The organism is Chitinimonas sp. (genome assembly GCF_036568685.1).
Taxonomy (GTDB): Bacteria; Pseudomonadota; Gammaproteobacteria; order Burkholderiales; family Chitinimonadaceae; genus Chitinimonas.
In genome coordinates this window covers 57,079-106,454 of the sequence record NZ_DATCSC010000145.1, presented here as the reverse complement: position 1 = coordinate 106,454, position 49,376 = coordinate 57,079, and the positions used below count along the sequence as shown (strand labels likewise).

Below are 49,376 nucleotides of genomic sequence, written 5' to 3'. Positions count from 1 at the left end.
CCCCGCCAATGCCACCGACCTCGACCGCGCCGCCGAACAGCTACAGAAGCTGAACCCGCAGGCGGTCATCCTGGCCGCGCCCACCATCAGCTCGGCCGCCTTTGTCCAGGCCTACCAACGCCTGCGCACCGGCACCCCCTTCTATGCCCTGTCCTGGGTCAATCCGACCACCCTGCAGGAATTCCTCGGGCCCGAAGCCATCCGCTGGGTGGCGGTCAGTGCCTTGGTACCCTCGCCCTATAACCCCACCGCAGCGGTGGCCCGTGATTTTGTCGGCACACTCAAGAAGTTCCGCGACGAGCCGCCGAGCTATGCCTCCATGGAGGGCTATCTGGCCGCCCGCATGCTGGTCGAGGCACTCAGGAGCAGCAGTGACCTTGGTCCCAGCGCCTTGCGGCGCACGTTGGAGAGCTTCCGTGGCGATATGGGTGGCATGACCCTGCGGCTCGAGGGCGCCGGCCAGCGTGCTTCGCGTTTTGTCGAGCTGGGTGTCTTCTCCAGCAGTGGCAAGCTAGTGAACTAAAGCCGGCTTGCTCGGGCTGTACATCGTCACCTCGACAAACCCACCGGCCCAAGTCCGCGGGTCCACGCGCAGCTCAATAGTCATCGCTCCCGCGCGGCATGGCCTTGCGCAACCAGTTGGCCACCTGCTTCTTGCTGGCGGTGGAAATCGTCGCCTGCGCATCGCTGGCCTTTTCGATATGGAAGAACTGCCGCGGCTCGGTTAGCTGATAGGTCGGCCCGCGGCTGTCCAGGACCTCGACCTTGCCCTCGAACAGGCAGACGTTCTCCTCCTCGCCATCCTGCTCGGCAAAGAAGTCGGTACCCCGCACACCGATGGTGGAGGTCTGCAGCCTGATGGTCACCTCACGCGGTTTGAGTTTGGCCAGTGCACCGGTTACAAAGCGCAGTGCCCCCTTGCCCAGTGTGAAGCCTTGCCTCACCAAGCCCTCTGCCAGCCCCTCCGGCGCTGCCAGCTCATCGACCTGCAGCCGGCTATCGCCACCGACGTAGAGTGTGCTGCCATCGGGCAATTGCAGCTGTACACGTCCCTTGGCATTGGTCAGCAGCACGCTACCCGCCGCCAACGGTTCACCCTGGTGCAAGGGCGCCAGCTTGCCATCCCGCTCCTGCCAGGCCGAGGCCTCCACCTTTAGTACCTTGGCCTCCAAGGGTGCCGCCACGGCCACCAAGATGCCGCCCAGCAACAGCCACGCGGCCCACGGCAAACCCCTGCGTACCCGCTCCATCCAAGCCATGACCATGAAAACACTCCCCTGAACAAGAACTTGCAGCACAGCGCATACGCGTGTGGCCCGCCGGATCACTTACAATAGCGGTTTGGGCCGCTGGCAAAACGCCAGCCGGCCCCGTATCGACCGTCTGTACGTACTGGAATACTGGAACACCCGCATGCTGCGCATCAACGAACTTCGCCTGCCCCTTGACCACACGCCGGAAGCCCTGCCGCAAGCGATTGCCCAGCGGCTCAAGATCCAGCCGGCCGAACTGCTCGAGTACACGGTGTTCAAGCGCAGCTACGACGCCCGTCGCGGCCATCCACTGACCCTGATCTACACCATAGACTTTCAGGTCAGGAATGAGGCAGCACTGCAAAAGCGCTTGGCCCACGACAACAAGATCGTCGCGACCCCGGACACCAACTACTACTACGTCGGCCAAGCGCCTGAGCAACTCGCGCACCGCCCGGTGGTGGTGGGCTTTGGCCCCTGCGGCATCTTCGCCGCCCTCTTGCTGGCACAGATGGGCTTCAAGCCCATCGTGCTGGAACGCGGCAAGGAAGTGCGTGAACGGACCAAGGACACCTGGGGTCTGTGGCGCAAGAACGTGCTCAACCCGGAATCCAACGTGCAGTTTGGCGAAGGCGGCGCCGGTACCTTCTCTGACGGCAAGCTCTACAGCCAGATCAAGGACCCGCGCTACCTGGGCCGCAAGGTCATGGCCGAGTTCGTCAAGGCCGGCGCACCTGAGGAGATCATGTACGTCAGCAAGCCGCACATCGGGACCTTCCGGCTGGTGAGCATGGTCGAGAAGATGCGCGAGACCATCGAGTCCTTGGGTGGCGAAATCCGCTTCCAGCAGAAGGTGGCCGACGTCGTGATCGAGGACGGCGCGATACGCGGCCTGACCCTGGAAAGTGGCGAGACCCTGCGCTGCGACCACGTGGTCATGGCACTGGGCCATAGCGCCCGCGATACCTTCAGCATGCTGCACCAGCGCGGCGTATACATGGAGGCCAAGCCTTTCTCGGTCGGCTTCCGTATCGAACACCCACAGTCGCTGATCGACCGCGCCCGCTTCGGCAAGCACGCCGGCAACGAACTGCTCGGCGCCGCCGACTACAAGCTGGTGCACCACGCCAAGAACGGCCGCTCGGTCTACAGCTTCTGCATGTGCCCCGGCGGCACCGTGGTGGCCGCCACCTCCGAGCCCAACCGGGTGGTCACCAATGGCATGAGCCAATACTCGCGTAACGAGCGCAACGCCAATGCCGGCATCGTGGTCGGCATCACCCCAGAGGATTACCCCGGCGACGTACTGGCCGGCGTGGAATTCCAGCGCCAGCTCGAATCGCACGCCTTTGTGCTCGGCGGCAGTACCTACGAGGCACCCGGCCAGCTGGTCGGCGACTTTATCGCCAACCGCCCGTCCAGCCAGCTCGGCAGCGTAGAGCCTTCCTACAAGCCCGGCGTCAAGCTCGGCGACCTCAGTAGCAGCCTGCCGGCCTACGCCATCGAGGCCATCCGCGAGGCGCTACCGGCCTTTGGCAGGCAGATCCACGGCTTTGACATGCCCGACGCCGTGCTGACCGGGGTAGAGACCCGCACCTCTTCGCCGGTACGCATCACCCGTGGCGAGGACTTCCAGAGTCTCAATGTGCGCGGCCTCTACCCCGCGGGCGAAGGTGCCGGCTACGCCGGCGGCATCCTTTCGGCCGGCGTGGACGGTATCAAGGTCGCCGAGGCCGTGGCGCGCAGCATACTCGGCCACTGAGCACGCTCGTCTGACAGCAGGCATTGCCCGCCCTTGGGCCTGGCTATATTATGATTTCGTCATAATCAGCCAGGCCCTATCCATGTCTGTCCTGCGTCTTACTTTGCTGGCCGCCCTGCTCGGCACCCTCGCGGCCTGTGGCGACGGCGGCGGTGGCGGCAGTACCCCCACCACACCGCCCCCGGCCAACGGTGCGCCCCAGATCCAGAGCTTCAGCGCCAGCCCGGCCACGCTACAGGTCGGTCAGTCCGCCATCCTCAGCTGGCAGGCCAGTGGCGCCAGCAGCTACAGCATCGCGCCGGGCGTAGGCGCTGTCAGCGGCAACAGCGTGGCCGTCGCCCCGGTCGCCACCACCACCTACACCCTGACCGCCAGCAATGGCAGCGGCAGCGTAACCGCCACCACGATCGTCACGGTCACCCCGGTCGGCACGCCCACAACGCAATACGGCAGCATGAACGTTGCCAGTCTGGGCACCGGTGCCTCGCTCAACGGCGCCATCCCCTTCCCCGCCGACAATGCCTGGAACCGCGACGTCTCGGCCGCCCCCGTCGATCCCAACTCGGCCAATCTGATCGCCACCATCGGCGTCAGCCGTGGCCTGCACCCCGACTTCGGCGCCGGTCTCTACGATGGCGCCCCCATCGGCATTCCCTACCAGGTGGTCAGCGGCAGCCAGGGCAAGGTGCGGATCAACTTCACCGCCTATGGCGACGAGAGCGACCCCGGCCCCTACCCGGTCCCGGCCGGCGCACCCATTGAGGGGCAACGGCCCGACGGCGCTACATTCGATGGCGATAGGCACGTGCTGATCGTCGACAAGGACAACAACCGCCTGTACGAACTCTACCGCGCCTTCCCGCAGGCCGACGGCAGCTGGAATGCCGACTCGGGCGCCGTCTTCTCGCTCGACAGCAATACCGTACGCCCCGGCGGCAAACCCGGCTGGACCAGCGCCGACGCTGCCGGTCTGCCCATCTTCCCCGGCCTAGTACGCTACGACGAAGCGGCCAGCGGCACCATACGGCACGCCTTCCGCTTTACCGTCAGCCAGTCGCGCAAGGCTTACGTACCCCCCGCCACCCATGCCGCCGCCAGCAGCACCGACCCTAACCGCCCGCCCATGGGCATGCGGGTACGGCTCAAGGCCAGCTTTGTCATCCCGGCCAGCTTCAGTACCGAGGGCCGCGCGATCCTGCAGGCCATGAAGACCTACGGCATGATCGTGGCCGACAATGGCAGCAACTGGTATGTGAGCGGCGCCCCCGATCCGCGCTGGAACAATGACAAGCTCCTGAGCGAACTCGGCAGCGCCAAGGGCAGCGACTTCGAGGTGATCCGTATGGATGGCCTGGTCACTCCCTGATCCGCCTCAGTTCGGTTGGCAATGAAAAACGGCACCCTTCAGGTGCCGTTTTTCATGGTCACACCTCGGCTCAAGCCGGTGCCTGCCAGGGCGCCAGCAGGCCCTGGGCCGCCCAGTGTGCTTCCAGCCGCAGCCAAACCTGCTCCCTTTCGGCCTCGTTCATGCATACCCAGTTGGCCACTTCACCGAAGGTGCGGCCACAGCCCATACAGATCTCATCACCAAGGGCAGTGGAACAGAGCGCAACGCAGGGCGAGTCGGGGCGGGCTTGGGTCATAGGAGGCAGAAGGGACAGTACCGGGAAAGCAGGCATTGTAATGGGGGCGGACCGACACCCCTAGCCTGACCGCCAAATGGCAAATAGCGAGCGGCTACCAGCGTCCCTTGACCGGCACCGCCCGCAGGATCAAGCGGCTATAGGTCTCCTGCACGCCCGCCCGCTCCCGCAAGGCCTCGATCAACCTGACCAGGTCCTGCTGGTCGGCACAGGCGGTACGCAGCATATAGTCGAAGGAACCGGTCAGCAGCGTCGCCTCCACGATGCCCGGTATGGTCTGGATGACCGCCTCGAAATGCTCGGCGGTAATCCCCGACCGCATCTTCACGTCGATCAGTGCCTCCAAGGACAAGCCGAGCGCCGCAGGATCCACGCTGGCATGAAACCCCCGCACGGTGCCACTGGCCTGCAAGCGTCGCACCCGTTCGGCCACCGCGTTGGCGCTCAGGTGCACCCGTTCCCCCAATTCCCGGTAGCTCAGCCGTGCGTCCTGCCGCAGCAGATCGATGATATCTCTGTCTATCTTATCCATTACCGCGTTTTCATCTGAATTTATCGGATCAATATACTGATTACATCGCCAAACGCGGTAATGGCCTAGCTAAAATTCCTCAGCTTGATTTTTATATTATTCGTTGAGGTCCATACATGCTCCCCACCCTGCACCTGCAAGCCACCGCACTCGCGCTGGCCGTCAGCGCCACCACCGTGGGCGCCGCCATCGCCGCCCCGAGCGATATGACGGTCGATGCCGCCATCCGCAAGGAAGTGATCAGCAACACCGTCCAATACCTCAAGGCCGACTACGTCTTCCCCGACGTCGCCACCAAGATGGCCGCCGACCTGCAGGCCAGGCAAAAGCGTGGCGAGTATGACCAGATCGTCAGCGCGCTGCGTCTTGCCGAGCAGCTGACCACCGATATGCAGGCCATCAGCCACGACAAGCACCTGCGCGTACGCTACCGTGAGGAAGCGATTGCCGAGGACAAGGTGGAGGACGACGAATCACCGGAAGAAATCGCCCGTTACGAGCGCGAAGCCAAGGGGCGCAACTACGGCTTTCGCAAGGTGGAGATGCTGGACGGCAACATCGGCTACCTGCGACTGGATAACTTCGAGGAACCCGCGATCGCCGGCCCTACCGCAACCGCCGCCATGACCTTTCTGTCCAGCGCCAGCGCAGTGATCATCGACCTGCGCAGCAACGGTGGTGGCAGTCCTGAGATGGTGCAATGGCTGACGTCCTATCTGTTCAGTCCCACGCCGGTCCATCTGAACGATCTCTACTACCGGCCGCAGAATGCCACTACCCAGTACTGGACCCACGCCTATGTGCCCGGTCCGCGCCTGAGCAATACACCGGTCTATGTGCTGACCGCCAAGCGCACCTTCTCGGCCGCCGAGGAATTCAGCTACAACCTCAAGAACCTCAAGCGCGCCACCCTGGTGGGCGAAACCACCGGCGGCGGCGCCCATCCCGGCCGCAACTATCGGGTGCAGGCCCACTTCCAGGTCTTCGTCGCCACCGGCCGCGCCATCAATCCCATCAGCAAGACCAATTGGGAGGGTAGCGGTGTTACGCCCGACGTTGCGGTTACCGCAACCGACGCCCTGACCACCGCCCACAAGCTGGCGCTTGAAGCGACCATCAAGAACAGCCAGGACGCCGATAACCGCAAGCGTGCTGAAACTGCCCTGGCGAAGCTAGCGCAGTAGCACGGCCCGAGTCAGGCCCGCAGCCATAAAAAACGGCACCCGCGGGTGCCGTTTTTGTGCCTCAAACGTTGGCCTGTGCCGGCTGCAAGGCTGCTTGTCGCGCCGGCTTGCTGGGGAAGGCGTGGCGGAAGATACGCACCAGCACGGTAAAGAACTGGCCGGCAAAGCTGCCGGTGTTGTAGTGCTGGCCGTAACGTTGGCAGATCGCCTTCACTTCGACCGCCATGCTGGCATAGCGCCGTGCCGGCAGGTCAGGGAACAGGTGGTGCTCGATCTGGTGGCTGAGGTTGCCGGTCATGAAGTGCAGCAACCAGGAACCGCTGAGGTTGGACGAGCCGCGCAACTGGCGCACATACCAGGCGCCACGGCTCTCGTTCTTGAGTACCGAGGCCGGGAACACCTCGGCATGCTCGGTGAAGTGGCCGCAGAAGATCACCGCAAAGGTCCACAGATTGCGCAGCAGGTTGGCCAGGGCATTACCCGCCAGCACGCCCAGGAAGTTGGGCCCGGCCAATAGCGGGAAGAACACATAGTCCTTGATGAACTTGCGCCACAGCTTGCGCTTCACCGCCGGCAGCTTGGCCTGCAGCTCCGCCTTGCTGACCTTGCCCTTGAAGTAGCGGTCCAGCTTGAGGTCGAAGATGGCGATAGCGTACTCGAACAGTACCGCCTGCAGCAGTGCCCACAAGGGCTGCAGCAGGTAGAAGGCACGCCAACGCTGCTCGGGAAACACCCGCACCGTGCCGTAGCCGATGTCGTGGTCCTTGCCCAGCACATTGGTATAGGTGTGGTGCTGATAGTTGTGGGTGTGCCGCCAGGCATCGCTGGTGCAGCTATGGTCCCACTCGAAGGTCTTACCCGAGAATTCCGGGTCGTTCATGAAGTCATACTGGCCATGCATGACGTTGTGGCCCAGCTCCATATTGTCGACGATCTTGGAGAAGGCCAGCAGCAGCACGCCGGCGATCCAGGTCGGCGGAAAGAAACCGGCGAACAGCATCAGCCGGCCGGCCAGTTCGCTGATGCGCACACTCGCGCGCACGCGGCGGATATAGCGCGCGTCGCGCTCGCCCAGTTCGGCGATATGGCGGTTGCGCAACGCATCAAGCTCGCGACCGAAGGCCTCGGTTTCCTCTGCGCTCAAAGTACGGCTATGTGCCATGGTGTCTCCCTAGATATGGGTGGCAATTCAAACTACTGCATACCGCCCGGGAAACCCGGGCGCTCAAGGGCGGCATCAGCGCCACCGTCCCTTGTTGATCTATTCCCTGACCTCGCTGATGCGAGCAAGCGGGTCTCTCTTAAAGATCGAGTACGACATCACCCACCGGCGCGGTAATGCACAGGCGAATCGTTTCATCGGGTTCCATCGAAATCTTGCCGGTACGCAGGTCGCGCACCGCGCCCTCGCGCTTGTGGCAGGTGCAGGTATTGCAGATGCCCATGCGGCAACCGTGGGCAGGTTTGAGGCCATGGGCCTCGGCCTGCTCCAGCAGGGTGCCACCGGTACGGCCAGCGAGTTGACGGTTGGAGCGCTGGTAGGTCAGCTGTACCGGCATATCGTCCTCCACCTGCCAGTTGGGTGGGCTGAACGATTCCACCACCAGCGAGGCAAAGGCACCGTCCTGCCACAGGGTGTTGGCAGTGTCGGTAAAACCGTAGGCGCCGCAGGCATAGGCCTGCCGCTCGGTGGCGTCCGGTACCAGCAGCGCCAATTGGGCCGCACTCAGCCGGCCCGCGGTTTCCCCGTCCTGAATAGGCTCGCCGGTCAGGCAAACCTGCAAACGCAAACCGGGCATGGCCCGCAGTTCCTCGACAAACGCCAGCTCGCGGCGGCGACGGCCGTAATACAGCAGCACCACATCGCCCAAGCTGCCCTGCGCCAACCGCGCACGCAGCATGGACAGTAGCGGGGTAATGCCGCTGCCGGCCGCCAGCAGTAGCCATTTGGCCGGCGCCGGCTCAGGCAACAGCAGCTGCCCCTGGGCCTGACCTATCTCCAGATACTGGCCCACCTTGGCGTAGTCGTGTAGATAGCCTGATACCAGACCGCCGGGCTGGCGCTTGATACCCACCTCGATCAAACCGCCAGACTGCGGCATGGGGCTGTAGCAGCGCGTATGGCGCACACCACGGATCTCGGTGGTCAAGGCCACGTGCTGGCCAGCCGCCAGGCCCTGCCAGTGGCGGCTCGGCGCCAAGGTCAGCACCAGGGTGCTGTCACCCTCCATGCGCCGCGCCACCACGCGAGCCAGCACCCGCTGCAGTTGCAGCTGCGGGTGCAAGATCCGGCCGTAGTAGTCGAAGACATCCTCGCGCAGCCAGCCGCGTAGCGGTCGCAACAACGGCAGCACGGCATTGGCGAAGGGGGAAGGCAGCAGGGGCACGATGACAACCATTTCAGTGAACGTATGTTTACCAAGATGCCATCGCGCCGATTTTCAGTCAACACTTGTTCACTAAATATTTTTCACCGCTGTTCGGAACCCGCTGCGCTCTGCTACATTCCGGCGCTATCTTTCTTCCTCGCCCTAGCGAATATCCTTACCGTGCTGATCCGTGCCGAGAAAAAACAGCAGACCCGGCAGGCCTTGCTCGACGCTGCCTTGCAGCTGACCGCGGCCGGCCAGGGGCTGAGCACCATCAGCCTGCGCGAAGTCACGCGCCAGGTCGGCATCGTGCCGGCAGCCTTCTATCGCCACTTCCAGGATATGGACGAGCTGGGCCTCGCCATCGTCGAGCAGGTGGGCTCCAGCTTTCGCGAGGCTATCCGCCTAGTGCGCCGCAATGAGTTCGAGCAGCAAGGGGCCATCAACGCCTCGGTGCATATCTTTGTCGAGTACGTGGTGGCGCATAAAACGCTGTTCCTGTTCCTGGCCCGTGAGCAGTACGGTGGCTCGGCGCTGGTGAGGCAGGCCATCGGTGCCATGCAGCAGCACTTTATCGACGACCTCGAGGCCGACCTCGCGCAGAGCCCCAAGCTCACCCACCTGGGCGCCGCCGACTACGCCGTGGTGGCCAATCTGATCGTGCGCACCGTCTTCTCCACCCTGCCCGAGCTGATCAACCCGCCCGAGGATGCCGTGCTGCACGGCCGCAGCCCGGAGCACCAACTCGAAGACAAGATCCGCTTCATACTGATCGGCGCCAAGCATTGGCGTGGTATTACTGCCTCCAAAGACGGCACCGACTGACCGTATCCTCGGGCTTGGTCCTTTTCATGGCTATCCCATAAATTACGATGACCGACACCGTACAACTGGTACTCAAGGGCAGCCTGCTGCCTGGCCACAGCCTCGAAGCCGCCGGCAATGCACTGGCCGGCCTGCTCAAGATCAACGAGGAACGGGCGCAGGCCATGCTGGCCGGCAGCGAAACCGTCATCAAGCAAGCCCTGCCACGCGAGCAGGAAGCGCGCTATCTCGCCCTGTTCGAACGTATCGGCGTACACGCCTATACCCGCCAGGCAGCAGCGATCCAGCCTGAAACTGCTCCGGCGAGTTCTGCCTCGCCGGCACCCAGCGCCTACGCCCCCATCACTGCACCCGGCCCGCTGACCGTGGCAGCTGAGGCCGCTCCGGTCGAAACCATCACCTGCCCCAGCTGCGGCTTCGTACAGCCCAAGCGCACGCTCTGCCGCCAATGCAGCGCCGACATGCCCCGCGTCCTGGCCGCACAGCGCCAGCCCGAGCCTGCCCGCGAGCGGGTCGCCTCTGACGGCACCTCACCCTACCGTGCCTCGCAGCGCACCGCCGAGCCGGAGCCGGACGCGGTACCCGCCTTCCTCTCGCTGCAATTCGAAGGCCGCCTCAACCGCCTGCGTTACATGGCCTATAGCGCCTTGGTCTACCTGCCGGTGGCACTGCTGGTGCTGCTGGTCGCAGCGGTGATGGGTGCCAGCGGCAGCGGCGGCTTGACCATCCTGGTTGCCGGCATCGGTGGCTTGGCCTGCTTCTGCCTGAGCATGCGCGTCATGGCGCTGCGTCTGCACGACTTCGGTCTGAGCGGCCGTTGGCTATGGCTGTTCCCGGCCAGCGGTCTGATGCTGATCACCGGCTCCCCCATCGCCGCCATGGTGCTCTACGCCGCACTGTCACTCGGCTCTTTGGCCCTGTGCCTGATTCCCGGTCATGCAAAGGCCAATGAATACGGTACGCCCAACGGCGCCAACAGCGGCTTGGTCGTCGCCGGTGCCGTGGCCTTTGCCCTGATCGGCGCGCTGGCACTCTTCAGCGGTGGCAGCGAGGGCCTGCATGGTCGCCACAAGGCCCAACAGCTCAAGCCCGTCGGCCAGCTCAGTGGCGGCATCATGATCGAGGAATCGGATGACCCGGTCGAACAGGAGGCGTTGGTACGCAAGGCGGTCGACAAAGCCGCCGAGGAGCAGGGGATCAACCTGACGCCGTCCGACCGGGAAGAAACCGTGCAGCGCTACCTGCAAGCCATGCGCGGCGAGGCCGGCAACTAAGGGATACTCTGCAAAAAGAAAACGGCACCCTTGGGTGCCGTTTTTCATTGATTCCCGCAGCGCTCAGGCACGCAACAGCGACAGCACCTGACGGGGGCTGGCATTGGCCTGGGCCTGCACCGCCAAGGCAGCGTCGCCACGTATCCGTTCCTGCGCCAGCTGGCTGGCCGCCTGCGCATAGTCGGTATCCTCGATCCGACTACGGGCGGCAGAGAGATTGTCGCTACGGTTCTGCAGATTGTTGATGCTGGCCTCGAAACGGCTGTTGAGCGCACCCAGGCTGGCGCGGCTGCTGTTGACCGTACCAAGGTCCTGATCGATCTGATCCAGGGCCGCCGTCGCACTGGCGGCCGAGGAGACGTCCACATTGCCGGTCGCACCACTCAAGGCACCGATCGAGATGCTGACCTGGTCGCCGGCATTGGGCCCGGCCTGGAAGGTCTGGCTCCCCCCCTGGAACAAAGCCTGACCGTTGTAGTTGGCATTGCGTAGCGAGTCTGCATTGGCCTGGGTCAGCGAGCTGATCTCACCCTGGATCGCAGCACGGTCCTCCACGCTCAAGGTGCTATTACCGGCCTGTACCGTCAGCTCACGGATGCGCTGCGTATTGTCCTCCACGCCGCTCAGCACCCCATCGGCAGTCTGTGCCAGCGAGATGCCGTCGCTGAGATTGCGCACGGCGGCACCGCTACCCGCAATCTGGGCCGCAAACTGCTCGACGATGGCACTGGCTGCCGGATCATCGGCGGCACTATTGATACGTTTGGCTGACGACAGCTGGTTGAGCGTACGGCGCTGCGCTTCCTGAACATCGTTCAGATTGCGCTGGCCAACAAGCGAGGCTTGGTTGGTACTGACACTGCTGATCATGGACCGCTCCCACCCGCCCAGGCGTTACCACGCCCAAGGCAGGCTCCTTGGTATGCATTAGCTTTAGATTATCCTCCTTGCCGCCAATCCAGAAAGCCATCCCCGACCAGCGGTAGGGCCTTGAATCCATAGCGGTATTTCCAAGCAAGCCATGCAGGACCGGCGCTTAATGGTCGATTAAGCCGCAAGCGTTGCAATAGGCCGCTCGGCCGACAGACGGCTAAACTAGCCAGGAAGGTGCCCAACAAGGGCCGGCGGCGCAAAAAGCAAAGGCAAAGCGTGCATATATTGCTGGTGGAAGATGATCAGATGATAGGCGACGCGGTCGTCCAGGGCCTGCAGGATGCCGGCCTGACGGTGGATTGGCTGACCGATGGCGAAACGGCGCGGCTGGCGCTGCAAACCGAGAGCAACTTTGACCTGCTCCTGCTCGACATCAATCTACCCCGGCTCAGTGGCCTCAACCTGCTGCAATGGCTGCGCGAGCAGGGCAATGCGCTGCCAGTGCTGATCATGAGCGCCCGCGACCAGATCGATGACCGCGTGGCCGGCCTTGATGGTGGCGCCGACGACTACCTGGTCAAACCCTTCTCGCTGGCCGAGCTGACCGCCCGCGTGCGGGCGCTGTTGCGGCGCCAGCAGCAGCGCAGCCATCCCAAACTGGTGTGGCGCGATATCGAGCTCGACCCGGCCCGCCAGTCGGTACTGCAGGGCGGCGAGCCGCGTACCCTCACCGCCAGCGAATACCGCCTGCTCTACATGCTGATGTCGAGCTACCCCCACCTGCTGTCACGCCGCCAGATCGAGGACAAGCTTTACGGCTGGCAGGAAGGCAGTGCCAGCAACACCCTGGAGGTCCACCTCTCCCACCTGCGTCGCAAGCTCGGCGCAGATATCCTCATCAATGTACGTGGCCTGGGTTGGCGGCTGGCGAGCGAGAAGCCGTGAGCCGTCTGCGCGATTCGTTGATCGGCCGGCTCAGCCTCTACGTGCTGGGCGGCATGCTCTTGGTCTGGGCCCTGCTCACACTCGCCCTCTATATGCAGATGTGGCACGAGGTCGGCGAGATCCAATCCGCCCAGTTGGTGGACGTGGGTGAGTTGCTGATCCGCCATCTCGACGATGAGACCGCGCACGGTCTGCCGGCCGTGGAGCCTATCAGCACTACCACCCGCATGGCCTTCAGCCTTTACGACCAGCAAGGCAAGCTGATCGCCACCAGCCACCTCCCCGCCCTGCCGCCCTTGCCAGCGATCGATCCGGCACGGCCAGGTTACGAAGCCGAGCGGGGCCTGGAGTTCCAGGGCCAGTCCTGGCGGGTGCGGCGTTTCGTCAATGCCAGGCACCAGCTGACCATCGGAACCTCCAACCACTTCCGCCGCGGTCTGGCACTGGAGATGGCCGCCCAGCAGATGCTGCCGCTGGCCCTGATGCTGGCAGTGTGCATGGCCATCACGCTGTGGGGTCTGCGCCGTGGCCTCAAGCCGCTCACCCGCTTCTCCACCGAGCTGCAGGCGCGCCACCCCGGCAACCTCGCGCCCATCAATACCCCCTTACCCAGTGAGGTGGTACCGCTGGCCGAACGCATCAACGCGCTATTCACCCAGATCGACGAAACCCTGCAACGCGAGCGGCGCTTTACCGGCGATGCCGCGCACGAGTTGCGCACCCCCCTCTCCGGCCTCAAGCTGCAACTGGAGCTGGCCTTAGGCAACCCACGCGAAGAGACCCGCGAGCGCGCCCTGCGCAATGTGCAGGCCAGCACAGAGCGGATGGAACACCTGGTCGACCAGCTGCTCAAACTGGCCCGGCTGGACGATGCCACCCGCCTGCCGCGCGAACCGGTGGACATGGCAGCCCTCTGCCGCGAAGGCCTGGCCCAGCACCAGCTGCAGGGCGAGGTAACCGTACGCACGCCGCAGCCACTATTCGGCGATGCGGCCTCCCTGCGCCTCTTGCTGCGTAATCTGTTCGCCAATGTCCAGCGCCATGCTGGCACCGAGCAGCCGGTGGAAGTGTGTATCGATGGCGCACAGATCAGGATCCGCGACCATGGCCCCGGCGTCAGCCCCGACTGGCTGCACCGGCTGGGCGAGCGCTTCGCCCGGCCCGAAGGTGAGCAGCGCGACGGCGTGGGCCTGGGCCTGTCCATCGCTCACCGTATTGCCCAGCTGCATGGCAGCGAGCTGCATTTTAGTGCTCCCCCAGGCGGTGGACTATGCGTACAGTTCAGCCTGCCCACTACCGTCACCAGCCAGGAACCCTCTGCTTCATGAATGCCCAAGCCGCCAGCGGCCTGCAACCCCGCCACCTGGCAATGTGTTCCATTGCCGCCGCCTGCCTGACCCTGGCACTGAAGTTCGGTGCCTATTACCTGACCGGCTCGGTCGGCTTGTATTCCGATGCACTGGAATCCTTCGTCAACCTCGCCGCCGCCATTGCCGCCCTGATGGCGCTGTCCATCGCCGAGCAACCGGCCGATGCCGGCCATCCCTGGGGGCACGAAAAGGCCGAGTATTTCGCCAGCGGCCTGGAGGGCGGGCTGATCGTCGTCGCCGCGGTCGCGATCTGCTACGAGGCAGTGCAACGGCTCCTGCATCCGGCACCGGTGGAGCAACTGGGCTGGGGCATGGCCTTGTCCCTGGTGGCCTCGCTGCTCAATGGCGGGCTGGCGCTGTTCATGCTGCGCTACGCACGCCGCCACGACAGCATTGTACTGGAGGCCGACGCCCACCATCTGCTGACCGACGTCTGGACCTCGGTGGGTGTGCTGGCGGGCCTGACCCTGCTATGGGTGCTACCACCCAGCTGGACCGCGCTCGACCCGCTGATCGCCATCCTGGTGGCGGCCAACATCGTCCGCACCGGGGTGGATCTGGTACGCCGCTCGGCCGATGGGCTGATGGACGCAGCCCTGCCGGCAGAGGAAATCGCCCGCATCGAAACCTTGCTCGCACCGCTGGCAGGACAGGGCCACAGTTACCGCAGCCTGCGCACCCGCAAGGCCGGTAGCCGCCGTTTTGTCGAATTCAAACTCATGCTGCCACCGGCCATGTCGGTGGCAGACAGCCATGCGCTATGCGACCAGCTGGAAGACGCCATCATGGGCGAGCTGTCCCGTTGCCGCGTCACCATCCATGTCGAGCCGCAACCGGCCAACTGAAGCCCCTTTCGGCCTGCCATAGGCAGGCTATGCTGCAAACCAGCCACCCCCTTGCAAGGAATCCCCTCATGGGCCGCTTTGTCATCGTCGCCTACCGCCCCAAGCCCGGCCAGGAGGCCGCCCTGCGCAGCGTGGTCGAACGGCATGCCGAAGTGCTGCGCCAGCAGGCGCTGATCACCGAGCGCCCGGCCCAGATCATGCAGGCCGGCGACGGCACCCTGGTGGAAGTGTTCGAGTGGCGCTCCGCCTCGGCCATCGATGCGGCCCACGCCAACCCCGCGGTACAAGCGCTATGGGCCGAGTTCGCTGCCGCCTGCGACTATGTACCGCTGGCCAGCCTCGCCGAGGCTGACCAGCTGTTTGCGGAGTTCGATCCACTCCCCCCGGCGAACTAAGCCACCAGCGGGCCGGAAGACGCTATCGCTTCCGAACCAGGGTCAGACCATCGGCCAGGGGCAGCATGGAAAGGTCCACGCGCTCGTCGCGGTGCAGCTTGGCGTTAAGCGCCTGCAAGGCTGCCGTATCCGCGTCCTGGGCCGGCCGCGCTACATCCCCGCCCCACAGCACATTGTCGATCAGGACCAGCCCACCCGGCCGCAACAGCGACAGGCAACGCTCGTAGTAACCGTCGTAGCTCACCTTGTCGGCATCGATAAAGGCAAAGTCATAGCTGCCCGCCTCGCCCTTGGCCAGGTGCTCGTCCAAGGTCTGCAGTGCAGGCGCGAGCTTGAGTTCGATCTTGTCGGCCACGCCGGCCTCGCGCCAGTAAGGCAGGCCCAGCGCGGTGAACTCCTCGCTGATATCGCAGGCCAGCAAACGACCATCGGCCGGCAGCGCCAGGGCAACCGAGAGCGCGCTGTAGCCGGTGAATACCCCCACCTCGATCGCCCGCTTGACCCCCAGCAGCTTCACCAGCAGGGCCATGAACTGGCCCTGCTCCGGTGCAATCTGCATGCGCGCCCGCGGATGCGAGGCGGTTGCCGCGCGCAGCGCCGTCTGGCACGGGTGCTCGCGCAGGCTGTGCCCCAGCAGGTAGTGGTAGAGCGTGTCATCCAGATTGAGACTGCGGTTGCTCATGCTGCTTCCTCCATTTGCTCGCGGGTCGCTGCCGGGCTTGGCAAGCCCCCGGATTCGGTCATAATCGAAACGCGATAGTATCAGCAATCAAAATCCATCGTGCTGCACCTATGACCAGCCCAGCCGCCACCCTCCGCTACCGTACGCTTGCCGACGATCTGGCCGGCCGCATCCATCGCGGCGTACTCAAGCCTGGCGACAAGCTGCCCTCGGTACGCGAGCTGTGCCGATTGCACGAGGCCAGCCCAGCCACGGTCAACCATGCCTTGCACCTGTTGGAAGACGCCGGCCTGCTGGAAGCGCGGCCACGCTCGGGCTTCTACGTCCGGCGTCAGATCCGCCAACTGGCGGCACCGCAACAACAGGCCCGCGAGCAGCCACCACAGGTGATCGCCTTGGCGGAGCATCGTCGGCTAGCCGTCGAATTCCACCGCCACGGCCACCAGGACTGTCTGGGCCGGGCGGTCATCGACCCGGACTTCTACCCCACTCAGGCGCTGCAAAGGCTGATGAATCAGGCCGCCCGGCGCGACCCCAGCCTCTTGGCCCGCATCTTGTTCGACGGTGGCGACACGGCACTGCGCCACCAGCTCGCCCGCCGCTCGGTACTGCTGGGCTGCGACTGGCAAGCCGACGAGATCCTGATCACCCATGGCGATACCGAAGCGACCGCGCTGTGCCTCCGGGTACTGACCCAGCCCGGCGACATCGTCGCCATCCAGTCCCCCAGCCATATCGCCCTGCTCAATCTGCTCGATACCCTGGGCCTGCAGGTGCTGGAGGTGCCGGCCCACCCGGTGGACGGCCTCCAACCCGAGACCCTGGCGGCCGCCCTCGCCAACAATCAGGTGGCCGCCTGTGTGCTGTCGAGCAACTTTCCCAACCCCACCGGTAGCCTGATGAGTGTCGAGGCCAAGCGGCAGATCGTCGCCTTCCTGGCCGAACGCGGTATTCCGCTGATCGAGGAAGACAACTTCGGCGAGCTCTATTTCGGCGAGCGCCGTCCACCTCCCTACAAGGCCTTCGACCAGGCCGGCGACGTGCTCTACTGCGTCGATCTCTCCACCCTGGTCGGCATGGGCATGGGTCTTGGTTGCGCCGTCACCGGCCGCTACCGGCTGGCCTTCGAATACGCCCAGTTCTCCGCCAGCGAGCCGCCCTCGCCGCTCTTGCAACGCACCCTCGCCAACTTCATGGAGAGCGGCCAGTTCGAGCCCCATCTGCGGCGCCTGCGCCAAGCCCTGGCCGACAATGTCGTCGCCCACCGCAACGCCGTGGCCGAGCACTTCCCCGCCGTCACCCGGGTGGCCGAGAGCCGTGGTGGCTACCTGCTCTGGCTGGAGCTGCCCCGCGGACTCGACACTGCCGAACTGCAACGGCGCGCCCTGCAGCACGATATCCGCTTCGCCCCCGGCCACTTCTTCAGCCATGACCAGAGCTTCCGCAACTGTCTTCGGCTCAACGCCGGCTACCGCCTCACCCCGGCCATCGAGGCCGATATCGCCACCCTGGGCAGGCTGACCGCCGAGCTGCTGGCCGAGAGCCAATGAAACGCCATTTCGAAGCTATTTTGATCGAATTTCGTGCACACACGGGCGCAGCGAGGTTCCCCGCCGGCGGGCGGCTGCCAGAGTTCTTGGCGCTTTAGCGCCTAGAACCTGCGCGTGCGAAGCTGTGGGAGGGGTAGGGACCAAATCAAGCGATCGGCGTGGTTTCAGTCCCAAAGAACGGTGAACGCCCGGGTGAGCGAAGTCGTTGCCACCTTTAGGTGGCTTACTACTTCGGCCTCCCCCTTGCGGGGATTCCCGGGACGCTCACGCTGTACTCAACGACCACGCTTGGCGCGTTTAAATCACAAGCCGATCACACCCCCGTCGTTCTTACGGATCACCACGGTCGCCGAGCGCGGCCGGCCACCCTTGTCGCCATCGGGCCAGCTGGAGATCGCCCTGGGCTTGGCCGGGTCGGTAATCTCGTTACCCGGCTCGCCCGGATGCTGGATATTGATGAACAGGGTGCGATGATCCGGGGTGAAGCTGATGCCGGTGATCTCGCAACCGGCCGGGCCGGTCAGAAAGCGCTTGATCTCGCCGGTGGCCGGGATGCTGGCCAGCATGGCGTTATTGCCCATGCCGGCGTATTCCTTCTGGTTCAGCGTGCTGGTACTGATATCGGTCTCGATCCAGAGAATGCCGTTATGGTCCAGGTAGAGGCCATCCGGGCTGCCAAAGGCATCGCCCATGGCGCGGGCGTTGCGGTGCTCTTCGGCAGCGGCGTCGGGGCGGCCGGCCATGGCGTAGATGTCCCACTTGAAGCCGCTGGCGGCAGCATCTTCGCCGTTTTCCACCCAGTGCATGATGTGGCCGAACAGATTGTTCTTGCGCGGGTTGGCGGCATCCACCCCCGGCTTGCCCTCGGCACCGCGCTGGCTGTTATTGGTCAGGGTGGCGTAGCACTCGCCCTGGCGCTGCGGGTTGACCGCAATCCACTCGCAGCGGTCCATCTTGGTCGCGCCCACCACGTCGGCCGCCAGACGGGTCTTGATCAGGACCTCGGCCTGGCTGGCAAAGCCGCGTTCGGCGGTCAGGCCGCGCTGGCCATGGATCAGCTCACGCCACTCGCCCGTGCCATCCTCGTTGAAGGTGGCCACATAGAGCGTGCCCTCGTCCAGGAGGTCGCGGTTGGCCTTGCGGTTCTTGGCGTTCCAGGCCTTGGCACTGACAAACTTGTAGATGTATTCGAAGCGCTGGTCATCGCCCATATAGATCACCAGCCGTCCGTCCTTGGCGATCGCCGGGGTGGCACCCTCATGCTTGAAGCGGCCCAGCGCGGTGCGCTTCTTGGGCTGCGCGTTCGGCTCGTAGGGGTCGATCTCCACCACCCAGCCGAAGCGGTTGATCTCGTTGCGGTTGAGTTGGCGATCCCAGCGGAAGTCGACCTCGTTCCACTTATAGGTCTTTTCTTCATCCGGCACGCCGTAGCGGGTCTTGTTGAAGTCGTGGTCGCTCTTTTGCGAGAAGTCGCAGAACACCGTGTCGAAGTTCTCCTCGCAGGTCAGATAGGTGCCCCAGGGCGTCCAGCCATTGGCACAGTTCTGCAGGGTACCCAGCACCAGCTTGCCGCTGGGGTCTGCCTCGGTCTGCAACAGGGCATGTCCGGCTGCCGGGCCGCTGAGGGCGATCGGCGTCTCGCCGTGCACGCGGCGGGCGTAGCGCGATGGCCGCACCACCTGCCAGCTGCCATCTTTCTGGCGCGCCACTTCGACCACCGATACCCCCACCGCAGCCAAGGCCTTCTTGTACTTTTCCTCGGTCATCTGCTTGTTGCCGTCACCGGTCAGCAGGCCCGGGTCCAGGTATTCATGGTTGATGGCCAATAGGCCATGCTTGCTGCCGCTCGAACCCATGGGCAGCGGGAAGAAATGCATGCCGTCGTGGTGCATGCCGGCCTGCAGGGCCTGCTCCTCGGCGGTATTGCTGCCGTCGGGCTTAAAGGCCGGCTGCCTGCCCTTCACCCCGATCGGGTCTCCCCAGGCATACAGCACCTCGGCGCTATAGCCCTCGGGCACCACCACCTTGTCCTCGGTCGAGAAGGGCACGGACTGGAAGCCCAGCCGCTTGGCCTGTGGCGCCACCACCTGGGCCGCCTCGGCCTCGGGCATGGCCAGGCCGGCAAAGAGGCCGCTGGCAGACAGCGCGGCGCCACCAGCCAGCAGCTTGCGGCGCGATACTTGCGCAGCGATCAATTGCGACATGGCGGTGTGCAGCGTGTCGTTGCTGACCAATTCGTCTTGTTTGCTGAAGTGCGACATGGAGTCTCCGGATCGGGAAGAGAAACCGCGCTACGCTAATCGCCGCAGATGACGGCACGATGAAGCAGCCGGCCCGCAAAGCCAGTAAACTCCGCAGCCCGCGCCGCTTTTGCCCTCTCCCGTCCATGCCCATCCCCTACGATCTGCTGGCCCTTGCGGCCGCCGCCTGCTGGGCCATCGCCAGCATCCTGTCGGTAGCGCCCGCCCGCCACTTGGGTGCCTTCGCCTTCAGCCGCTGGCGCATGCTGATCGTCGCGAGCGTGCTCTGGTGCATCAGCCTCGCCAGCGGCGGCTGGCAAAGCGTGCAGCCCAACTTGGTCTGGAGCATGGCGGCCAGCGGCCTGATCGGCATCTTTATCGGCGATACCGCCCTCTTCTCCGCGCTCAACCGGCTGGGGCCGCGCCGCGCCGGTGTATTGTTCGCCAGCCATTCGGCCTTCTCGGCCCTCCTGGCCTACGCCGTGTTCGATGAACGCATGAGCGGCCAGACCCTGGTCGGTGCCTTGCTGACGGTATCGGGCGTGATGTGCGCCATGCTGTTCGGCAAGCGCTCCGAGGAGCGGCACGATTGGGAGGCCGACCGTGGCGATGTCGGCGTCGGGGTGGCTTTGGGTCTGTTGGCCGCGCTCTGCCAGGCCGGCGGTACCTTGATCGCCAAGCCCGCCATGGGCGCCGGGGTGGACCCGGTCTCGGCCTCGGCCATTCGCATGAGCACCGCTTGCCTCGCCCACTGGGCCATCCTGGCACTGGGCGTAAGCGCGGCCCGCGCCCACCAGCCGCTCAATCTCAAGGTGCTGGGCCAGACCGCCCTCAACGGCCTCGTCGCCATGGGTCTCGGTATGACGCTGATCCTCCTGGCGCTCAAACATGGCAACGTCGGCATGGTCGCCATCCTGTCCTCGGTCTCACCGGTGCTGGTACTGCCGCTGCTGTGGTGGCGCCTGGGCCGCGCCCCCGCCTCCGGCGCCTGGCTGGGCGCTGGCCTCACCGTGCTTGGCACGGTACTGATCCTCTCGCGTTGATCTAACGGTCCGAATGGACAGAGGATAAAGAAAGCCAGATCTTTACTTGGGGCAACACAGACGTATTTCAGATCACTGACGAGCGTCAGCGAGGTTCCCCGCCGACGGAGCGGCTGCCAGAGTTCTTGGCGCTTTAGCGCCTAGAACCTGTGCGTGCAAAGCTGCGGAGGGGCGGGGCTCAATAAAGGGATTGCCGCAAATTCAGCCCGCACAAATGACAAGCGCCCGGGTGAGCGAAGTCGTTGCCACCTTTAGGTGGCTTACTACTTCGGCCTCCCCCTTGCGGGGATAGCCCGGGCGCCTGCGCTGCCTTCAACGGTCAAGTGACGGTTCCAAACCCAAACAGGCAATTACCTTTCCGTCATTTCATAGCTCATCTTCAGCACCCCGGCGATAAAGGTCAGCAGCACGCTGACCAAGGTGCCGCCCGCCAGGTACTGCCAAGCCGGCAGTACCTGCAGCAACAGGGTGTCCGGTACCACGTCGACAGTGGCAAGCAGAAAGAGGATGAACAGCGCGATATCGGCGAAGACGAACAGCAGCGTGAGCTTGAGCAAGCGACCACCCCAGCGGTCGGCACGTTGCGAGTCGCTCAACTCATGCTCTATCAAGCCGGCCAGCGGGTCGTTACGGGATGCACGTTTCATAGTCGGATGACGATGCGATAGATGCCCATGGTAACAGGCCGCTGGTTCAAACGGCGCAGACCCGGTTGCGGCCGGCCCGCTTGGCGACATAGAGCGCCTTGTCAGCGGCCTCGAGCAAGGTGGTCAGCGTATTGCCGTGCGCCGGCCAGACCGCCATACCTGCCGACAAGGTCACCTGCAGCGGGCCTTGCCCGGTGTGGAATACGGTATCGGCAACCTGCTGCCGCAAACCCTCGGTACGCTGCCAGGCATCAGTCTGGTCAGCTGCAGGCATGAGCAACAGCAGTTCCTCCCCACCAAAACGGAACACCAGATCACTCTCCCGCACCGCTGCCTTGAGCAGGCCTGCCACGCCACGCAACACCTCATCGCCGGCCAAGTGGCCGTATTGGTCGTTAAGGTGCTTGAAATGGTCCAGATCGATCAGCACCAGCGCCAGTGGGCGGCCATCGCGGTCAGAGCGGGCCAGTTCGTGACCGAACACCTCGTCCAGGTAGCGGCGGTTATAGAGCCCGGTCAGCGGGTCGCGGGTCGCCTGCTCACGCATCAGCCCCTGCAGCCGGTTGGTGGTCTCCAACTGATCCTCCAGCGCCAACAGCGCGCTGGAGAGCTTGAGCTGATCAAGGTGCCGCTCGCTGACGTCCCGCAGCAGCAGCAAGGTACCCACGGTTACATCGCCTTGCTGCAGCGGCGCAGCCTGTACCTCGAAATAACGGCTGGGGGCGCTCAACTCCAGCAGGCAGCTCGTCCCCGGCCTCATGCAGTGCGCCTGCAGCTCGGCGCCGATCAGCGGCCAGCAGGCGACGGGTTGTCCCAGCGGCACGGTCTCGCCCCCCGCCAGCAGCCGGGCCGCGGGGTTGGCCTCGACTACCTGCCCGGTGAGGTCCAGCACCAGCACCGGGTCGGGCAGCGCAGAGAGAAGCGCCTCTCGCGCCACCGGCGCCAGATCACGGCGACGGCGCCGGTCCAGGCCCCAGCCAAGTGCCAACACCAAGAACAGGCACAGACAGGCCGCAGCCAGCAGCAGCAAGGCCGGGGAAAAGGGGCATTGGGTCGCAGTGCAGGTGAACACGGCAGCGTCGTCGATCGGAAAGCGGATCAGATCGGGCCGGTCGCCACCGGGCGCGCGGTATCACTGCACCACTCACTCCAGGATCCAGGGTATAGCCTCGCCCCGGGTAGGCCCGCCAACTCCAGCGCCAGCAGGTTATGGCAGGCAGTCACGCCCGAACCGCACTGCTGCACCGTGTCGTGGGCATCGAGACCATTGAGCACCGCCAGCCATTCGGCCCGCAGCTGCCCGGCCGGCTTGAAGCGGCCATCCGCTTGCAGGTTCTGTTGGAAGAAGCGGTTGCGGGCCATGGGTATATGGCCGGCAACCGGGTCCAGGGTCTCGCCCTCGCCGGCAAAGCGGCCTGGCGCACGGGCATCGACCACCACGAAATCCTGCCGGTCCAGATTGTCCTGCACCATGTCCACATCCACGGCCAATGCAGGTCGTAGCTTGGCTTCAAAGTCACCGGCCACCGGCTGGGGTACGGTCTGGCTCAAGATACCGCCAGCCGCCTGCCAGGCCGCCAGGCCACCATCGAGCACCTGTACCGCATCCCAACCGAGCCAGCGCAACAGCCACCAGGCCCGGGCGGCATACATACCACCCTGTGCGTCGTAGGCCACCACGCGCTTGCCGGCCCCCAGCCCCAGCGACCGCAGCCGCGCGGCCAGCACGACCGGATCCGGCAAAGGGTGGCGCCCATTACGCCCGTTCTTGGGGCCGGAGAGGTCTTCATCCAGATGCAGGAATACCGCACCGGGCAGATGGCCTTCCGCATAGGCAACCCTGCCAGCGGCCGGTTGAGCGAGGTCATGGCGGCAATCAAGGATCAGCCAGTCGGCCTGGTCCAGTTCTGCAAGCAAGGTAGCGGCGGAGATCAGTGGCGACATGGCGGTGCGGCGGTTTGTCCACAATGGCAGGGACCTCAGCATACCCTTTGCCGACCGCCGTATAAATCCCGCAAACCGCGTCAGTGCTGGCGCAACGCCGGGTGACCTCCCTCACCATCCAGCAGCCACGGCGCGAAAACGTTTGCAAGCCGGGTTTGAATAATAAATTGCTTATGAAATACTGGCCCGGTGCACCCAAAGGGTGCCGCCCGTGTCCCCGGCATCTGCCGGTTGGCGGGCCAAGCAGGCAAGCTCTCGCAACCGGCTCCCCGCCGGTTTTTTACGACCCCGTGCAGCACACTGCCCTAGACGAGATGACGGTGGATTTCGCCATCCCCTTCCCAGCCAACTATCAGGCCCTGTTGTTCGCCGCATTTGCCATGGCCATGGTGCATATCACCCAGAAGCTGGTGGAGCAGGCTTCGGCCATGGTCGGCAAGACCCGCCGTCGGGCCGCCTTTGGGCGTACCGCCATGTGCGTGGGCTCCTTGGTCTGGGCACTCGATGGTTCCGGCCTCTTCATGTACGCCGAGATCAATACCGACGTCGCCCGCCTGGCGCCGGCCATCGCCTCCCTGCTGGTCATGATCGTCGGCGCCCGCCTCACCGTGCCGGCCTTGACGCTCACGCGCAGCCGCAGCCGGGTCGTACTCGCCGCCCTGGGCCTGGGGCTGAGCATGGTGCTCGGCCACCTGATCCTGGTCAGCGGCTTTGGCATGCAACCGCAACAGCTGAACGGCCTTGCACTGCTCTGCTCGCTGCTCTTGACCGTGCTCATAGGCAGTGGCCTGGCACTACAGCACCGCGCGGCCAAATTGCAGTCTCTGCATGCCGGCTTCCAGCCACTGCCCTGGTGGTCCAAGCTCTTGGCGGCTGCCTGCATCGTCCTGCTGCACTGGCAACTGGTGAACATCCTGCCCAACTACCAACCCTACATCGGCACTAGCGGCGACGGCGTCATGCTGCTCCTCACGCTGGCGGCCTTCGGCCTCCTGGTCGGCTTCGATCATTTGCAGCACATGCGGTTGGAGCAAAGCCTGCAGCAAGCCCATGCCCAGGCCTTGTCACTGCTACGCTCGCACAGCCTGCCGGACGACGCCGACCCCGCCATGCAGCTTTCACTCCTGGCCGAGCGTCTACCCCAGTTGCTGCAGCCCCAGCACCTCATTCTGCACTACCAGCCCATCGTGCATACCGATGGTCGACCGGCCTATTTCGAAGCCTTGCTGCGGCTACGCGACGATACGCTGGGCGCCATCAACCCCGAGCTTTTCTTCCTTGCTTGCGAGCTGAACCAGCGCAGCGCGGAAGCCGACCGGCTGGTCATCGCCCGTGGTCTGGCACAACAAGGCCATTGGCGTGAGACGCATGGACTGCGCATCACCATTACCATCAATGTCTCGCCCTCCACACTGCTCGAGCCCGGCTTCGAAGCATGGCTGGCCAGCACGCTGCGCGAGGCGGGGGGGCAACCGGCCGAGATCAAGCTCGAACTGACCGAGCATGCGCTGATCGCCAACCCAGAACGTCTGCGCGCAGTCATCGGTAGTCTCAGAGCGCATGGCATAGGCGTGCTGATGGATGACTTCGGTGCCGGCTACTCCTCGCTGGGCCTGCTGGCCGACATCCCTATCGAGGGCATCAAGTGCGACCGCTCGCTAAGCCAGCAACTGGCCAGCGATCGCCGTCGCCAGGCCTTGCTGCGGCACATCTGCAAGCTGGCGGAGGAATTGGGCCTGAAGGTCACGGTAGAGGGTATCGAGACCCATGCAGACTGGCAGTGGATCCAGCACTGCAGCCTGAGCCAGGCGCAGGGCTATTTCTTCGCCCGCCCCATGCCGGCCGATGCCATCCCGGCTTGGCTGGCCAGCCTGCCTAGCCATCGCCAGCCAGTGATCGAAGATGGCCATGTCGCTATTTGATCTATAAGCGTCGAAGGGTAATTGCAGTCTACGCAGGCGCCCGAGGCACAGCCAACATCTCAGACCTGGATGCTACCCCGCCAAGCAGGCCACACTGACACTAGGCGCGTACCGCTCTCAGTGCCAATCGGCTTGGCACGGTCGCCAGCAGCACACCCACAATGGCGAGGCCGAAGGCCAGCAGTTGTAGACCGCCCAGCGGCTCGCCGAGCCAGACCACCCCAACCAGGGCGGCAGAGACCGGCAACATGACGGTGAACACCCCGCCCTGGCTGGCCGGCACGCCCTTGAGGCCGGTCATCCATAGCCATACCGTCCAGACGCTGGCGGCCAGCGCATAGAACAACAGCAAAAGCCAAGTACCGGCGCGCACCGCCTGAAAATCGAAGGACCAGGCGAGGTAGGCACCCATGGGTGTCATCAGGGCCAAGCCCCAAAGGTTGATCAAGGCGGTAATGCGCCGTGGGCTCAACGCCCCGGTCAACTTCTTGCCGATCACCGCATAGGCGGCCTCACAGAGCACGGCGCCGAAGACCAGCAGATTACCCAACCAGGCGCGGGCCGCCCCACCCGCCCCTGGCGCATCGCGGTGCGCAAGGGCCAGGAGGGCGATGCCGCCCATGGCGCAAACCACCGCCAGCCAGACCCGCGGCGCAACCCGCTCGCCCAGCAAGAACCAGCTCATGATGGCCACCACCGCCGGTATGGTCGCCATGATCACACCGGCCGAGACGGCACTGGTCATGCTCACCCCATAGAGCATGCAGATCGAGAACAGGAAGTTGCCGAGAAAGGACTCCAAAAACAGCAAGCGCCGCGTCTGCCGGCTCATGGGCGGCTCATCCGCCGGCCGCTTGAGCCAATGCAGCATGGCGAGCGCCCCGATGCCAAAGCGCAGCCAGGCCAGCAGAAACACCGGCAGCGCCGCCGCCAAGGGCTTGGAGAGGGCGACATAGCTGCCGACCAGGGACATGCTCAGGGCCAGGCAACCATAGGCCAACGCGCGGTTCATATCATCCTCACCCGGGGGGCGCTCCCCGTACTGTACCGCTCCGCCCGGGAACCCTCGCAAGGAGGGGGCCGAAGTAGTAAGCCACCTGAAGGTGGCAACGACTTCGCTCACCCGGGGTGCTTAAAGGCATCTGGAAATCGACCATTCCTCGCTGATTTATCCCTCCCCCCGCCCTCGCTGCCGCGACTGCGTGGTTGTAGCCCCTTCAGGGGCTGACAACCACGGCATCCTCTTTACAAAGGCGGCGCCTCGCTGACGCGAGTTGGTGACTCTCTCAAAGATCTTAGAGGGCACGCCGCCCAGCAAGGGACATCTCAAGCAGCAAGCACAGTAGCAGCCGCAGGCTGGCGCCGGCCTGCCAGCCGGTCTCGCCAACGCAGGAAAGGGCGCTCGACCAGCCAGTACAACAGGCTGCCAACCGCCAGGGCGGCACCGGCATAGCCCAGCAGGACCAGCAACGGGTATTCGTCGCGTAGCGGTCCCAGGTAGGGCTTGCTCAGGTGGAAGATGATCTTGTGCGAGAGGTAGGTACTGTACGCGATCGCCGCCAGTGCAGCAGCCCCCGGCACACGCCAGCGGCCCAGCAGGCTGTATGGGCTGGCGGCAGCTGCCACGATCAGCGCCAGGCTAAATGAGAGCAGCGGGTAACCCACGACCGCTGGCAGCAAGGTAAAGCGCGGCATGAAGACCCAGATGCTCAGCGCCATAGCGGCCACGCCCAGCACCAGGAGCTGGTTGCCGCGCCGCATCAGCGCGTCCCAGTGCTGCGGCCGGAAGACCTTGACCAGGGCCAGCATCACCCCTGCCAGGAGGCCATCGAGGCGGGTATAGCTCGGATAGTAGATCTGCTCGTGGTAGCGGGTAATGAAGTCGTCGCCATCCGCCAGAAAGAGCGCTTGCAAGTCATGCAGCCAGACGTAGCCGCGCCAGGCCATGCCGGCCGCAACCATGCCAAGGCAGAAGGTCAGCGTCTTGCGCAGCGATGGCCGCCAGGCCAGCCAGGCTGCCAGCAAGGGGAAGAGCAGGTAGAAGTGTTCCTCTACGCACAGCGACCAGACATGCGAGAAAGCCTTGGGCCGGGTGAAATCGATCAGCAGGTTTTCAGTAAAGGTGAAGAACTGCCACAGTGGCTGGATATCCGGCTGCTCGCGCCAGTCGGGCAGGCAGAAATAGACGGCGACCACCAAAAGATAGACCGGCAAAATACGCAGCGCCCGGCGCAGGTAGAAATCGCCCAACGCCGGCCGCTCGCCGCGACCATAGACTGCCAGCAGCTGGCCACCGATCAGATAGCCGCTGAGCACAAAGAACAGGTCCACCCCCATCCAGCCGCGCTGGCTGACCGCCAGCGCCGGTGTACCCAGGCCCATGATCAGGGCGTGGAACAAGAGTACCCAGCTGATCGCGACTGCCCGCATCAGATCGAGCCCCGGTAAGCGTTGCATGCCATCCTCCTCATTGTGTTTTGAACGAGGCGGACTGTGCCGGATTACCAGACCAGGGGCAGCCGGCACCGACGTAACCGCTGTAACACTCAGCCAGCCTTGGCCAGCAGCAGGCACACCGCCTGCGCCTCGATGCTGTTGCCCTCGCCCACCGGGCCCAGCTTCTCGTAGGTCTTGGCCTTCACATTGACCTGCGCAGGCGCCACCCCCAGGTCGGCGGCGATATTGGCCACCATGCCGGGAATATGCGGCGCCATCTTGGGTGCCTGCACCAGGATGGAAGCATCCACATTGCCAAGCTGCCAGCCGGCAGCCTGCACACGTCGATAGGCCTCACGCAGCAGCACGCGGCTGTCAGCCCCCTTGAATTCGGCGGCGGTGTCGGGAAAGTGGCGGCCAATATCGCCCAGACCGGCGGCACCGAGCAGCGCATCGGTGATCGCGTGCAGCAAGGCGTCGGCATCGGAATGCCCAAGCAGGCCCTTCTCATGGGGGATCAGCACGCCACCGAGGATCAGCGGCCGCCCCTCCACCAGCCTGTGCACATCCCATCCCTGGCCGATACGGAAACTCATGCTCGCTCCCCTGCTTGCAGAAACAAGGCAGCCAGGGCGAGATCGTCCGGATAGGTCACCTTGAGGTTGTGTTCGCTCCCGGCCAAGAGGCGCGGAGCATGACCCAGTGCCTCGATGGCGCTGGCTTCGTCGGTAATACTGTCGTCCGCCATGCGTGACAGCGCATTGAGCAGCATGCCATGGCGGAACATCTGCGGCGTCTGGGCACGCCAGAGGCCTTGCCGCGGCACGGTCGCCGCCACGCGGCCATCGGGCCCGGCCCGCTTGATGGTGTCGGCCACCGGCAGAGCCAATAGGCCGCCGACCGGGTCGTCACGCAGCAGGTCCACCATCTCATCCACCGCCGCCGGCGTAATGCATGGCCGGGCGGCGTCATGCACCAGTACCCAGTCATCCATGGCCAGCTCGGGTTGGATGGCCAACAGACCATTACGCACCGTCTCGGCCCGGCTGGCGCCACCGCAGCGCAGCACCGTCAGCTTGTCGCTCTCGTCCTGCCAGGCCGGCTCGAACCATTCGTCCTGCGGTGAGAGCACCAGCACCACCCGGTCCAGCCGCAAGCTGGCCGACAGTGCCCGAAGGGTGTGACGCAGCAAGGGCTCACCCAGGAGCGGCAGATACTGCTTGGGCGTGCTGGAGGCCATGCGGCTGCCCGAGCCCGCCGCCGGCACCAGGGCGATAAAGCGGCTCACGCCGCGGGCTCCGCCACGGGCGGGGCTTCCAGTGTGCGCCACACACAGCTGCCCTTGACTGTCTTGTCCAGGGTGTCGAGGTAGGCAGCGTGGGCGGCCATTTCAGCTTCATTGGGCACCAGCACCTTGAGCGGGCCGCGCGCCTTGCGGGCCGCACCGGCGGCGGTCCCCGCACCCGCGTCGGTAGGAACAAAGTCGATCAGCAGGCTGTCCTGGCCCCGCGTCATGGACAAATAGACTTCCGACAGCAGCTCGCAGTCGATCAGCGCGCCGTGCAGGGTCCGGCCGCTGCGGTCGATCTCGAAGCGGTCGCACAGCGCATCCAGGCTGTTGCGCTTGCCGGGGAACAGCTCCTTGGCCTCGCGCAGGGTGTCGATGATGCCGGTCACATAGTCGGTGATCTTGCCGCGCCCCAGCCGTTCCAGCTCCATATTGAGGAAGCCCACGTCAAAGGGGGCGTTATGGATGATCAGCTCGGAACCACGGACGAATTCCAGGAACTCGTCGACGATATCGGCGAACTTGGGCTTGTCCGCCAGGAACTCGGTACTCAGGCCGTGCACATTGAGCGCGCCCTCTTCGCTGTCGCGCTCGGGGTTGATATAGCGGTGCAGGTGGCGATCCGGCGGAGAAAGCTTGCGGCCCACCATTTCCACGGCAGCAATTTCGAGGATGCGATTGCCGTCTTCGACCCTGAGGCCGGTGGTTTCGGTATCGAGAATGATCTGACGCATGAGGGAACTCGGTATTTCGGTAAAACCGGGCCGCCATGGGCGACCCGCAAGGGTTACAGGCTGTCCAGCGGCAATTGCGGGTCGTAGTGGTAGAGCAGCAGGTAGTCTTCCCAACCCTCCTCGCCGGCACACATGGCCATGGAGGTTGCACGCAGGGCATCGCCCAAGGCGCCGGCACCATAGAAGGTGGTCTGCAGCAAGGGCCAGACCTGGGCCGGCTGCAGAGTCTCGAACAGAAGGTTGATATAAGGACCGTCGTCGTCACCCTCTTCCATCTGGAAGCCTTCGATCAAGGGCTTGTGCACGCGTAGCGATTCGCAGGCGGCGAGCATGGCCTCGCGGTCAAAGTCGGTAACGCGATCCGGTTGGATCTGGATGCAGAGCGTGGTCATACGGACTCCTGGTATTCGGGGGCATTGGCTGCCTCGGGGCCTGCCGGCTCGGCGTGGCGGCGGAAGTGCAGCCAGGCCAGCAATAGCGCGCCTCCTTGCAGCAGCGCGCAAACATAGAAGGTGGCGCCCATGCGCCAATCCTGCGCTGGCAGGTGGCTCACACGCGCCAGCAAGGTAGTGCCAAACAGCGGTGCAAAAATGATGGCCAGGCTGTTGATGGCGTTCAGCGTACCTTGCGTCAGCCCCTGCTCGCTCGGCCCCACCGCCTTGGAGACGATGGCCTGCATGGCTGGCGCAGTGGCATAGGCCAGGAAGTTGCCGAACATCACCACGTACATCACCCAGCCGGCGGTGGCCAAACCATAGCAGGCAAAGGCAATGGCGGCCGAAGCCAAGCCCAGCAAGGCCAGCTTGCGTTCACCAAAATGGTTCAGCAGCCGGCCCTGAAAGCCGCCCTGCACCACCGCACCGATCAAACCCACGCAGAACAGCGCCAGGCCATTCTGCGCCGGCCCCCAGCCAAAACGGAACTGGGTATACAGCACCCAGGTGGTCTGCAGGATGAACTGCGCGAACATGGTCAGCGCAAACACCCCCAAGAGCCCACCAACCCCATGCAGGCGCGATAGATTGAGCAGTGCCGAGAACGGGTTGGCACGCTTGAACGAAAACGCCGTACGCCGCTCGGGCGGTAGCGATTCGGGCAGCACGAAGTAGCCGTACAGCCAGTTGAGCAGCGCCATGCCGGCCGCCACAAAGAAGGGCAGCCGCACATCATGACCACCGAGCAGGCCGCCCAACATGGGACCGAAGATAAAGCCCATGCCGAAGGCCGCGCCCAGCATGCCAAAGCCCTTGCCACGCTGCTCTGGCGGGGTCACGTCGGCCATATAGGCATTGGCGACCGAGAAGCTCGAGGCCGTACCACCGCTGACAATACGGATCAGCAGCATGGTGGTCAGCGTGGTGGCCATGGCCTGCACCAAGAGGCTGATGCCCAGACCCAGGATGGACAAGAGCAACACCGGACGGCGGCCGAAGCGATCGCTCAAGGCACCCAGCATAGGCGTACAGAAGAACTGCATGACCCCATAGGTGGCCGCCAGGATGCCGTACCAATGCGCCTGCTCGTCCGGCCCACTGGTGAACTGGCCGACCAGGGTGGGCAGCACCGGAATGATCAGGCCTATGCCCAGCACATCCAGAAAGACGGTGATCAGGATAAAGGCCTGACTGGCCTGCCGTTCACGGCCCAGTAGCTTGCTCGACAATCTCATCCCCCACTATTTTTTTCGGGCGGGTCAGCTCCGCCGGCTATCGAAGCGCTGTACCACCTGGTCGCCATCCGGGTGGGATATACGGGCTTCGCTGAAACGTCCGGCAGTATAGGCGCCGATCACCCGTCGCCAGAAATGTTGTGCCGGATGGTTCTCCACCATCTGTCGAACTTCCCACTGCCCGGGGTAGCGCTCGAACAGCGCCACCGCCGCCCGTGTACCCACATTGCAGCGTCGGTAGGCGCGCAGCACCATGAACTGCTGCATGTCGTACCCGCCGGCTTCACCGCTCAGCATGCCGGTCTTGGCCACCATGGCAAAACCGGCCAGGGCACCGTCGGCCTCGATCAGATAGGTATCGCAATCATCCAGCGGAAAGAGGCTGGCGAACTGGGTCTCGTCCAGAAACAGACCATCGGCATGCACGGCCCGACCGGTCAGCTCACTGAAGTCGTAGGCATAGAGCTCCGCCAGGCGGCGGAAGACGGCCAGGTCTTCCGACCGGTAAGACCGGAGGGCGACCTCGCCGACCTCAAACATCAGCGGATTGCCGCCACGCCACGGTTGGCCAGGCCGTCGGCCCGCTCGTTGCCGGCATGGCCGGCATGACCCTTGACCCAGGCCCACTCGACCTGGTGCTTGCCGCGGGCGGCATCCAACCTTTGCCACAGCTCGGCATTCTTGACCGGCTTCTTGTCAGCGGTCTTCCAGCCATTGCGCTTCCAGCCGTGGATCCAGCTCTCGATGCCATTCTTGACGTACTGCGAATCGAGCCAGACCTTGACCTTGCAGGGCCGGGTCAGCGCTTCCAGCGCCATGATCACCGCCATCAGTTCCATACGGTTATTGGTGGTGTCGTGCTCGCCGCCAAACAGCTCCTTTTCCTGGCCCTTGTAGACCAGCAAGGCCCCCCAGCCCCCCGGGCCGGGATTACCCTTGCAGGCGCCGTCGGTATAGGCAACGACGACGTCCTCGCTCATCGCTTGCCGCCCTTGCCCGCGCTCTTGGCGGCCTTGGCCACGCTGGCCGGCACATAGGTGTAGCGGTATTCGTCGCTCTTGCTGCCCTTGAAGTTGTCGGCATTGGGCACCAGCGCCTCACGCTTGAAGCCCAGCGATTCAACCAGTGCCACCGAAGCCACATTGCGGGTATCGATGAAGATCTTGAAGGACTCCGCCATAAAGGGACCTTCCAGATGCTCGCGCAGCTTGGCCACGGCTTCCTTGGCGTAACCCTTGCGCTGGTGGGCACTGAAGATGAACCAGGCCATGGTGGCGGCGTTGTCTTCGTCGACGGTAGCCTCAACCACGCCGACATATTCGCCGTCGGTGCCCAGGCGGACCGCCCAGTTCAGCCACCACTCGTCACCATCGGGCGAGCTGCGGCTCTCCAGCCGCTTGTAGCGGGTCTGCAGCGCATCCAGCGAAGCCGGCGGGTTTTGCGGAATGAACTGGTACAGGGCCTCATCGCTCAGGCCAGTCAGCAAGGCAGCCGCATGGGACTGCTTCAGGGGTTCCAGCGTCAGGCGCTCGGTAGTGAGTACGGCATTCGCGGCGCTCATGGGTGTTCCTCGTCAATCAAAGTCTTGTACAGCGTCATCAGCATCCCTGCTGTGGCACCCCAGATAATTTTCCCCTGCCAATCCAGAGCATAGGTCACCGCCGGGCGCCCCGGCAGGTTGACCGTCTTCTCCAAGAAGTTGCCTCGCTGCAGCAGAAAGGACAGCGGCACCTCAAAGGCCTCGGCTACCTCATCGGCCTGCAGGCGCAGCGTAAAGCCGGGCTCGAGCAGGCCGACCACCGGCGTCACCCGGTAACGGGTGATGGTGGTGTACTGCACCAGCCGGCCAACCGGCGTCACCAACTGGGTGGCGATGCCAACTTCTTCCTCGGTCTCGCGTAGCGCGGCCGCCTCGGCCGTCTCGCCTATCTCCATGCGCCCGCCGGGAAAGCTGATCTGGCCGGCATGCTTGGCCAGCTTCTCGGTACGCTTGGTGAAGAGGACGGTGGGACCTTCCCGGTGCAGGATGATGGGCACCAGCACCGCTGCGGGCGTGGTGTCCTCCTCGGTATGCACATCGCCGCCGGGTGGCAGCCTGACGGTATCGAGCCTATGCGCAAGCCAGTCACGCGCGGCCTCGAACTCATTTGGCAGGATCAACATCGACGTATTTTACCAGTCTGGGCGCAACTCGCCTTCCCCCGTATGGCGGAAGCCTAATAGATCAGGCGCGGAAGCCTAGTGGATCAGGCGCGGATGCCTAGTGGATCAGGCGCGGATGCCTAGGGGTACGCCCCATACTCGCCGCTCTGAGCTGAGCAGAGTCTGAACGGCGTCAGACCCGTGGCAGGCGGAAGTCCCGACCATGCGCCACCAGGCGGATGACGAGGCCCAGGAGGAACAGCAGCCAGGTCACCCCCGTCCCCGACCAACCCCAGGCCTGGGCCAGGTAGAGCAGGCCGGCCATCAATATGGCCACCGTGCCGTAGAAGTCACGGTCCAGGATAAAGGGCACGTCATTGACCATCATGTCGCGTATCACCCCGCCACCCACGGCGGTGATAAAGCCCACGCACAGCACGCCAAAGAGGTTGAGGCTATGGTCCAGCCCCACCTGCGCACCGGCCAGACTGAAGGCGATCAGGCCGATCGAATCGGCCACCACGAACACCCTATGCATGGCCGCGCTCCAGCTCTTGTGCAAGCTGAAGAGCCAGGCCAGCCCAAGGGTGGCGACTATCACCGACACCGGCGAGGCATCACGAAATACCACCGGTACCCGGTTGAGCAGCACATCGCGGACGATACCGCCGCCAATGGCAGTCAGGATGGCAACGATCAAGACGCCCAAAAGATCGAAGCGCTTTTTGACCCCGACCAGATAGCCCGAGACGCTGAAGGCGGCCGTCCCGACCAGGAACAACCAATCCATGTCGAGCAGGATGGCAAGCGCAGGTTCATTCATACAACGGGCTTTCTCTCATGTTGCCAGCACACATCCGCCACGCCGGCCGCACGGTTGGCCTGGCGAGCCAGCACGAACAAGAGGTCGGAGAGCCGGTTCAGATAGCGGGGCGCCACCTCGGACACAGCCTCGTTACCGGCCAGTGCCACCAAGGACCGCTCGGCACGGCGGCAGACAGCGCGCGCCACGTGCAGCTGGGCAGCAGCGCGGCAACCACCGGGCAGGACAAATTCACGCAAGGGCGGCAGCTCGGCGTTGAAGCGCGTCACCGCCGCCTCCAAGCCCAACAGATGGCCTTCGTTCAAGGCGATCCGGCCCGGGATGCAAACCTCGCCGCCCAGGTCGAACAACTCGTGCTGTACCTGGGTCAGCACTTCAGCCAACACCGCCGGCATGGTTTCGGCCAAGGCCAGACCAAGCTGGGAATTGAGCTCGTCGATATCCCCCAGCACTGCGATGCGATGGCTGGCCTTGGAGACCCGCTGCCCGTCACCCAGCCCGGTGCTACCGTCGTCGCCGGTGCGGGTAACGATCTTGCTCAATCGATTGGCCATCTTGCCCCCGGTAGCGTGGGTAGATAAAAGGGGAAGGATTCTAGCCTTGCCGTCCCAAGGGGTCGATCTGGGCTTCCGGCAATACCGGCTCGGCCGGCCTGCGCCGCCACTGCGCCAGAAAATAACGCCGCGCCTGCGAGTTGAAGACCAGCATGGTCAGGAGTGCAACCACCGCCCCCAGCACCGTGTCCTGTAAACGGGCACGCAACAATTCCACCCCCACGTCCTGGCCTACCGCACTCAAGGTCAGGTCGAACAGCACCAGGATCAACGTGGTCAGGGTGGCCGACTGCAGCCAGAGATTCTTGGCCAGGGCGATAGGCCGCAGAAAAGCGAGGCCGATCACGCAGCTCAGCAGGATGCGCGGGTCGTCGGCATAGCGGCCTATCAGCCAGGCCAAGCCCACCCCGGCCAGGGTGCCAAACACCGTCAGGAACAAGCGCCGCAGGCTATCCGGGCCGTCCGGCCGGATCACAAACAGGATCACCACCGCCACCCAGGCCGGCCGCTCATAACCCAGCAACAGCGCCATATAGAGCCCGCCGCACACCCCCACGCAAAAGCCGGTGGCATGCAACCAGCCGGCATTGTGACCACCGGCAATCAAACGGGTGGCGTTGCGCAGCCCTTGGTGCCGGCGCGGCAAGGCGCGGGGCCAGACCAGGCTGTCCAGCCATACCGCCAGGAGGCCGACCGCCATGCCCAGGCCAAAGAAGGGCAAGCCATCCGGCGGCAACGCCGGGGTAAAGGCATAGACCAGCAGCATCAGCGCGGCAAAGCGCAAGATGGTCTCCACCGCCACGCCGCTGCCATCCACCCAGCCTATGCCGAAGGAGAGCACGCCCAGGGTCACGAATAGCGCGGTGTGGTGCGGGCCCAGCACCCCGCCGACCGCCGCGCTGGCGGCAATCAACATCAAGCCGGCGAACTGGGTGAACAGCCGGTGCCGCAAGGTACCGCCAAAGTCCAGCAGGCTGGCGTAGAGCCCGCCTATGGTGCCGAACAGCAGCCCGGCCGGGTGCTTGAGCCATAGCGCTACTGCACAAGGCACCGCCACCCCCACCGCTGCGCAGAGCGCCTGCCGCCAAGGTACGGCGGCACCGCTGTTCCACTGCAGCAGATGGAGGGGAATGCGCATGACAGCGCCTTACTCCAGCGTGCGTACGCGGGTGATGTAGTACATGGTCTCGCCAAAGCAGGTACCGGGCACCGCCACGTGCTGCTCGTAATAGAGCGTGACCTTCTTGCCCAGGCTGGCATTGATGGCCTCGACGATCTTGTCGTCATGGACAGTGAAGTTGAACTTCTCGGTCAAAGTGCCGGGGATGTTGATGATGGCCAGCTCCCCTTCCCAGGTCTTGCAGACCCAGCCCTTGCGGGAAAGCTTCTGCACATAGCCGGCACGCTCGCCCTCGGCATAGCTCCAGCTCAGCACCAGCCAGAGGTAGGCCACGATCAAGAGCACGATGAACAAAAGCGAGCCGAACAACCAGCGGCCCCAGCGGATATTGGCGAGTGGATTTTGCATGCAGCAACCTAAGAGGAATGGGTTGCCTGCCATCTTAGCTTAGGCGGCCCACCGCATTTCAAGGTTGTGCCGCCTTGTCGCCATAGAGATACGCCGCCTGGTACTGCGGCAGCTTGTCGGCTACCGCCGCCACCGCCTTGTCTATCCGTTCCCGCAAGGCAGGGTCCAGCTTGGGGCTGAAGGCCGGGTGGAGCACGGTAGGCGGCACCGGCAGCTTGAGTATCCGTACCGCCTCACCGCTGCGCAGGCTGAAGTAGCGTGGGCTGAAGACATCGTAGAAGAAAGCGGCATCCACCCGCCCCAGCCGCAGCTTGCCCAGGTTGGCGGTCTCCCAGTTCGGCACGCCGGTGCGCTCCAGGGTAATACCTGGGGAGAGCAGCATATCGGGCTGGGTGCCGCCCACGTTGTAGGCAATGGTCAGACCGCGCAGCTGCTCGGCCGAACGGATCGCGTCCAGGCTGGAGTCAGGACGCACCACGATGCAAGGCTCGAAGCGGGCGACAATGCTGCTGCCAAAAAGCACCTGCTTCTCACGCTCGGCCCTGCGCACCAGGATGGGCGTCAGCTGCAGCCGGCCGGTGCGCATGTCTTCCAACATCCGCGCCACCGTGGTCGGCGCCTGCCACTGCAAGGTCACCCCGGCGCGCGGCGCCACTTCGCGGTCGTAGAAGTCGACCAGGGCGCCCTGCACCCGTCCGTCCTGGCCCACAAACACCCAGGGCGAGACATTGAACACCCCCACCTGCAGCGTCTCGGCAGCCACCGGGAGAGCACACAGCAGTGGCAACAAGCGCAGCAGAAAAGGCACGGCAGGCACTCCTTAGCGGAATGCCTGCAGTGTAGGACATGCCACCCCGGGGTGCCGGAGCGGCCAAAGGCCTGATCAGATCAGGTCAGATCGCCTCGGTGCGCAGCAGCAGCCAGTCGCGCGCCTTGCCTTCCACCAGCGGCAGCAGACGCTCGCGCACGGTGGCATGGTAGTCGTTGAGCCAGGCAAGCTCGTCGGCACGCATCAGTTCGCGGTCCACGCAGCGGGTATCGATCGGGCACAGCGTCAGTGTCTCGAAGGCCAGGAACTCACCAAACTCGCTGGTACCAGCCGGCACGTTGAGCAGCAGGTTCTCGATCCGCACACCCCAGCGACCCGGTTTGTAGATACCCGGCTCGTTGGAAGTGATCATGCCCGGTTCCATGGCGGTCTGCGGCTCGGCCGGCGTATGCGGCGAGATCGACTGCGGGCCTTCGTGCACGTTCAGAAAGTAACCTACACCGTGGCCGGTACCGTGGCCATAGTCCACATTGGCAGCCCAGATCGGCGCCCGTGCCAGGCTATCGAGCAGGGGGCTGCGGGTACCGCGCGGGAAGCGCGCCATAGAGAGCGCGATCATGCCCTTGAGCACCAGGGTGAAGTCACGCTTCTGCTCCGCACTCACCTGGCCGATGGCGACCACGCGGGTGATATCGGTCGTGCCGCCGTGGTACTGGCCGCCCGAGTCGATCAGCAACAGGCCGTCGCCCTCGATCACCGAGTGGCTGGCCTCGGTGGCACGGTAGTGCGGCATGGCGCCATTGCCGTTGAAGCCGGCGATGGTGGCAAAGCTGGGGCAGACAAAACCTGGCCTGCGCGCCCGGGCGGCGGTGATCTGCTCGTCTATGGTCAACTCGGTAATACGTTCGCGACCCAGGGCACCTTCCAACCAGCTGAAGAATTCGGCCAGCGCGGCGCCGTCCTGCGCCATGGCTTCACGCACAAAGGCTGCCTCGGCATCGAGTTTGCGCGACTTGGCGAAAGTCGAGGGGTTGATCGCCTCGATCACCTTGACCGCAGCCGGTACCGCCTGGCGCAGGCCCAGGGTGATGCGGCGCGGGTCCAGCAGCAGACGGGCGCTTGCCGGCAGTGCCGCCAATGCCGCGGCAGCCTCGGCATAGGCCGCCACGCGCACGCCGTCGGCCGCCAGCTTGGCGGCCAGGGTGGCATCGACCTTGCCCTCGGCCACGAACAGGGTGGCACCGGAGAGCCCGACCAGCGCGTGGCCCACGAATACCGGGTTGTAGTTCACATCGGCACCGCGCAGATTGAAGAGCCAGGCGAGGTCGTCGAGGGTGGAGACGAAGTGCCAGTCCGCGCCCAGCTTGCCCATCTCGGCCCGCACCAAGGCCAGCTTCTCAGCCCGGTTGACGATGGCATGCGGCGCCTCGTGCTGGTAGATGGCCGCGGCCGGCAGACCGGGGCGGTCAGCCCAGACCTTCTCCAGGAGGTCCAGCTCGGTACGCAGCTTGACGCCCTTGCCATCCAGCGCCGCCTGCAGGGCACGCGCCCCCGCCAGGCCCAGCACTGCCCCGTCCACGCCCACACTGGCACCGGCGGCCACATTGCCTGCCAGCCAGTCCAGGTGGGCCGGGCTGCTGGCAACTGCAATCTTCACCAGCGCAATACCCGAACCGGCCAGCTCGGCCTCGGCCTGGGTCCAGTAACGGCTATCCACCCACAGACCGGCAAAGTCCGCCGTCACCACCAGGGTGCCGACCGAGCCATGAAAGCCGGTCAGCCAGCGACGGCCCTGCCAGCGGCTGGGCAGGTATTCGGACAGATGCGGGTCGGCCGAGGGGACGATATAGGCAGCCAGCCCTTCGGCCTGCATGGCCTCACGCAAAGCGGCAATACGGGGGACGACGGGATTGTGTGCGGGCGCGTTCATGGACGGTTTCCTGCAAGGTGGATGGCAAAACGCCCGCGGTCAGGCCGCGGGCGCTAGATAGTCAGGCTCGCACCGCCAAATGGCGGTTGGCAGCTTGGACTGTAGGCGGCCGTACCCGTGCCGCATAGATACAGAATCGGCACGGGTATATAGGTTCAGCCTGATCATTAGGACATCGTTGAAAAGGCCGCCTACTCGCGTCAGCGAGGCTCCCTCGCGACGGCGAGGGCGGGGGGAGAGGGATAAATCAGCGAGAAACGGTTGATTTCACACCACCCTAAAACGCCCGGGTTTCCCGGGCGGGGCTGCAATATCATGAGGCCCGCTTATCGGCCTACTTCCAGTAACTTTTTCAGATAGTGGCCGGTATGGCTCTTGGGGTTGGCCGCCACATCCTCCGGCGTGCCGGTGGCAATGATCTGGCCACCGCCGGCGCCGCCCTCGGGGCCAAGGTCGATCAGCCAGTCCGCCACCTTGATCACGTCGAGGTTGTGCTCGATCACCACCACGCTGTTGCCATGCTCGGTCAGGCGCTGCAGCACGGTCAGCAGCAGGTCGATGTCGTGGAAGTGCAGACCGGTGGTCGGCTCGTCCAGGATATACAGGGTACGGCCGGTATCTCGCTTGGAGAGCTCCAGCGCCAGCTTGACGCGCTGCGCCTCGCCGCCCGACAACGTGGTCGCGCTCTGTCCCAGGCGGATATAGCTCAGACCCACGTCGATCAGCGTCTGCAGCTTGCGGGCGATCACCGGCACGGCGTCGAAGAACTCGCGCGCATGCTCCACGGTCATCTCCAGCACCTCGGTGATGTTCTTGCCCTTGTACTGCACCTCCAGCGTCTCGCGGTTGTAGCGCTTGCCATGGCAGACGTCGCAAGGCACGTAAACATCCGGCAGGAAGTGCATCTCCACCTTGATCACGCCATCACCCTGGCAGGCCTCGCAGCGGCCACCCTTGACGTTGAAGCTGAAGCGGCCCGGACCATAACCACGCTCGCGCGAGGCCGGCACGCCGGCATAGAGGTCGCGGATAGGCGTAAACAGGCCGGTATAGGTGGCCGGGTTGGAACGCGGGGTACGACCGATCGGTGACTGGTCGACGTTGATCACCTTGTCGAACTGATCAAGGCCGACAATCTCGTCGTGCGGCGCCGGCTCGGCATTGCTGCCATAGATGCTGCGGGCCGCCGCAGCGTAAAGCGTATCGTTGATCAGGGTGGATTTGCCCGAGCCCGACACACCGGTGATGCAGACCAGGAGGCCCAGCGGCAGGGCCAGGTCCACACCCTTGAGGTTGTTGCCGCGCGCCCCCTTGAGCGTCAGCCAGCGGTCCACCTGCGGCTCGCGGCGCTTTTCCGGGATGGCGATCTTGCGCTTGCCGGAGAGGAACTGGCCGGTGATGGAGTTGGGGTTGGCCATGATCTCGTCCGGCCGACCCACGCCCAGCACCTCGCCGCCGTGCTCACCGGCACCGGGGCCCATGTCCACCAGGCAGTCGGCCGCGCGGATGGCATCCTCGTCATGCTCCACCACGATCACGCTGTTACCGAGGTCGCGCAGCCGCATCAAGGTCGCCAAGAGGCGGTCGTTGTCGCGCTGGTGCAGGCCGATGCTGGGCTCGTCGAGCACATACATCACCCCGGTCAGGCCGGAACCGATCTGCGACGCCAGCCGGATACGCTGCGCCTCGCCACCCGAGAGGGTATCGGCCGAACGATCCAGCGACAGGTAGTCGAGGCCGACGTTGACCAGGAAGCCCAGGCGGTCGCCGATCTCCTTGATGATCTTCTCGGCGATCTGCGCCTTGTTGCCCTGCAGCTCCAGCTCGGCGAAGAAGCGGCTGGAATCGCGCAGCGCCAGCTGGCTCAGTTCGAACACATTCTTGCCGGCCACCTTCACATGGCGGGCTTCCAGCCGCAACCGGGCGCCCTGGCAGCTCGGGCAGGGCTGGTTGTTGAGGTATTTGGCCAGCTCTTCGCGCACCGTGACCGAATCGGTCTCACGGTAGCGGCGCTCCAGGTTGGGGATGATGCCCTCGAAGGGATGGGCCCGCTCGAACTTGGCACCACGCTCGTTGAGGTAGGTAAAGGCAATCTCCTCCTTGCCCGAGCCCTGCAGCACCACACTCTGCACCTCTTCGCTCAGGCTGTCCCAGGTGGCGTCCACATCGAAACCATAATGCCCGGCCAGGCCCTGCAACATCTGGAAGTAGAACTGGTTGCGCTTGTCCCAACCCTTGATCGCCCCAGCCGCCAGGCTCAGGTGCGGGAAGGCCGCCACCCGCTTGGGGTCGAAGAACTGGATCGCGCCCAGACCATCGCACTTGGGGCAGGCGCCCATGGGGTTGTTGAAGGAAAACAGCCGCGGCTCCAGTTCCGGTAGCGAGTAGCTGCACACCGGGCAGGCAAACTTGGCCGAGAACCAGTGTTCCTTGCCACCATCCATCTCCAGCGCAATCGCCCGGCCATCGGCATGGCGCAGCGCGGTCTCAAAGCTCTCCGCCAGGCGCTGCTTGAGGTCGCCACGTACCTTGAGCCGATCCACCACCACGTCGATGGTGTGCTTCTTGTTCTTGTCGAGCTTGGGAATCGCGTCGATCTCGTAGACCTCGCCGTCCACCCGCACCCGCACAAAGCCTTGCGCCCGGAGCTCGTCAAAGAGATCCAGGTTCTCGCCCTTCTTGCCCATGATCACCGGTGCCAGGATCATCAGCTTGGTGTCTTCCGGCAGGCCCAGCACATGGTCCACCATCTGGCTCACGGTCTGCGACTCCAGCGGCTGGCCGTGGTCCGGGCAGTAGGGCGTACCCACCCGCGCGAACAAGAGGCGCAGGTAGTCATGGATCTCGGTCACCGTACCCACGGTCGAACGCGGGTTGTGGCTGGTGGCTTTCTGTTCGATCGAGATCGCCGGGCTCAGGCCCTCGATCAGGTCCACGTCCGGCTTTTCCATCAGCTGCAGGAACTGCCGCGCATAGGCCGACAACGATTCCACGTAGCGGCGCTGGCCCTCGGCATAGAGCGTATCAAAGGCGAGCGAGGACTTGCCCGAGCCGCTCAGGCCGGTGATCACCACCAGTTGGTGCCGCGGCAGGTCGATGTTCACATTCTTGAGGTTGTGGGTCCGTGCGCCGCGGATGCGGATCAGGTTGTTCGGGTCGATCGGGCGATAGCTCATGGCCGGGGTCTGTTCACTTTGGTCAGGCGTGCACAAGGTCGGGCGCTGGGCCCAGGCCGTGCCGGGATTGCGGCGGAGCGGGAACGGCCCAGGGGTAGGAGGCCGAGCGCGGTTCCGGAAAAAAGCGATCGATGAGTTTACCGGAGTTTGCGGAACAAAGCGTGTCCCACCAGTGACTTATCCCTACTCCCTGGCGGGGCTTTAGTTGCCAGGGTTTGGTAGAATCCCGCCTTTCGCGCTTCAGCCCTTACGCATGTCCCCTCTAGAACTCCGTGCTTCCGCCAGCCTCGCGGGCCTCTATGCCTTGCGCCTGCTGGGTTTGTTCCTGGTTATGCCGGTCTTCGTGCTCTACGCCAGCCATCTGGCGGGCGGCGAGAACCACACCCTGGTCGGGCTCGCCTTCGGTGTCTTCGGCATCACCCAGGCCCTCTTGCAGTTGCCGCTGGGCATGCTGTCCGACCGTATCGGCCGCAAACCGGTCATCTACGGCGGCCTCTTGGTCCTGGCCCTGGGCAGCATCGTCTGCGCCCAGGCCGACAGCCTGATGGGGATGCTGATCGGGCGCGCCCTGCAAGGTGCCGGCGCCATCTCCGCCGCCATCACCGCGCTCCTGGCCGACCTGACCCGCGAGGAAAACCGTACCAAGGCCATGGCCATGGTCGGTGGCAGCATAGGCATCACCTTCGCCGTCTCCCTGGTGGCTGCCCCGGCCATCGCCGGCGTGATCGGCCTCTCGGGCATCTTCTACCTGATAGGCGGGCTCGCCATCGCCGCCATGGTCGGCGTCTGGCAGATCATCCCCGACCCCTCGCAAAGCCGCTTCCATTCCGACGCCGAGGCCAACCCCAAGCGCCTGGGCGCCGTGCTGCGGGACCCGCAGCTGCAGCGCCTCAACTATGGCGTGTTTGCCCTGCACGCCGCCCAGATGGCGCTGTTCGCCACCCTGCCGCTGACCCTGGTCAAGACCGCCGGCCTCGCCTCCAGCGAGCACTGGAAGGTCTACCTGCCGGTCATGGCCATCGGCTTTGTGCTCATGGTGCCGGCGGTGATCGTGGGCGAGACCCGCAACAAGCTCAAGCAGGTGTTCACCGGAGCCGTGGCACTCATGCTGCTGGCCCAGCTCGGCATGGCCGGCAGCTCCGGCACGCTCACCCATATCGTGCTCTGGCTGGGCGTGTACTTCATCGCCTTCAATGTGCTGGAAGCCACCCAGCCCAGCCTGATCAGCAAGATCGCCCCGGCCGACGCCAAGGGCACCGCGATGGGCGTCTACAACACCACCCAGTCGCTGGGCTTCGCAGTCGGCTCCAGCGTGGGCGCCGCGCTGTACCAGTGGGGCGGTGCGCTACCGGTACACCTCTTTTGCGCCGCCCTGATCGCGGTGTGGTTATTGGTCACCTTGGGCCTTAAACCCCCGCTGCCGGTGCGCACCATGATGTACCATATCGACGAATCCCGACTGGCCGACAGCGCTGCCCTGGCCCGCCAACTGGCGCAACTGGCTGGCGTCAAGGAAGCCGTCGTCATCGCCGAGGAAGGCGTGGCCTACCTCAAGGTCCTGCGCGAAGGCTGGGACGAGGCCGGCGCCCAGGCGCTGCTGGCCAGTGGTGGCTAGATCAGAACTTAGCAAACAAATTTGGTAGTCCGGGAGTCAGCCCGGCGCAATGAATGAGTGTCGGGCGTGTGCCCGACCGACAAGTGGAGAATATTTAATGGCATCGCTCAACAAAGTCCTGCTGATCGGCAATCTGGGCCGCGACCCCGAAATGCGCTACATGCCGGACGGCTCGGCCATCTGCAACTTCAGCATCGCCACCACCGAGACCTGGAAAGACAAGAACAGCGGCCAGAAGCAGGAAAAGACCGAGTGGCACAACATCACCATGTACCGCCGCCTGGCCGAGATCGCTGGCCAGTACCTGAAGAAGGGTAGCTCGGTCTATATCGAAGGCCGCCTGCAGACCCGCAAGTGGCAGGACAAGAACACCGGCCAGGACCGCTACACCACCGAGATCATCGCCGACGAAATGAAGATGCTGGGCGGCCGCAGCGGCAGCATGGGTGGCGGCGAATATGACCAGACCCCGCCGAGCTATGGCGACAGCGCCCCGGCAGCCCGCGGCGGCAACCAGGGCGGCAGCGCCCCTGCCGGTGGCGGCCAGCAACGTCCTGCCCCGCAAAAGCCGCAGAGCTTCGACGACTTCGAGGACGACATCCCGTTCTGATCCCCAGCGGCATCACCTGCCCCGACACAAAGGCCCCGGCTCAACGGGGCCTTTGTCATTTTGCTTCCGCCACCTAGTGCCTGTTCGAAACTCGGCGCAGCCGTTGTGGCATCCCCGTACAGGCGGTAGCAGGGCACCCGCGCGCCGGCCACAACGGCTGAAAAGCCAGAAGCGTTTGTCATGGATGTCTCGGCAGGCAAGGCAGCGAAGGGGCGGGCATTCGACCACGGCACGACCTGCCAAGGTGTTCCCGACAAGCGGCAATACCCGTACCGCTACCGTCATACCCATTTGCTCAGCCCCGGCAACACGCCACCAGCCTTGCTGGCAATCGGCGACAAGACCAGCAAACGCTAGCTGATTCCGCTCTTCTGCCCTATCCCCGAGCGAAATTTAGTCCATGTTTTGCCATATACAATAGGCAAAAATTCAGACGAACGGGCGATCCTTGATACCCAGGCAAAGCCTGTTGCACCCGCCGGGATATGGTCTAACGTGGAAGTACCGGTAGACCGGAAACGCGCCCCGCCAGGCCCCCTGGTGCGAGACCTGCGAATAAGAATTGCAATGCCGCTGCTGAGGCGGAGGAAATAGTGATGAGGCTACACTCGCCACGGGTAACCGTTGACGCTCGTCGTCGCGATGACCATCTGCACTCGACTCGACGAGAAAGTCAGTTCGCGTCCCGCCAGCCTCTCAAGCGTGCTGGTCACCGACCGCTTGCCTGTCTGCCCATAGATCACAGCGCCCCGCGGCGTGTCCCCCCTCGCCTGGCACCTGCCTCAAACCTTCCCGCCCCTGTCCGGCAGCGGTCCCGGGGGGTGCGATGCTGCTGACCCAGCCTACCCGCAGCCTGTCCGACAACGGCGATTGGGATACTGCCCGGCCGTTTCGCTTACTTGCCGTCGACGATGAAAGCAACATCCTGGCGGCATTGCGCCGACTCTTCCGCACCCAGGGTTACGAGCTGCTGACAGCCGACAGCGGCAAGGCCGCGCTCGCCCTGCTGGAGCAGGAGCCCGTCGACCTGGTGATCTCCGACATGCGGATGCCCGAAATGAACGGGGCGCAGTTCCTGACCGAGGTGAAGCGGCGCTGGCCCGACACCATCCGGATATTGTTGACCGGCTATGCCGAAATCAGCTCAACCATCGAAGCCATCAACAAGGCCCAGATCCATCGCTACATCGCCAAGCCATGGGATGAGCAGGACCTGCTTGACACCCTCCGCCAGGCGCTGGAAGTCAAGCGACTGCAGCGGGACAACGCGACGCTCGACAGCCAGCTTCAGCGCCGCAACGAAGAGCTTTCCGTCTTGAACGCTAGCCTGGAGAACAAGGTACAGGAACGGACTCTGGCCTTGGAACAGGCGATGCTGCTGGTTGAGGAGGCGAACGAACAGCTGAAGAAGAGCTTCCTCACCTCCATCCGGGTTTTTTCCAATCTGATCGAGCTGCGCGAGGGAAAGCTGGCCGGGCACGGGCGACGGGTCACGGAACTCAGTCGGCAGGTGGGCAAAAAACTCGGGCTGACGGAAGCGGAACTGCAAGACCTGACCATCGCCTCGCTGCTGCACGACGTCGGCAAGCTGGGCCTGCCAGACGGTCTGCTGGACAAACCCTTTGCGTCGCTCACGCCAGAGGAGCGCTCGCTCTACATCAAGCATCCCATCAAGGGCCAAACCGCCCTGATGGCGCTGGACAGCCTGGAACAGGCCGCCGCCATCATCCGCAGCCATCATGAGCGGCACGACGGCCTGGGCTACCCGGAACAGCTGTCTGGCGAGAGCATTCCGCTGGGTGCCCGGATACTTGCGCTGGTCAACGACTATGACGGACTGCTGAACGGCACCCTACTGCCAAGGAAATTCACCCGCGACGAGGCAATGAAGGCAATTCGCGACGGCAGCGGACGGCGCTATCACCCGACGGTGGTGGAGGCCTTCCAGTCCATCGAGGACGAACCCGTCGCCGACGACGCGACCGAAGCCTGCATCTCCAGCATGTCTCTGGAGATCGGCATGGTCCTGGCACGCGATCTACTCAGCCCCGCCGGTACCTTGCTGCTCGCGCACGACTACGTATTGACCCAGCGCGCGATCGACCGGATTCAACAATTCGAGGAGGTGGAAGGATGCCGCCTCGAATGCTTTGTGCAACTGATACCGGAGACAGCGCCATCATGACTCGCCTGCTGCTCGTCGATGATGAGCCCAACGTCCTGGCGGCCCTGAAGCGCTGTCTGTCAGTGCGTGACGAATTCGACAGCCGCGAATGCGACTATCAGTTCAGCGCGTACACCAACCCGCACGAAGCACTGCAGATCGCAGAACAGCAGCCTTTCGACCTCGTGATCTCGGACTACCGTATGCCGCAGATGGATGGCGTACGTTTCCTGACCGAACTACGGCTGCTGCAGCCCGATTGCATCAGCCTGATCCTCTCGGGCATGACCGACCTGGAAGGATTGATCAGGGCGATCAATCTTGCCGGCATCTACCGCTTCGTCAACAAACCCTGGAATGACATGGAGTTGCGGGCCTGCGTCTCCGGTGCCCTGGCGCAGCAGCGCCTCACCCAGGAAAACCAGCGGATGGCCGACGAACTACGCTTGCTGCGTTCACGTTCCACCGAACAGGAGCGCGAACTGGCGCGGCTGGAACGCGAGCACCCCGGCATCACCCGGGTGCGCTGGGGGCCGGACGGCTCGGTACTGTTCGAGTGATACGCACCGGCCCACCCACATTGCCGTCCACAGCCACCTCGGGAGCGTAGGAATGGATACGACACCGCGGAATTTTGAGGTGCTTTCCGAAAATCCGGCTTCGCCAGGCCAGGTCCGTCTGATCACCAGACTGGCGCTCCTGTCGCTGTTGCTCTTTCTTGCCTGCTGGCCGCTGGCCAAAACGCCGCTGCCCAAGATCTGGCCCTTCATACCCATCTACGAAACGGCACTGATCCTCAACGACCTGTTCACCGTCCTGCTGCTGACCGGGCAGTTCCTGGCGGTCCGCAGCCCGGCCTTGGCGGTGCTGCTCTACGGCTATCTGTTTACCGCGACCATGGCGGCTGTCCATTTGCTGAGCTTCCCGGGCCTGTTCTCGGCATCCGGGCTGCTCGGCGCGGGACCGCAGACCACCGCCTGGCTCTATATGTTCTGGCACGCGGGATTCCCGCTCGCCGTATTGGCCTACGCCTATTGCAAGGAGCACGCTCCAGCACCACTCAGCCCCCGCTTCATGGCGATCGGTACCCTGAGCGTACTCGCCCTGGTCGCCGGATTGTCATTGCTGGCAACCTGGGGCCAGGCCGCATTGCCCGCAGTCATGCAGGGCAATCACTACACCCCGAGCATGCAGTTCGTCGTCGGCACGGTCTGGGCCATGAGCTTGCTCGCGCTGCTGGCATTGATCGCTCGCTGGCGCAAAGCCAAGGCGACCACGCTGGATGCCTGGCTGGGATTGGTGATGTGCGCCTGGGTATTCGACATCGCACTCTCGGCCATGCTCAACGCCGGGCGCTTCGACTTGGGTTTCTACGCCGGACGTATCTACGGCCTGCTGGCCGCCACTTTCATCCTGGCGGTGCTGATGCTGGAAAACGGCCGGCTTCTCCGCCAATTGCTGCTCTCCAGGCACGGCGAAATGCAGAAATCTGCTGAGCTGGTCGCAGCCAATAAAGAGCTCGAAAGCTTCAGCTATTCGGTCTCTCACGACCTGCGCGCCCCTTTGCGTGCCATCGACGGCTTCGCGGGCATGTTGATGCGGCGTGCGGGAGCGCGCCTGGACAACGAGGATTTGCGCCTGCTCAACGTCGTCCGCGACAACAGCAAGATCATGGGGCAGTTGATCGACGACCTGCTCGCTTTTTCCAGGCTGGGGCGCCAGGAACTCACGCGTAGCGAGATCGACGTCACGCTGTTGGTGCAGGAGGTATGGAAGGGCGTGAGCGAGCCATTCGCCGGCGAACTGGTACTCAACGACCTGCCCCGTGCCAGGGGAGATCGCGCCCTGCTCAAACAGGTCTGGATCAACCTTCTGTCCAACGCCGTCAAATACAGCAGTGGCGCCACGGCCCCTCGCATCGAAGTCGGCGGTCGAGACGAGGGCGGGCATTGTCGCTATTGGGTACGTGACAACGGGGCCGGGTTCGACATGCGCTACGTCGGCAAGCTGTTTGGCGTATTCCAGCGGCTGCACAGTGCCGAGGAGTTCCCGGGAACCGGAGTGGGGTTGGCCATCGTAGCCAGGGTAGTCCTGCGTCATGACGGCAAAGTCTGGGCCGAAGGCGCGCTTGGCCAGGGCGCCACCTTTCACTTCAGCCTACCCAATCAAACCCCGACGGAAATGGCCGCGCAAGGGCGACTGTATGGACACCTTGCCAATTGCTGACGTTTTGCTGGTGGAAGACAGCCCAGCCGATGCGGAGATGACGCTGACCACCCTAAGGGCGCAGCGGACTGACAGCTGCGTCGAGTGGGTGAGAGACGGGGAAATCGCGTTGGACTACCTGTATTGCCAGGGAATCTACCTGACCCGGCAAGCCGTACTCCCGAAGCTCGTGCTGCTGGACCTGAAGCTGCCCAAGGTAGATGGCCTGGAAGTACTGCGGCGCATGAAACAAGACGGCCTTTTGCGCGCCGTGCCGGTCGTCGTCCTGACCTCCTCCGCGACCGAGGAGGACATGGTCCGCTGCTACGCGCTTGGCGTGAACAGCTATGTCGTCAAGCCCGTCAGCTTCGACCAGTTTCATTTAGAGATCGGCAAGCTTGGCATCTATTGGCTGCTGGTCAACAAGACCCACTA

At 64.4% G+C, this 49,376-nt stretch carries 49 protein-coding genes (1 of these 49 running past the window's edge); 20 read left to right on the top strand and 29 right to left on the bottom strand.

Features of this window, described 5'->3' with window-relative positions; translation table 11 throughout:
- The coding region (locus VIM95_RS21565; protein WP_331989863.1) for an ABC transporter substrate-binding protein at positions 1–523 on the top strand (523 nt) is incomplete at its 5' end.
- A 73-nt stretch (positions 524–596) separates the two neighbouring features.
- Here the strand turns inward: VIM95_RS21565 and VIM95_RS21560 are convergent.
- On the bottom strand, positions 597–1,265 hold the full coding sequence (locus VIM95_RS21560) for a FecR family protein (protein WP_331989861.1): 669 nt from the start codon (positions 1,263–1,265) through the stop codon (positions 597–599).
- A 76-nt stretch (positions 1,266–1,341) separates the two neighbouring features.
- On the opposite strand from VIM95_RS21560, the gene VIM95_RS21555 reads away from it, so the two are divergent.
- Positions 1,342–3,015, top strand: coding sequence for an NAD(P)/FAD-dependent oxidoreductase (locus VIM95_RS21555; protein WP_331989859.1), 1,674 nt, complete (start codon positions 1,342–1,344; stop codon positions 3,013–3,015).
- 82 nt (positions 3,016–3,097) lie between these two features.
- Positions 3,098–4,381, top strand: coding sequence for a hypothetical protein (locus tag VIM95_RS21550; protein WP_331989857.1), 1,284 nt, complete (start codon positions 3,098–3,100; stop codon positions 4,379–4,381).
- Positions 4,382–4,451: 70 nt separating this feature from the next.
- On the opposite strand, the gene VIM95_RS21545 is transcribed toward VIM95_RS21550, so the two are convergent.
- The gene (locus tag VIM95_RS21545) at positions 4,452–4,658 is read right to left on the bottom strand and encodes a DUF1289 domain-containing protein (RefSeq protein WP_331989856.1); all 207 of its coding nucleotides are present in this window, start codon (positions 4,656–4,658) and stop codon (positions 4,452–4,454) included.
- 94 nt (positions 4,659–4,752) lie between these two features.
- Positions 4,753–5,190, bottom strand: a complete 438-nt coding sequence (locus VIM95_RS21540; protein WP_331989854.1) for an Lrp/AsnC family transcriptional regulator — start codon at positions 5,188–5,190, stop codon at positions 4,753–4,755.
- Positions 5,191–5,306: 116 nt separating this feature from the next.
- On the opposite strand from VIM95_RS21540, the gene VIM95_RS21535 reads away from it, so the two are divergent.
- Complete coding sequence (locus tag VIM95_RS21535) at positions 5,307–6,374, top strand: S41 family peptidase (RefSeq protein WP_331989852.1); 1,068 nt, start codon at positions 5,307–5,309, stop codon at positions 6,372–6,374.
- A gap of 61 nt (positions 6,375–6,435) precedes the next feature.
- On the opposite strand, the gene VIM95_RS21530 is transcribed toward VIM95_RS21535, so the two are convergent.
- Positions 6,436–7,536, bottom strand: coding sequence for an acyl-CoA desaturase (locus VIM95_RS21530; protein WP_331989851.1), 1,101 nt, complete (start codon positions 7,534–7,536; stop codon positions 6,436–6,438).
- A gap of 139 nt (positions 7,537–7,675) precedes the next feature.
- A complete protein-coding gene (locus VIM95_RS21525) occupies positions 7,676–8,761 on the bottom strand; it encodes a ferredoxin reductase (protein ID WP_331989850.1) in 1,086 nt (361 codons plus the stop codon).
- 162 nt (positions 8,762–8,923) lie between these two features.
- Between VIM95_RS21525 and VIM95_RS21520 the strand changes: the two genes are divergently transcribed.
- Positions 8,924–9,568 carry a TetR family transcriptional regulator gene (locus VIM95_RS21520; RefSeq protein ID WP_331989849.1) on the top strand — a complete coding sequence of 215 codons (645 nt, stop codon included), beginning with the start codon at positions 8,924–8,926 and terminating at the stop codon, positions 9,566–9,568.
- A gap of 47 nt (positions 9,569–9,615) precedes the next feature.
- Positions 9,616–10,842 (top strand): DUF805 domain-containing protein, encoded by a 1,227-nt coding sequence (locus tag VIM95_RS21515; RefSeq protein ID WP_331989847.1) that lies wholly within the window; start codon positions 9,616–9,618, stop codon positions 10,840–10,842.
- A gap of 63 nt (positions 10,843–10,905) precedes the next feature.
- Here the strand turns inward: VIM95_RS21515 and VIM95_RS21510 are convergent, their stop codons facing one another.
- Positions 10,906–11,712 (bottom strand): flagellin, encoded by an 807-nt coding sequence (locus VIM95_RS21510; protein WP_331989845.1) that lies wholly within the window; start codon positions 11,710–11,712, stop codon positions 10,906–10,908.
- A gap of 279 nt (positions 11,713–11,991) precedes the next feature.
- On the opposite strand from VIM95_RS21510, the gene VIM95_RS21505 reads away from it, so the two are divergent.
- The 4 genes from VIM95_RS21505 (at position 11,992) to VIM95_RS21490 (ending at position 15,270) form a co-directional block, all read left to right on the top strand.
- Positions 11,992–12,660 (top strand): response regulator transcription factor, encoded by a 669-nt coding sequence (locus VIM95_RS21505; protein ID WP_331989843.1) that lies wholly within the window; start codon positions 11,992–11,994, stop codon positions 12,658–12,660.
- A complete protein-coding gene (locus VIM95_RS21500) occupies positions 12,657–13,988 on the top strand; it encodes an ATP-binding protein (RefSeq protein ID WP_331989841.1) in 1,332 nt (443 codons plus the stop codon). Before VIM95_RS21505 ends, VIM95_RS21500 begins: the two co-directional genes overlap by 4 nt.
- Entirely contained in the window at positions 13,985–14,875 is an 891-nt protein-coding gene (locus tag VIM95_RS21495) for a cation diffusion facilitator family transporter (protein ID WP_331989839.1), read from the top strand. Before VIM95_RS21500 ends, VIM95_RS21495 begins: the two co-directional genes overlap by 4 nt.
- 68 nt (positions 14,876–14,943) lie before the next feature.
- A complete protein-coding gene (locus VIM95_RS21490) occupies positions 14,944–15,270 on the top strand; it encodes an antibiotic biosynthesis monooxygenase (protein ID WP_331989837.1) in 327 nt (108 codons plus the stop codon).
- A gap of 22 nt (positions 15,271–15,292) precedes the next feature.
- On the opposite strand, the gene VIM95_RS21485 is transcribed toward VIM95_RS21490, so the two are convergent.
- Entirely contained in the window at positions 15,293–15,952 is a 660-nt protein-coding gene (locus tag VIM95_RS21485) for a class I SAM-dependent methyltransferase (protein ID WP_331989835.1), read from the bottom strand.
- A 110-nt stretch (positions 15,953–16,062) separates the two neighbouring features.
- On the opposite strand from VIM95_RS21485, the gene VIM95_RS21480 reads away from it, so the two are divergent.
- Entirely contained in the window at positions 16,063–17,502 is a 1,440-nt protein-coding gene (locus VIM95_RS21480; RefSeq protein ID WP_331989833.1) for a PLP-dependent aminotransferase family protein, read from the top strand.
- A gap of 302 nt (positions 17,503–17,804) precedes the next feature.
- Here VIM95_RS21480 and VIM95_RS21475 read toward each other — a convergent pair whose 3' ends face one another.
- Positions 17,805–19,763 (bottom strand): PhoX family phosphatase, encoded by a 1,959-nt coding sequence (locus VIM95_RS21475; RefSeq protein ID WP_331989831.1) that lies wholly within the window; start codon positions 19,761–19,763, stop codon positions 17,805–17,807.
- Between the two features lie 125 nt (positions 19,764–19,888).
- Here VIM95_RS21475 and VIM95_RS21470 point away from each other — a divergent pair, with 125 nt between their 5' ends.
- Entirely contained in the window at positions 19,889–20,785 is an 897-nt protein-coding gene (locus tag VIM95_RS21470; protein ID WP_331989829.1) for a DMT family transporter, read from the top strand.
- A gap of 350 nt (positions 20,786–21,135) precedes the next feature.
- On the opposite strand, the gene VIM95_RS21465 is transcribed toward VIM95_RS21470, so the two are convergent.
- Genes VIM95_RS21465 through VIM95_RS21455 form a run of 3 tightly spaced genes read right to left on the bottom strand, consistent with a single transcriptional unit; the run spans position 21,136 to position 23,376 of the window.
- Positions 21,136–21,432, bottom strand: a complete 297-nt coding sequence (locus VIM95_RS21465; protein ID WP_331989827.1) for a hypothetical protein — start codon at positions 21,430–21,432, stop codon at positions 21,136–21,138.
- Positions 21,433–21,478: 46 nt separating this feature from the next.
- Complete coding sequence (locus tag VIM95_RS21460; protein WP_331989825.1) at positions 21,479–22,504, bottom strand: diguanylate cyclase; 1,026 nt, start codon at positions 22,502–22,504, stop codon at positions 21,479–21,481.
- A 26-nt stretch (positions 22,505–22,530) separates the two neighbouring features.
- Complete coding sequence (locus tag VIM95_RS21455) at positions 22,531–23,376, bottom strand: sulfurtransferase (RefSeq protein WP_331989823.1); 846 nt, start codon at positions 23,374–23,376, stop codon at positions 22,531–22,533.
- A gap of 320 nt (positions 23,377–23,696) precedes the next feature.
- Here VIM95_RS21455 and VIM95_RS21450 point away from each other — a divergent pair, with 320 nt between their 5' ends.
- A complete protein-coding gene (locus VIM95_RS21450) occupies positions 23,697–25,298 on the top strand; it encodes an EAL domain-containing protein (RefSeq protein ID WP_331989821.1) in 1,602 nt (533 codons plus the stop codon).
- Between the two features lie 100 nt (positions 25,299–25,398).
- On the opposite strand, the gene VIM95_RS21445 is transcribed toward VIM95_RS21450, so the two are convergent.
- From VIM95_RS21445 to uvrA, 18 genes are all read right to left on the bottom strand, one after another.
- The gene (locus VIM95_RS21445) at positions 25,399–26,310 is read right to left on the bottom strand and encodes a DMT family transporter (protein ID WP_331989819.1); all 912 of its coding nucleotides are present in this window, start codon (positions 26,308–26,310) and stop codon (positions 25,399–25,401) included.
- A gap of 314 nt (positions 26,311–26,624) precedes the next feature.
- The gene (locus VIM95_RS21440) at positions 26,625–27,755 is read right to left on the bottom strand and encodes an acyltransferase (protein WP_331989817.1); all 1,131 of its coding nucleotides are present in this window, start codon (positions 27,753–27,755) and stop codon (positions 26,625–26,627) included.
- Positions 27,756–27,844: 89 nt separating this feature from the next.
- The gene (gene ispF / locus VIM95_RS21435) at positions 27,845–28,330 is read right to left on the bottom strand and encodes a 2-C-methyl-D-erythritol 2,4-cyclodiphosphate synthase (RefSeq protein ID WP_331989815.1); all 486 of its coding nucleotides are present in this window, start codon (positions 28,328–28,330) and stop codon (positions 27,845–27,847) included.
- Positions 28,327–29,022, bottom strand: coding sequence for a 2-C-methyl-D-erythritol 4-phosphate cytidylyltransferase (gene ispD / locus VIM95_RS21430; protein WP_331989813.1), 696 nt, complete (start codon positions 29,020–29,022; stop codon positions 28,327–28,329). The genes ispF and ispD overlap by 4 nt, the downstream gene beginning before the upstream one ends.
- Positions 29,019–29,756: a DNA polymerase III subunit epsilon gene (gene dnaQ, locus VIM95_RS21425; protein WP_331989811.1), complete on the bottom strand. Its 738-nt coding sequence runs from the start codon at positions 29,754–29,756 to the stop codon at positions 29,019–29,021. The genes ispD and dnaQ overlap by 4 nt, the downstream gene beginning before the upstream one ends.
- A gap of 53 nt (positions 29,757–29,809) precedes the next feature.
- The gene (locus VIM95_RS21420) at positions 29,810–30,148 is read right to left on the bottom strand and encodes a hypothetical protein (protein WP_331989809.1); all 339 of its coding nucleotides are present in this window, start codon (positions 30,146–30,148) and stop codon (positions 29,810–29,812) included.
- Positions 30,145–31,425, bottom strand: a complete 1,281-nt coding sequence (locus VIM95_RS21415) for a TCR/Tet family MFS transporter (protein WP_331989807.1) — start codon at positions 31,423–31,425, stop codon at positions 30,145–30,147. The genes VIM95_RS21420 and VIM95_RS21415 overlap by 4 nt, the downstream gene beginning before the upstream one ends.
- A gap of 24 nt (positions 31,426–31,449) precedes the next feature.
- Positions 31,450–31,965, bottom strand: a complete 516-nt coding sequence (locus VIM95_RS21410) for a GNAT family N-acetyltransferase (protein ID WP_331989805.1) — start codon at positions 31,963–31,965, stop codon at positions 31,450–31,452.
- Positions 31,965–32,405, bottom strand: a complete 441-nt coding sequence (gene rnhA / locus VIM95_RS21405) for a ribonuclease HI (protein ID WP_331989803.1) — start codon at positions 32,403–32,405, stop codon at positions 31,965–31,967. The genes VIM95_RS21410 and rnhA overlap by 1 nt, the downstream gene beginning before the upstream one ends.
- Positions 32,402–32,986, bottom strand: coding sequence for a GNAT family N-acetyltransferase (locus VIM95_RS21400; protein ID WP_331989801.1), 585 nt, complete (start codon positions 32,984–32,986; stop codon positions 32,402–32,404). The genes rnhA and VIM95_RS21400 overlap by 4 nt, the downstream gene beginning before the upstream one ends.
- On the bottom strand, positions 32,983–33,588 hold the full coding sequence (locus VIM95_RS21395) for a CoA pyrophosphatase (RefSeq protein WP_331989799.1): 606 nt from the start codon (positions 33,586–33,588) through the stop codon (positions 32,983–32,985). Before VIM95_RS21395 ends, VIM95_RS21400 begins: the two co-directional genes overlap by 4 nt.
- 172 nt (positions 33,589–33,760) lie before the next feature.
- On the bottom strand, positions 33,761–34,390 hold the full coding sequence (locus tag VIM95_RS21390) for a trimeric intracellular cation channel family protein (protein ID WP_331989797.1): 630 nt from the start codon (positions 34,388–34,390) through the stop codon (positions 33,761–33,763).
- Positions 34,387–34,944, bottom strand: a complete 558-nt coding sequence (locus VIM95_RS21385; protein ID WP_331989795.1) for a cob(I)yrinic acid a,c-diamide adenosyltransferase — start codon at positions 34,942–34,944, stop codon at positions 34,387–34,389. The genes VIM95_RS21390 and VIM95_RS21385 overlap by 4 nt, the downstream gene beginning before the upstream one ends.
- A 40-nt stretch (positions 34,945–34,984) precedes the next feature.
- Entirely contained in the window at positions 34,985–36,082 is a 1,098-nt protein-coding gene (locus VIM95_RS21380; RefSeq protein WP_331989793.1) for an FUSC family protein, read from the bottom strand.
- 9 nt (positions 36,083–36,091) lie between these two features.
- Positions 36,092–36,472: a hypothetical protein gene (locus VIM95_RS21375; protein WP_331989791.1), complete on the bottom strand. Its 381-nt coding sequence runs from the start codon at positions 36,470–36,472 to the stop codon at positions 36,092–36,094.
- Between the two features lie 58 nt (positions 36,473–36,530).
- Complete coding sequence (locus tag VIM95_RS21370; RefSeq protein ID WP_331989789.1) at positions 36,531–37,280, bottom strand: substrate-binding periplasmic protein; 750 nt, start codon at positions 37,278–37,280, stop codon at positions 36,531–36,533.
- 85 nt (positions 37,281–37,365) lie between these two features.
- A complete protein-coding gene (locus VIM95_RS21365) occupies positions 37,366–39,171 on the bottom strand; it encodes an aminopeptidase P family protein (protein ID WP_331989787.1) in 1,806 nt (601 codons plus the stop codon).
- 326 nt (positions 39,172–39,497) lie between these two features.
- Positions 39,498–42,347, bottom strand: coding sequence for an excinuclease ABC subunit UvrA (gene uvrA, locus VIM95_RS21360; protein ID WP_331989785.1), 2,850 nt, complete (start codon positions 42,345–42,347; stop codon positions 39,498–39,500).
- A 253-nt stretch (positions 42,348–42,600) separates the two neighbouring features.
- Between uvrA and VIM95_RS21355 the strand changes: the two genes are divergently transcribed.
- The 7 genes from VIM95_RS21355 to VIM95_RS21325 form a co-directional block, all read left to right on the top strand.
- A complete protein-coding gene (locus tag VIM95_RS21355; RefSeq protein WP_331989783.1) occupies positions 42,601–43,962 on the top strand; it encodes an MFS transporter in 1,362 nt (453 codons plus the stop codon).
- Between the two features lie 97 nt (positions 43,963–44,059).
- The gene (locus tag VIM95_RS21350; RefSeq protein WP_331989781.1) at positions 44,060–44,572 is read left to right on the top strand and encodes a single-stranded DNA-binding protein; all 513 of its coding nucleotides are present in this window, start codon (positions 44,060–44,062) and stop codon (positions 44,570–44,572) included.
- 180 nt (positions 44,573–44,752) lie between these two features.
- A complete protein-coding gene (locus tag VIM95_RS21345; protein ID WP_331989779.1) occupies positions 44,753–44,929 on the top strand; it encodes a hypothetical protein in 177 nt (58 codons plus the stop codon).
- A gap of 469 nt (positions 44,930–45,398) precedes the next feature.
- On the top strand, positions 45,399–46,757 hold the full coding sequence (locus VIM95_RS21340; protein WP_331989777.1) for an HD domain-containing phosphohydrolase: 1,359 nt from the start codon (positions 45,399–45,401) through the stop codon (positions 46,755–46,757).
- The gene (locus VIM95_RS21335; RefSeq protein ID WP_331989775.1) at positions 46,754–47,296 is read left to right on the top strand and encodes a response regulator; all 543 of its coding nucleotides are present in this window, start codon (positions 46,754–46,756) and stop codon (positions 47,294–47,296) included. Before VIM95_RS21340 ends, VIM95_RS21335 begins: the two co-directional genes overlap by 4 nt.
- 52 nt (positions 47,297–47,348) lie before the next feature.
- Positions 47,349–48,962 carry an MASE4 domain-containing protein gene (locus VIM95_RS21330; RefSeq protein ID WP_331989773.1) on the top strand — a complete coding sequence of 538 codons (1,614 nt, stop codon included), beginning with the start codon at positions 47,349–47,351 and terminating at the stop codon, positions 48,960–48,962.
- Positions 48,940–49,376, top strand: partial view of a response regulator gene (locus VIM95_RS21325; RefSeq protein ID WP_331989771.1) — the 5' portion only. It continues 10 nt past the right edge of the window; the window shows 437 of its 447 coding nt (coding positions 1–437); its start codon is at positions 48,940–48,942; its stop codon lies beyond the right edge, outside the window. Before VIM95_RS21330 ends, VIM95_RS21325 begins: the two co-directional genes overlap by 23 nt.

Bases quoted from the DNA above. Each gene is read 5' to 3' on its own strand.
- VIM95_RS21560 (WP_331989861.1), bottom strand. From the start codon at position 1,265: ATGGTCATGGCTTGGATGGAGCGGGTACGCAGGGGTTTGCCGTGGGCC.
- VIM95_RS21550 (WP_331989857.1), top strand. From the start codon at position 3,098: ATGTCTGTCCTGCGTCTTACTTTGCTGGCCGCCCTGCTCGGCACCCTC.
- VIM95_RS21545 (WP_331989856.1), bottom strand. From the start codon at position 4,658: ATGACCCAAGCCCGCCCCGACTCGCCCTGCGTTGCGCTCTGTTCCACT.
- VIM95_RS21540 (WP_331989854.1), bottom strand. From the start codon at position 5,190: ATGGATAAGATAGACAGAGATATCATCGATCTGCTGCGGCAGGACGCA.
- VIM95_RS21535 (WP_331989852.1), top strand. From the start codon at position 5,307: ATGCTCCCCACCCTGCACCTGCAAGCCACCGCACTCGCGCTGGCCGTC.
- VIM95_RS21530 (WP_331989851.1), bottom strand. From the start codon at position 7,536: ATGGCACATAGCCGTACTTTGAGCGCAGAGGAAACCGAGGCCTTCGGT.
- VIM95_RS21515 (WP_331989847.1), top strand. From the start codon at position 9,616: ATGACCGACACCGTACAACTGGTACTCAAGGGCAGCCTGCTGCCTGGC.
- VIM95_RS21510 (WP_331989845.1), bottom strand. From the start codon at position 11,712: ATGATCAGCAGTGTCAGTACCAACCAAGCCTCGCTTGTTGGCCAGCGC.
- VIM95_RS21495 (WP_331989839.1), top strand. From the start codon at position 13,985: ATGAATGCCCAAGCCGCCAGCGGCCTGCAACCCCGCCACCTGGCAATG.
- VIM95_RS21490 (WP_331989837.1), top strand. From the start codon at position 14,944: ATGGGCCGCTTTGTCATCGTCGCCTACCGCCCCAAGCCCGGCCAGGAG.
- VIM95_RS21485 (WP_331989835.1), bottom strand. From the start codon at position 15,952: ATGAGCAACCGCAGTCTCAATCTGGATGACACGCTCTACCACTACCTG.
- VIM95_RS21480 (WP_331989833.1), top strand. From the start codon at position 16,063: ATGACCAGCCCAGCCGCCACCCTCCGCTACCGTACGCTTGCCGACGAT.
- VIM95_RS21475 (WP_331989831.1), bottom strand. From the start codon at position 19,763: ATGTCGCACTTCAGCAAACAAGACGAATTGGTCAGCAACGACACGCTG.
- VIM95_RS21470 (WP_331989829.1), top strand. From the start codon at position 19,889: ATGCCCATCCCCTACGATCTGCTGGCCCTTGCGGCCGCCGCCTGCTGG.
- VIM95_RS21465 (WP_331989827.1), bottom strand. From the start codon at position 21,432: ATGAAACGTGCATCCCGTAACGACCCGCTGGCCGGCTTGATAGAGCAT.
- VIM95_RS21455 (WP_331989823.1), bottom strand. From the start codon at position 23,376: ATGTCGCCACTGATCTCCGCCGCTACCTTGCTTGCAGAACTGGACCAG.
- VIM95_RS21445 (WP_331989819.1), bottom strand. From the start codon at position 26,310: ATGAACCGCGCGTTGGCCTATGGTTGCCTGGCCCTGAGCATGTCCCTG.
- VIM95_RS21440 (WP_331989817.1), bottom strand. From the start codon at position 27,755: ATGCAACGCTTACCGGGGCTCGATCTGATGCGGGCAGTCGCGATCAGC.
- ispF (WP_331989815.1), bottom strand. From the start codon at position 28,330: ATGAGTTTCCGTATCGGCCAGGGATGGGATGTGCACAGGCTGGTGGAG.
- dnaQ (WP_331989811.1), bottom strand. From the start codon at position 29,756: ATGCGTCAGATCATTCTCGATACCGAAACCACCGGCCTCAGGGTCGAA.
- VIM95_RS21420 (WP_331989809.1), bottom strand. From the start codon at position 30,148: ATGACCACGCTCTGCATCCAGATCCAACCGGATCGCGTTACCGACTTT.
- VIM95_RS21415 (WP_331989807.1), bottom strand. From the start codon at position 31,425: ATGAGATTGTCGAGCAAGCTACTGGGCCGTGAACGGCAGGCCAGTCAG.
- VIM95_RS21410 (WP_331989805.1), bottom strand. From the start codon at position 31,965: ATGTTTGAGGTCGGCGAGGTCGCCCTCCGGTCTTACCGGTCGGAAGAC.
- rnhA (WP_331989803.1), bottom strand. From the start codon at position 32,405: ATGAGCGAGGACGTCGTCGTTGCCTATACCGACGGCGCCTGCAAGGGT.
- VIM95_RS21400 (WP_331989801.1), bottom strand. From the start codon at position 32,986: ATGAGCGCCGCGAATGCCGTACTCACTACCGAGCGCCTGACGCTGGAA.
- VIM95_RS21395 (WP_331989799.1), bottom strand. From the start codon at position 33,588: ATGTTGATCCTGCCAAATGAGTTCGAGGCCGCGCGTGACTGGCTTGCG.
- VIM95_RS21390 (WP_331989797.1), bottom strand. From the start codon at position 34,390: ATGAATGAACCTGCGCTTGCCATCCTGCTCGACATGGATTGGTTGTTC.
- VIM95_RS21385 (WP_331989795.1), bottom strand. From the start codon at position 34,944: ATGGCCAATCGATTGAGCAAGATCGTTACCCGCACCGGCGACGACGGT.
- VIM95_RS21380 (WP_331989793.1), bottom strand. From the start codon at position 36,082: ATGCGCATTCCCCTCCATCTGCTGCAGTGGAACAGCGGTGCCGCCGTA.
- VIM95_RS21375 (WP_331989791.1), bottom strand. From the start codon at position 36,472: ATGCAAAATCCACTCGCCAATATCCGCTGGGGCCGCTGGTTGTTCGGC.
- VIM95_RS21365 (WP_331989787.1), bottom strand. From the start codon at position 39,171: ATGAACGCGCCCGCACACAATCCCGTCGTCCCCCGTATTGCCGCTTTG.
- uvrA (WP_331989785.1), bottom strand. From the start codon at position 42,347: ATGAGCTATCGCCCGATCGACCCGAACAACCTGATCCGCATCCGCGGC.
- VIM95_RS21355 (WP_331989783.1), top strand. From the start codon at position 42,601: ATGTCCCCTCTAGAACTCCGTGCTTCCGCCAGCCTCGCGGGCCTCTAT.
- VIM95_RS21350 (WP_331989781.1), top strand. From the start codon at position 44,060: ATGGCATCGCTCAACAAAGTCCTGCTGATCGGCAATCTGGGCCGCGAC.
- VIM95_RS21345 (WP_331989779.1), top strand. From the start codon at position 44,753: ATGGATGTCTCGGCAGGCAAGGCAGCGAAGGGGCGGGCATTCGACCAC.
- VIM95_RS21340 (WP_331989777.1), top strand. From the start codon at position 45,399: ATGCTGCTGACCCAGCCTACCCGCAGCCTGTCCGACAACGGCGATTGG.
- VIM95_RS21335 (WP_331989775.1), top strand. From the start codon at position 46,754: ATGACTCGCCTGCTGCTCGTCGATGATGAGCCCAACGTCCTGGCGGCC.
- VIM95_RS21330 (WP_331989773.1), top strand. From the start codon at position 47,349: ATGGATACGACACCGCGGAATTTTGAGGTGCTTTCCGAAAATCCGGCT.